The sequence below is a fragment of the Bacillus cereus group sp. N31 genome (assembly GCF_016483245.1).
GTDB classification, from domain to species: domain Bacteria; phylum Bacillota; class Bacilli; order Bacillales; family Bacillaceae_G; genus Bacillus_A; species Bacillus_A toyonensis.
In genome coordinates this window covers 57,340-115,010 of the sequence record NZ_JAEHCH010000015.1, presented here as the reverse complement: position 1 = coordinate 115,010, position 57,671 = coordinate 57,340, and the positions used below count along the sequence as shown (strand labels likewise).

The following is a 57,671-nucleotide window of genomic DNA, read 5'->3' as shown; positions in this document are numbered from 1 at the left end:
TTACTGTGCTCAAGTTCGATTACGATAGGGGAAGCATTGGAGCATTTAAATAAAACAGGGTATCGTTGTGTACCAGTTTTAGATGAAAAAAAAGAGAAATTTTTAGGGAATATATATAAAGTAGATATTTTAGAATATAAAGGATCACTTGACGAAAGTGTAATACAATTATTGAACGATAAAGAAGGATTTGTGAGAGAAGATTCATCTTTCTTTAAAGTATTTTTTACAATAAAAAAATTACCTTATTTATCAGTAGTTGACGAAAAAGGAATTTTCCTTGGAATTTTAACGCATAAAAAAGTTTTTGAGTTATTAGAAGATGCATGGGGCGTTCATTCTAGTAAATATTCTGTCATGATTGGAACGCAAGACTATAATGGAGCGATCCAAAAGTTATCGACAGTTTTGAAGAAATACACTGGTATTCAAAGTTTAATGACTTTTGATAATGATGCTCTATTAGTTCGTAGAATTATGTTTACATTAGGAGAAGAGTTTGAAGATGGTGAATTAGAAACACTTCAAAAAGATTTAGAAGATCATGGATTTAGAGTTGTGTATGTAGAAGAGATGAATAATCCACGTGAAGTAGAAACGATAGAGTAACATGCAAAAGCCATCTAACATATGTTAGATGGCTTTTGGAATTATTTTAAAATAATAATCTAGAATGAGTCTAGTGCTCGAATAACATTTGTGTGAGAGAATATAAAATGTAGATAATTTTGATTTTCAAAAAAATCAATTTGAAAATATGTTTTTATTTTTCAACTAAATATGTTACTATATGTGTGATAAAAACAAAGAGGTCTGACGACTATACTCCACGTAATAACACTCTAATGATTTAAATATTCAAAAAAATCAAAAATCAAAAATCAAAAATCAAAAACAAAAAATAATGACGAGATTAATAATTAGAGTAATAATAAGGGGAATGGAGAAATTATGGAGAAAGACACTGCTTTGTAAGGGGCATATTTTATCATCTTGAGCAGAGAGGAGGATGCATAGCATATTGTGAAAATAAAGATAAACAATGAAAAAGTGCTATGCAAATGAAGAGTATGAAGGGACGATTGAGGCCAGGTGATACGGTAGCAATTGGTTTAATGCTATTTGCATTATTTTTAGGAGCAGGAAATTTAATTTTCCCGCCAGTTTTAGGTCAACAAGCAGGAGAGAATGTTTGGATTGCTACGATAGGATTCCTTGTAACGGGAGTCGGATTACCCCTATTAGCTGTAACAGCTGTCGCGTTTGTAGAGGGGGACTTGAAAGCGCTATCTTCTAGAGTTCACCCTATATTTGCATTTATTTTCCCATTGGTTAGTTATTTAGCAATTGGACCATTTTTCGCAATCCCGCGTACGGGAGCCGTTTCGTTTGAAATGGGTATGAAGCCGTTTTTATCAGATGCAATGGTTTCAGAGTGGTACATGCTATTTCTTTTCACTATATTTTTCTTCGGAATAACGTGGTATTTATCATTAAATCCATCTAAATTAGTCGATTGGTTTGGAAAATTTCTTACACCATTATTAGTATTAATTGTTGCTGTTATTGTCGGGAAAGCAATTATTGATCCAATTGGAGAACCGGCTGCACCTTTAGCTGCTTATAAAGAGAATGCTTTCTTTGGTGGATTTATTCAAGGATATTTAACGATGGATGCGATTAGTGCACTTGTGTTTGGGATTGTTGTAGTACAAGTTATTCGCTCAAAAGGGATAAAAGAGAGCGGACAAATCGCAAAAATAACAGTTGTATCAGGGATTATTGCTGTATTAGGCTTAACGTTAATATATTTATCACTTGCATATCTCGGATCTACAAGTACATCACTTGGTGTGTCGGAGAACGGTGGTCTTATTTTGACGAATGTTGTAAATGAGTTATATGGAACAAGTGGCAAAATTTTATTAGGACTTGTAATTATACTCGCTTGTTTAACAACTTCTGTTGGATTAACATCTGCGTGTGCTGGCTTCTTCACAAACTTATTCCCAAGACTTTCGCATAAAACGATTGTAACTATGGTATGTGTATTTAGTTTAATTGTATCTAACCTAGGGTTAACACAATTAATCACAGTAACATTACCAGTGTTAATGATCATTTATCCAGTTGCAATTGTATTAATCGTTCTTTCATATTTCCATAAATGGATAGGGAAGCGTAATACAATTTACATTGGGGCGATTTTAGGTGCGTTGTTAATTAGTTTCTTTAACGGTTTAGAAAGTGCGAATATTAAAATTGATGCGATTTCTAATGTACTTCAAATGTTACCATTATATAAAGAAGGAATAGGATGGTTAATCCCATCATGTATTGGCGGAATTCTTGGTTTCTTCTTCTATAAATCAAATGAATCAAGTGAATTACAAAAGAAAGGTGCTTAGGCGCCTTTCTTTTTTTAAAGGGGATTTTTGTATTTTGTCTAAGTAATAAATGGGAGGAATGATAAAATGGCTAATTTTGAAGATTTTTTAACTTTTGATGTAAGAATTGGAACAGTAACACAGGCAGAGGAATTTAAAGAAGCGAGAGTACCAGCGATTAAACTAGAAATTGATTTTGGGGAGCTTGGGGTCAAGCAGTCAAGTGCTCAAATTACGAAGAGATATAATCCAGAAGACTTAATTGGTCAGCAAATTGTTGCTGTTGTAAATTTTCCGCCAAAGCGTGTAGCTGGATTTAAATCGGAAGTGCTTGTGTTAGGGGGAGTTCCTGAAGCTGGTGATGTTGTGTTGCTTCAGCCTAATATGGAACTGCCAAATGGAACGAAAATTAGTTAGTGTGAAGGTAGGGGACAATATGGATATCGGACGAGAATATTTACAATGTGTCATTTCTAATTTCAAAACAACAAAGCAGCAAGGAGAACGGGCACTTTCTCAATTATCATACGAACAAATACAATGGTCTTCTCATGAAGAAACAAATAGCATAGTGATTATAATGAAACATTTGCACGGTAATATGCGTTCCAGATGGACGGATTTTTTAACATCTGATGGTGAAAAAGTTAATCGTGACCGAGATGGTGAATTTGAAGGAGGCTATTCTTCAAAGGAAGAAGCCCTTGCAGCGTGGCAAGAAGGATGGGAATACGTTTTTAATACGATGAATACTATAATGCCGGAAGATCTATTGAAGACGGTATACATTCGTGGTGAAGCACATACGGTCCTGCAAGCAATTGAAAGGCAAATTTCTCATTATGCTTTGCATATTGGACAGATTATTTACATCGGTAAAATGTTAAAAGAAAATGAGTGGGAATGTTTAAGTATTCCGAGAGGACAGTCCACTCGTTATGTAGAGAAAAAACGTTCAACATAATAATATGAAAGAAATCGATATAAAATAGGAAGCAAAAAAATAAGCCAAATGATAGACGGCTCCGTAAGCATAAGAATGCTACCAACAATAAGGCCGTATATAATTAGAAAGAAACAAAAAAGTGTATTCATAGGGATAAAACGTGGGATGAAAAGTTGTTGCTGCTTAAAACAACTGTTGTGAAATAAATAAAAATGGAAGTTCCGTGTAGTGGTAATAAGGTCTTTCTTTCGTGTAATTCTTTTTCTACATGTATGACAAATGAACGGTGGCTGCATTTCGTTACGCTCCATTTTTTATTTTCATAATAATGTGAGACAAAAGTAGGTACAAAGTGTATGTTCCTATATACGCTCCTGCAATAAGGAAAAATGGATTCAGTAAAATTCCATGAATGCTCGTCATGAAAACTAAATTTTGTATTAAAACATCGTATATATTAATGGAAATAATTGTACCGAGTACATACAGTGCTAAGTACGCAGAAATATGTAACACAATAGAGACTTTTGGATGTTTAGCGGACAAATAAAAAATGAATGATAGAGCGATTGGTAATATTCCTATTAATAGCTTCAATTCATTTCACCTCATTAACAATATAGCCGGAATTTAAACGGTCTATTCTCTAGAGCTTGTACATAACTTGAAATAGAGAGGGTGATAGTATGAATCGAGGCTTTTTTTATGTGAAGTTTACAAGTGTACGCAGGTTAGTTTTATTTATTATTACTACGGTACTAGCGACTTTTTTTCTTATTAGTATGATGGTAACCTCTATGAAAGAGACAAAGTCAACGTATTTATATAATTGGTTAAATGAGTTATCGATGAATGGCTACATGTATGTTCTTGGAAAAGAAAATCATTATTTTACACAAGAGTATCGAAATTTGAATCAAGATTTTTCAATCTCTTCGTTTCTCTTTTCTATGGCTACGAATATTCGTTTTAACGATGTACGTAGTTTTGTCGGAAAAGAGCTTCCTGGCTTTGGTAAGTACGATACAGAAATCGTTATCGCAGGTGAGGGAACAAATTATTCTAACTTACCGATAGAGTCGAGTGTTCCTCTTGAAGAAGTAGTGAAAGAACGGACTGGAGAAGGTGGACAAGCGCCAAAGCCTGATACGAATAAAGAGAAAAAACAACCAGCTCAAACAACTGGAAAAAGACAAGTTGCATTTATATACCATTCGCATAGCTGGGAATCTTATTTGCCGTTACTGAACTTAACGAATGATCCAAACCCGAATAAAGCGACAAGTTCTGTAACGAATATTTCCATAGTCGGCGACCGATTTCGTGAACAATTAGAAAGCGAAGGAATCGGATCTACTAACGATAAGACTGACGTTGGTCAAAGGTTAATTAGTAAAGGGTTAAATAGTAATAGTTCTTACAAAATGTCACGGGAAATTGTACAAGAAGCGATGGCTGGTAATAAAGAATTACAATACTTCTTCGATTTACACCGTGATAGTGCACGGAAAAATGTAACAACAAAAACAATTGGAGATAAATCATATGCTAAGCTTGCTTTTGTAATTGGGAAAGGTAACAAAAACTATGAAAAAAACTTACAATTAGCAACTGCGTTACACGAGACGATTAGTAAGAAATATCCGGGAATGAGCCGTGGTGTAATTCAAAAAGGATTCCAAACAGGGAATGGAGTTTACAATCAAGACCTATCAGGACAAGCGATATTAATTGAAGTTGGCGGGGTAGATAATACAGAGGAAGAACTAAATCGATCAATTGATGCACTTGCTAAGGCATTTGGTGAATATTTTTGGCAAGCGGAAAAAGTGAATGGATAAAGTGAAATTTGAATGAGTGGTGGGCATTGCCAATGGTTATCAGCCTACATCAATTAGGGGAAAACGTAAGTGTAAAGCTTACGTTTTTTGTTTGTCATGAAACGAGGATGATAAGATGTCACATTATAGACATAATTTATAATTGCTATAGTAATATCGAAATTTGTCTATTTATAATAGGGGAATTAGAAAGGGATTTTCGCAATAATGGAGAAAATCTTTTTACAAGGAAAATTTTTCACAATGAAATAGGTAGGGTGATTTAAGTGATTAGGGAGATCAAAGTAGAAGATGCAGCCTCATTTTTGCAATTAAGTAAGCAATTAGATGAAGAAACGAAATTTATGTTATACGAGCCAGGAGAAAGAAAAACTACAGTTGAGCAACAAGAGCAAATGATTCATCGATTTATACAGAATGAAAAAGCAACAATATTTGTAGCGATTGAAGAAGAGAAAATAGTAGGATTTATTTTAGTGAATGGAAATAACATACAAAGAAAGAGACATGTTGCAGCCATTGTAATTGGTATATTGCAAGAGTGTAGTGGGCGTGGTATTGGAACGAGCTTGTTTAAAGAGGTTGAGAAGTGGGCAAGATTACATGATGTATGGCGTTTAGAATTAACGGTAATGGCCCACAATACAAGAGCTCAGGCACTATATAGAAAAGTAGGCTTTGAGAAAGAGGGTGTCAAAAAAGCTGCTCTTATTATCGATGGACAAAACATTGATGAGTATGAAATGGCCAAATTATTAAAATAAGAGGTCGTTATATGAAAAAAAGATGGACACTACTTGGTATCGTAGCGGCGATACTCATTGTTGGAGTAGCAGGAATCAATTATAAAATGTATAAGGATAAGCAGGCACAGGAAGTGAATGTAAATAACATATTTCCGAAAGCGAAAGAAACGATTGCGAATATGGATGGGGATATTGCGGTAATTAGTAATCCAAATTCGACGCTTGTACTTGTGAATAAAAGTAGGCGTTTACCAGATGGGTATAGACCGCCAGATTTAGTTATTCCGAAAGTACGTTACTCTAGTGAAGGTGATCAAGAAAAGAAAAAAATGAGGAAAGAGGCAGCTAGTGCGCTTGAGGACATGTTTCAACAAGCTGATAAAGAGCGTATTTTCCTTTTTGCAGTCTCTGGATTTAGATCTTTTGATCGACAAAAGGCATTAAATACGATGTATAAAAAACAAGATGGAGAAGCGAAAACTGCGATGTCTAGCGCGATTCCTGGTACGAGTGAACATCAAACTGGACTAGCTATGGATATTACATCGCAATCTGCTAAATTTCAGTTAGAGACAGTTTTTGGGGAGACGAAAGAGGGGCAGTGGCTTTCTGAAAATGCCCATAAATTTGGTTTTGTGATTCGATATACAAAAGAAAAAGAATCAATTACGGGCTATCGGTTTGAACCATGGCACGTAAGGTATGTGGGAAATCCACAAGCTACATATTTATATGAAAATCAACTGACGCTTGAAGAAGTAACAGAGTGAACAATTGAGGGGAGAGAAATATAATGACGATGTTATATAAGAAAAAAGTACATGCATATATTACAAGAGAAAAAGAAGGGATGAAGCAATTACTTGTTTTTAAACATCGTGATATACCTGAAGCTGGTATCCAAGTGCCAGGGGGAACAGTTGATGAAGGAGAAACGTTAGAAGCAGCAGTTTTACGTGAAGTACAAGAAGAATCTGGATTACGTCATTTATGTATAGAGCGTTTCCTAGCAGATTACATCATACACGTGAAGGAAAAACAGGAATATCAAAAACGCCACTTTTTCCACGTAACGTTACTAACGAATGTAAAAGATACTTGGGAACATATAGTAAGTGCCGGTGAGGAAGATGAAGGTTTAGTATTTTGCTACGAATGGATTGATATTGCAAAATGCCCTGAATTAGCAGGAAAACAGGGAGAGTTTTTACATTTGTTAGATGTGGTATATGCACAGTAATAAAAAGAGTTTGAAGCGAAGGATGAATCGTTTCAGGCTCTTTTTATTTTTCGGGAAATTAAAGGTGTATTAAAAAGTAAGTTGAAACTTTTTAAAGGGATATTAATTTGGAATAGGATGAGGTGAAAAAATGAAAAAGTAAGAAGTATTCGTAAAAACTAAAAGGGATATAAAGGAGAATATAAATGGAAATTCAGTTTAATCCAGTATTAAAAAAAGAATTAACAATTCATGATATACAGACCGCAATGGAAGAAGGGACGTTATCTTCCAAAGAATTAGTTATATATTATCTTTATAGAATTGCACAATATGATCAAGGTGGACCGAAAATTAATTCTATTTTAGAAATAAACCCGGATGCTATTTTTATTGCAGAAGCGTTAGATTATGAAAGGAAGATAAAAGGTGTAAGGGGACCATTGCATGGTATACCTGTTTTGCTAAAGGACAATATTGAAACGAATGATTCCATGCATACAAGTGCAGGTACGATTGCCCTAGAACAAAATATAAGTAGCGAAGATGCATTTCTCGTTACAAAACTGCGAGAGGCAGGAGCGGTGATAATAGGTAAAACGAATATGACAGAGTTAGCAAATGCAATGTCTTTTGAAATGTGGGCTGGATATAGTGCAAGAGGTGGTCAAACAATCAATCCATATGGAACGGGCACGGATGATATGTTTGTTGGTGGCTCTAGTACAGGGGCCGCAATAGCAGTTGCCGCTAATTTTACAGTATTATCTGTTGGGACAGAAACGGATGCCTCTATTTTGAGTCCAGCTGTTCAAAGCTCTGTAGTAGGCATTAAACCGACTGTCGGTCTAATTAGTCGTAGAGGAATTATTCCGTTCACTTATTCACAAGATACAGCGGGACCATTTGCTAGAACAGTAACAGATGCCGCTATTTTACTAGGGAGTTTAACTGGAGTGGATGAGAAAGATGTAGCTACTCATAAAAGTGAAGGTATGGCATATGAAGATTATACATCTTATCTTGATGTTAATGGTTTAAAGGGAGCGAAGATTGGTGTTTATAGTAATGCTCCAAAAGATTATTACGAAAATGGTGAGTATGATGAAAATTTGTTTGAGGACACGATCCAAGTATTACGTAGTGAGGGAGCGACAGTAGTAGAAAATATTGATATTCCTTCCTTTCATAGAGAATGGAGCTGGGGAGTTCCGCTTTATGAGCTGAAGCATAGTTTAGATAACTATCTTTCAAAATTACCTTCTACTATTCCCGTACATTCTATTTCAGAATTAATGGCGTTTAATAAAAACATAGCAGAAAGAGCTTTAAAATATGGACAAACTAAGTTGGAGGGAAGAAAAGATTATCCTAATACATTAAGAAATCCAGAATATTTACATGCAAGATTAGAAGATATATACTTTTCGCAAAAACAAGGTATTGATTTTGCATTGGAAAAATATAATCTTGATGCGATACTATTTCCGTCTTATATAGGCTCTACTATATGTGCGAAAGCAGGTTATCCGTCTATAGCAATACCAGCAGGGTATATGGAAAACGGGAGACCTTTTGGAATTACGATTGCAAGTACTGCTTTTCGTGAAGGAATATTAATTAAACTAGCGTACGCTTTTGAACAAGCGACAAAGCATAGAGAAATTCCCAACTTGTCATGAATAGAATGTACAAAAGGACAGGAATTTCCTGTCCTTTTTGATTTATTGATTAAAGTGAAATATCTTTCTGCTCTGTCTTATGATATTTTAATAGGCTAAAAGATAAAAAGGCAGAACATAAAATAAGAAAAGAAGCAATCATATAAATCGTACGAACACCGAACATATCAGTAATAATGCCAACGCTAAGCATAGAAAGACCAGAAGCTGTTGAAAGAAGGGCGCCGTGTGCTGTATACATTTTCGATAATAGAGAAGGGGCGACACTAGATTGTAAAACCGTCGTTTGAGAAATATCTCTAATTTGATAACATGGTCCCATTAGAACACATAGGAAAAGCGCAATAAATCCACTGCTTGTTATACCATATAAAAATGTAAGAATACTAAATATAAGTGATCCTATCGCCATGGAGCGTATTAAATTTTTTTGAATATATGTACTTATTTTCCACGCTAATAGACCACCAATTAACGTGCCTACATAATAACTTGTGTTAATATAACCCCACCATTCTTCTCCTTTATGCAGAACAGTCGTTACATATGCCATCGTAATAGCGCCAATCCATATCGTCCCTGCGAAAGTTTCAATTAAGTCCATTAATGTAACTGTGCGCAAAGAAGGATGATGAAATAATAGTTTCCAGCCTTCAAATAAAGCTGTGTTTTTTGAAGAAGAAGGCTCTGTTACTCGTTCGGTATGGATGGAATGTAATGAAATATGCAATGCAATACATCCGAAAATCATTAAAATAATATTAATCATGAATGTAGAAGTAGCGCCAATGAGCAGAACGATAATACTTGTAAATGAATAAGCTGCCGCTTGTACAATTTGTGATGAAAAGGAAAAGATACTATTTACTTTTACTAATCTTTCTTTTGGTGTTAGGCGTGGAACAATACTGTACAGTAATGGAGCACTCCACCCACTACATAAAGAAATGAAAAAAATGAAAGTTAATAGAGTTACAATGTTTTTGGAAAGGACCGGAAATAATAGCGTTAATAAAATGAATAGGGCAGTTTTTGTCCATTGTAATATAAAAAGTACTGAATAAGATGAAAAACGATTCATTATAAGTGGTGCAGATATGTTTGCGATCAAATTTGTGATAACTTGTAATAATGGAAAAAGGGCAGTAATAGTAGCTGATTTAGTTGATATATAGATATGAGTTGTAATTATCATTATGTAAACGATGTCAGCAAGAGTAATACAGATTTTTGATCCTAAATAGTATGATATTGAATGATTCCACATTAAGGATATCACCTTCCAAAAAAATACAAATTCGAGTTAGAATTATTATAAACTGAAAAAAATAATTTTAAAAGAATTAAATTTTTTGTCATTTTTTGAAAGGAATTTTCATGTATAATGAAGAATATATTGATATAGTATTTTATTAATACTTATTGTAACAGCGAATATGTACGATAGCTTGCAGTAAACGCCCAAGTATGAGAAAGGGCGGATAAACCATTCTTTTCTTCATATACATATAGAAAATGAGAAAGAAAGTGAGGGTTGCATATGGCTGGTTGGGTGATTTGGTTTATTATAGCGGGTATTTTATTTATCGCGGAAATGTTGTCGATAACGTTTTATATGCTTTGGCTCGGAATTGGAGCTGTTGTCGGAGGTCTTATTGCTTTATTTGCTCCGGATGCACTATTGTTACAAGTTACTGTTGGTGCGATTGTAAGTTTAACATTGACATTCTTTACGAAAAGAATTTCAAAAAACTTTCGAGAAGCAAAAGGTTTTACGGATACAGTAGATATGCTTGTCGGTAAAAAAGGAATTGTTGTGCAAGCGATTACAAATGAAACGAACGGTATTGTGAAGGTGGATGGAGATACTTGGACAGCTATTGCAGATGTTCCGATTGACACTGGAGAAAAAGTCGTTGTTATAAAGAGGCATAGTACTATATTACAAGTAAAAAAGGAGAGTGAATAAATATGATAGCATTAACGTTAACGATTATATTCGCGCTAATTGTAGTTACATTTATCGCATTAACAATTAAAATTATTCCTCAGCAAAAAGTTGGGGTTGTTGAAAGATTTGGTAAGTTTCAGCGTATTATGCACCCAGGATTAAATATATTAATCCCAATTGTAGATCGCGTTCGTGTATATCACGACTTACGTATTCAACAAACGAATGTACCACCACAAAAGGTAATTACGAAAGATAACGTACAAGTAGAAATTGATACAATTATTTTCTATCAAATTGTCGAACCTGAACTTGCGACATATGGTATCTCAAACTATGAATATGGTGTTCGTAACATTACTTCTGCAACGATGCGTCAAATTATCGGTAAAATGGAACTTGATGAAACGTTATCTGGTCGTGAAAAAATTTCAACAGAAATTCGCTTAGCGCTTGATGAAGCAACAGAAAAATGGGGCGTTCGTATTGAGCGTGTTGAAGTAGTAGACATTAACCCGCCAAAAGATGTGCAAGCATCGATGGAAAAACAAATGAAAGCAGAACGTAATAAACGTGCGATTATTTTAGAAGCTGAAGCAGCAAAACAAGATAAAGTTCTTCGTGCGGAAGGGGAAAAACAAAGTAAAATCTTGATGGCTGAAGGGGATAAAGAAGCACGTATTCGAGAAGCTGAAGGTTTAAAAGAAGCGAAAGAATTAGAAGCGCAAGGGGAAGCAAGAGCAATTGAAGAAATCGCAAAAGCAGAACAAAACCGAATTGAATTACTTCGTGCAGCAGATTTAGATGAACGCGTACTTGCTTATAAATCATTTGAATCATTGATTGAGGTTGCAAAAGGACCAGCAAATAAAGTCTTTATTCCATCTAATGCAATTGAAACACTTGGTACTCTTGGGGCAATCGGAGAAATCTTTAAAGAAAAACAAGCGAAGAAATTGCCTTCAAATGATACAGGTAAAGAACAATAAGAGTGAGGAAGAGGAATGGGATGCCATTTCTCTTTTTTGTGCGTATATTACGAAAGGCTTGTACATATCCATGTATAAAGAAGGTGATACAGTGAAAAAGTATGCAACTCGTATACATGGGAAAAAACTAATCTCGTTACTTTTTTTATATGCGCTAATAGTAATAATTATCGCGTCAATTTTGACGTCGCTTTTACATACAATGAAATCAAGTTATGCGAATCAATGGTTTGGAAAAGTGTCTATGCAAGGTTTTGTTCAAATGATAGAAAGTGAGAATCACTATTATGGATTTGATTATTTTAAGCAGAATAAACGGGAGTCTGTTGGGAATTTAATGTTCTCTATTGCGACAGATTTGAAAATTAAAGATTTAAGAACATTTGTCGGTAAAGAAGTACCTGGTATGTCAAAGTATTACTCTAACATTATCGTAGCTGGGGAAGGGACAAACTTTACGAATATCCCGAATGAATCTAGTGTACCGATTGAAGAAGTAACGAAAGAGCGAGAGGTAGCAAAAGATAAAGTTACAGAAGCAGAAAAGAATAATCCGGTGCAGAAAAAGAACGGAACGAAAAAAGGTGAAAATGCAGTATACATTTACCATACACATAGTTGGGAATCCTTCTTTCCTTTATTACCAGGAGCTACCGATCCATCGAGTCCAGATGTAAATGTGTCCTTATTAGGAAAACGTATGAAGGAGCAACTTGAAGAGCAAGGAATTCCAGTAGTTCATGATAAAACGAATATGGGTGATTTACTGGCAAGTAAAAAATGGAAATGGTATCAATCGTATACAGCATCTCATGGATATGTAAAGGAAGCATTAGCACAAAATAATAAAATTGCGTTTCCAATTGATATACACCGTGATGATCAGCGCAAGAAAGTAACTACAAAAGTAATTAACGGGAAATCGTATGCAAGATTATATTTTATAATTGGGATGGAAAATGAAGGACGTACTGAAAACGAAAAAATTGCAAGAGCAATCAATAGTTATTTAGATGAAAACTATTACGGATTAAGTAGAGGGATTTTTCCGAAGTATAAAAAAGATGGAAACGGCGTTTATAACCAAGATTTATCTAAAAACGCGATGTTAATTGAAGTTGGTGGTGTGGATAATACGTTAGATGAATTATATAACACAATTGATGTATTAACGGAAGCACTTAGTAAGTATTATTGGAATGATGCGGAGAAGGTAAATGGGTGAGGGACGGGAGACCGTTCCTTTTTTATTATGAAAAGTTAAAAATATGATATAATGTAATTTTGTGAATATTAAATCGGGGAGTGGGGGAACGAATGCAAATACTATTAATACGACACGGAGAATCCGAAGCGGACATCCTGAATGTACATGAAGGAAGAGCTGATTTTGAATTAACAGAAAAGGGAAGACAGCAAGTACAAAGACTTGTACAGAAAGTGAAGGCTGACTTTCCACCAGATTTCATTTGGGCAAGTACATTAAAACGTGCCCGTGAAACTGGTGAAACATTAGCGGAAGCAATTGGTTGTCCAATTCAATTAGAAGAGGAATTAATGGAGTTTAATAATGGGGTGCAAGCCGGCTTATCTTTTGAAGAAGCGAAAAAATATCCTGAGCCAAAGTTTCTTCATGACCGTTTTGAAAATGGAGAATCATTTATTGAATTTAGAATGAGAATAGAAGGAATCTTTTCTAAAATCGTGACAGAGAATACATATGATCGGATAGCAATTGTTGCACACGGTGGTGTAATAAATAGTCTATTACGAGCATTTTTCCAAATGCCAATTTCAATGGATTATTACTTTAAAATAGGAGATACGGGAATAAGTTTAATTGAAATTGATGGTGAACAAAAAACGGTACATTTCATTAATGATACGAATCATTTGGACGGGATGTAAAAATTTATGTACAAAGTCGTATTTTTCGATGTTGACGGTACGCTTTTAAGTGAGATTGATAGAAGTATGCACGAAAGTACAAAAGAAGCGATAAGAAGGTTAATAGATAAAGGGATTCACGTAGTTGTTACAACAGGGAGACCATATAGTTTATGCTCACAATTTAAAGAACTAGGCATAGACACATTTATTTCTGCAAATGGTGGACATATAAAGTGTAAGGAAGAAGTTATTCATAAATCGATACTTTCAAGTGAAATTGTTCATGATATTTCAAATTTCGCTGAATTACATGGTCATAGTCTTTCTTACTTTACAGAAGAATTTTCTATGAATGGTATAGCCTCAAAAGATGAACGTGTAATACGAGCATTAAACGAAACTTTAAATTTAGAGCGGTATCCTGATAAAGTTAGAAACTTATCAGAAGAGATGTATTGTATATGTCTGTATGCTGATGAAATGGAAGCTCAAAAATTTTTTGAAAGATATCCAATGCTTACGTTTGAACGTTTTCATGGTTATGTTATGAATGTGCTGGAAGATAATAAAGTATCGAAGCTAACTGCAATCCAAAAGGTATTGGAACATTTAAATATTTGTAAGTCAGAAGCAATGGCATTCGGAGATGGTGGAAATGATATTGAAATGTTACAGTATGTAGGTTTAGGAATTGCGATGGGGAATGGTGGAGAAGAGTTAAAAACAAAAGCTGATTTCGTTACAAAGAAATCAAGTGAAGGTGGCATTTCGTTTGCTTTAAAAGAGTTTAGGATCATTTGAAAAAATAATTAGTCAGTGAAAAAAATCCTGTTTTCATAATAGAATTTTTTTCTAACAATACTCTTGCAATAAAAGGAAGGAAATGAGTATAATATAAAAGTAGTTAGGTAAGCTAATTAAATAGAGGGAAGGAGGGTGAAAATGAATGGATTCAAAAAAAGGTGCTCTTCCTTTAGGGATTAATCCATATGCAGAGTTAATAAAAAAGACAGCATCAGAGGAAACAGATCCAATCGCAGCAAAACTTGGTTTGTTAATGTTATGGACGTCTGATAATGTTCTTGATGCTGTTGACGTAGATTTAGCTCCGCTTGGTATTTCGGAAAGCAAATTAGATTTTTTATTGTTATTTATTTTGCGTGAAATGGAATCGAATGGAGAAGAAGTGAACATGAGTCCGTCGGATATAGCGAGTCGATTAGGGATTACACGTGCTTCTGTCACCGGCTTATTAGATTGGATGGAGAAACGAGAGTTAATCGTAAGGTTCCATCATTCTGAAGATCGAAGAAGATTAAAGGTGAAAATTACTCCGAAAGGAAAAGAACTAGTTACACATTCTTTACCGACTTTTTGGTCATCTTGCGCTTCGTTAGTTAATGACTTTAATCAAGAAGAGCGTCAAGTGTTAGAGAAGCTATTAAATAAAATGCAAGTAATTATGCAGATGAAATTAGGGGAAGGTAGGTAAATAAGTTGATTGTGAGAGTCAACTTTTTTAGTTAAACATATAATTAGCCTACCTTATTATATGTTTAACTAATTTAAAAGGGCGATAATGTATTTTTTAACGTAAACGAATTAAGTGAGTGTTGAAGGGATTTTATTTTGAGTCATTTACTTTATAAGTTTTCAATCGATGAGGAAAATCAATGTAAGGGGGAGATTTTATGATGGAAATATCAAAAGAAGTAAATAGTGGGAGGAATTATACAGTAATGACAGCGGTGTTATGTTGGGCAGGTATGGTAGTTATGTCCAGCCTATATGTGACGATTCCTTTAATCGCTCTATTTTCAGACATTTTTAAGGTTTCATTAGCGCAATCTGCGGCTACAGGCAGTATATTTTCGGTAGGTTTTGCTATAGGTTGTTTGTTATTTGGGGCAATCTCTGATAAATATGGGCGAAAAAAAGTGATTTTTATTGGATTGCTTGCACTGTCGATTGTTTCTTTTTTCTTAGGGTTTGTGGATAGCTTATTTTGGCTTATTATTCTTCGAGGGTTACAGGGAATAGCAGCAGCTACATTTTCTCCAGTGGCGTTAGCTTACGTTGTAGAAATGTTTCCAGTAGAGAAAAAAGTTACAACGATAGGGTTTGTTAGTACCGGTTTTTTAGTAGCTGGAATTGCAGGGCAGGTAATAAGTACTGCTGTTAGTCAGCATTTTGGATGGCATATGGTGTTCTTTCTTCTTAGCTTTGTCTATATCATTACTGCTGTATGGGTTCATTATTCTCTTCCGAAAGGGGAAACGTCTCAAGCTTATACGGATATTTTTGGGCCAATGAAACAGATGGGGAAAGTTTTTACACATAAAAGCTTAGTATGGAGCTATATGGTTGCGTTTGTTTTATTAATGGCTTTTGTTAATATGTATACTGTTTTAGGGAATTATTTGAGCTCTTCTACTTACAATTTAACAGCAGAACAAATTCTATATTTTCGCCTAGCAGGGTTATTTGGTATGTTACTATCACCACTTGCAGGTCGTTTAACACAGAGGTTCGAAGTAAAGAAAGTTCTTCAAGGAGGATTGTTAGTTGCTATTTTTAGTCTAAGTTCAATGGGATTTATTTCGACACTGCCGTTACTTGTAATGATGAGCGTCTGCTTCGTAATAGGTATTGCTATATCGGTTCCATCTTTAGTTTCTCTTGTCGGCCAATTAGGAGGGAGAGCAAGGGGAATAGCGGTTTCTATTTATACTTTCGTTTTATTTTTAGGAACTAGTATAGGACCTATTATTTCTATTTATCTTATGAAAATAGGGAACTATGCTCAGACGTTTATTTTATTAGGAGTCATACTCTTTATTGGCTTTGTTTCCACTCTTTTCATTCAAATAAAGGAATGCAAGGATCTTTAACATGCTCAACTAGTAAAATGTGAATTTGACTGCGATGATGATAAAAGTGAGCGACGATTTCAAGTAACCATTCGAATCGAGAATAAGCAATATCCCAATAAGCAGTCATAATTTCCGCTAATTCTTCATTGGAATAGGATAAAAAAGTTTTAGAAAGTAAATCGTACCCTTGTATCATCATTTGTTGCATTTGAGCAATTGTTTCGGGTGTTTGTTCTATATAAAAGGTATGTAACTCTTTTTCCGAAATACCATTTAAGATGAGTAAATCAGCATGGCAAATAAGGGAAAGATGTGTACACATTTCAAATAATGACCGCTTTGATTCAATCGGTGTTATTTTCAAATCACTTTCATTATATTGATTCAGTATTTGGATAGAAGTATCAACAGCAACTTTTAGTTGATGCAACGCAGATTGTACAAACATTGTAATTCTCCTCATCTCCATATATAATAAATTCTTAAGGGTATTATATCATACTTAAAATTCCGAAAATTCTAGTAGTTTGACTAGCATAGTGAAACGTATTATATTGTAAAAGGTCATATGAAACGTGAAATAGAATGGAATGCAATTATTGAGTTAGGAGTTAGACCAATGAGTTTGAAATATGGAAGAGATACAATTGTTGAAGTTGACTTAAATGCTGTAAAACATAATGTAAAAGAATTTAAAAAACATGTAAACGATGAAAATATTGCAATGATGGCTGCTGTAAAAGCGAATGGGTATGGCCATGGGGCAGTTGAAGTTGCGAAAGCTGCGATTGAAGCAGGGGTGAACCAGCTTGCAGTTGCATTTGTCGATGAAGCGATCGAATTAAGAGAAGCTGGAATCACTGTACCAATCTTAATATTGGGTTATACATCAGTTGCAGCTGCGGAATCCGCAATTCAATATGACGTTATGATGACAGTCTATAGAATAGAAGATTTACAAGGCATAAATGAAATTGCACAACGTCTTCAAAATAAAGCACGTATTCAAGTGAAAATCGATACAGGAATGAGCCGTATCGGTTTGCAAGAAGAAGAAGTTAAACCATTTTTAGAAGAATTAAACCGTATGGAGTATGTAGAGGTAGTAGGGATGTTTACACATTACTCTACGGCAGATGAAATTGATAAATCGTATACGAATATGCAAACAAGTTTATTTGAGAAAGCTGTAAATACAGCAAATGAATTAGGGATGCAAATACCATACATTCATAGTTCAAATAGTGCAGGGTCAATGGAACTAAGCAATACATTTCAAAATATGGTTCGCGTTGGTATTGGAGTTTACGGCATGTATCCTTCGAAAGAAGTGGATCATACAGTCGTTTCCTTACAGCCTGCATTGTCATTAAAATCAAAAGTAGCTCATGTTAAACATGCGACGAAAAATCGTGGTGTTAGTTATGGAAATACGTATGTAACAACGGGTGAAGAGTGGATTGCGACTGTGCCGATTGGTTATGCTGATGGCTATAATCGCCAGTTATCTAATAAAGGGTATGCATTAATTAATGGAGTTCGAGTGCCGGTTATTGGTCGTGTTTGTATGGATCAGCTTATGCTGGACGTTACAAAAGCGATGCCAGTACAAGTAGGGGACGACGTGGTATTTTACGGCAAACAAGGTGAAGAAGAAATTGCTGTAGAAGAAGTAGCGGATATGTTAGGCACAATTAATTATGAAGTTACATGTATGTTAGACAGAAGAATTCCTCGTGTTTATAAAGAACATAATGAAACGACTGCGGTTGTAAATATATTAAGAAAAAACTGAATCGATATGATTCAGTTTTTTCTTTACTTTTCGTAAATGAAAATTGGGCTATTGATGTTTTTTGAACAAGTCATAATAATTATGCTTCATTATAATTTCAAAGCCACAATGTGTATATAACTGTAAAGCATTGTTATTTTTCGTTTCGACGTCTAATTCAATCGTTGAAACTCCTTCTGTAATGAGTGTATGTACCATATAACTTAGAATATCTTTACCATATCCTTTACCTTGATAAGAAGGATGGACTGCGAAGCCTGAGAGTGTAGTAGATCGCTCTTGGTGAGTAACTGTAATCGTTCCAATTGATTTTTCATTCATAAGAGCAACGTAAACTTGATGAGAAGGTGACTTCATCATTTTTTGTAACCATGTGGATGTATTTGCTACAGAATCCCCGAAAGCTTTACTAGAGATTTCTATGAGATCAGGAAGTAATTCTGAAGATGCGATGGAAAGTTTAATAGTATTCTTCATTGTTTCTCGTTTTTTATTTGATTTACACGTCATATTATACTCGCTGTATAGATAAGGTAATTTCATTTGATTTGCAAATGCTTTCCCAGATGAGGAATCTCCGTTAATGATGAGAAGAGCTTCGTCTATGTCTCTTTTTTGTATTTCGTTCATGGCAGTTTGTAAAAGGGTAGTGCCTATATGTTGTTTTCTATAGTTTGGGTGCACGAATCCTATTAACTCCAGTTTAGTCGGTCTTTCAAAGTCGTACATACTTAATGCACCAATTAATTGGGTATCATCAAAAAATAGAAAATCATTGATTTCTTTTTTATTACGAGCAGTTAAAAAGTTAACATGTAAATCTGATGAGTAATCAATTTGATCGTATTGTCCGCAAATATGAGCTAAATCTTTCATTTGCTGAATTTCGTTTGCTGTTAAAGAATTCTTTTTTTTAATGTTCATTTCATAATCCCTCGCAATCGTTTTTAAAAATAGGATGGGTAACTTAGCCATTTCTTTAATTCCACACTACCTTGAACAGATAACAGTCGGTACAAATAACGATAAGGCTGTCTACATTCCTCAAGATGAGGAATAGACATAATTGTTTCGTAACCACTTTTAAAGGCATGAGCCTCTTTTTCTGAAAGTACATATTCTAATCCGATAAAATCAAACTCTCGCGGGGCAACTGCATAAGCTTCTGTATCTACTAAACCAGTAATAGTTATACCATCTGATAAAAACTGAGTAGGATCCATATCAATTAAGACGAGTGTAGATTCCTTTGGTATTGGTAAGGTAGAAAGTTGTGACTCAAAAGTATGAAATGCGTTATATATGCTCTCGTTATCGAAATAAAACCTATTCACAAGTTCTTTACTCACTTTTAAAATGTGTGGCTGGAATTCCGCTAGTGGAACTTGGAGTGTACGTGACGGATTTCCTACGAAATGGGCTGTATACTTATGTATTTGTGCTAGTCCTTTTCCTAGGCTGAATAAAATAGAATCTGGTTGCCCAATAAAAGATTGAACTGTATTACCTACTAATTTTTCAGCCACAATGAATTCTCGGCCATCTAAAATATGTTTTTCTAAAATTGTTGGGATAGGAAGATTTGTATGTTTTTGCAGCAATGCATGTACCGTTTCTAAATGATGTACGTTCCTTGGATCAATTCCAAAAAGATTTTTGCATCCCCACCAAAAATCATTATTTGGCTCTTCATTCATTTTAGAAGAACGAACGATAACTTCTGCATCTGCTGTTTGAATGAGAAAAACGTCACTTGCATGATCTTCATAGCCTGGATGTAAAGCTCGGATGGATAGAATAGGTGAAGTGAATAGTTGTTGTAACATGAAATCCCCTCATTTTTTCTGTAAATTCTATAAATTTATTATATAACAGAATATGTACCCCGTGGATCATGATAGGGGAAAATATAGAGCATACATAAATTTATAGTGAGAAATCAGCATGGAAATTATATTTTTCTAGTTTTGTATGAATTATCAAAATAATGTTTTCGAATGATAAACGTGAAAAATGCTCGAATGTAAAGTTCGTATGATACGGGATATGAAAAGTAAAAGGGGAATGAAGTGTCTATTTATAAGGTTCTGTACTCGTAATAGTGCAGGCTTTAGACAATATTTCTCAATAATAAAATGAAGAGAAAGATAGGAAGAAGGAGAATAGATTCCTATATAATAGATTTAAATTAATTAACATGATTAAGTATTAAATAATGTGTGTTGAATCGAAAGGAGAGAATGGTATGGCGAACGTACTCGTAATAAATTTCCCTGGAGAAGGTCATATTAATCCGACGATAGCAGTTGTTAATGAGTTAATTCGACGTGGGGAAACAGTTGTATCATATTGTATTGAAGATTACAAAAACAAGGTTGAAGCAACAGGCGCTGAATTTCGATCATTTGAGAATTTTCTTTCGCAAATTAATATTATGGAACGAGTTAATGAGGGTGGTAGTCCTTTGACGATGCTGTCCCATATGATTGAAGCATCAGAACGTATTGTTACTAAAATTGTAGAAGAAACAAAAGGAGAAAAGTACGATTACTTAATATACGATAATCATTTTCCGGTTGGACGTATTATAGCGAATATTCTACGGTTGCGAAGCGTTTCTTCTTGTACAACCTTTGCTTTTAATCAGTACATTACTTTTAATGATGAGCAAGAATCGAGCCCAATAGATGAGACCAATCCATTATACCAATCTTGTGTAGTGGGAATGGAAAGATGGAAAGAGCAGTATGGAATGAAATGTAATAGTTTGTATGATATTATGAATCACCCTGGCGATATTACGATTGTATACACTTCAAAAGAATATCAGCCACATTCGGATGTATTTGATGAATCGTATAAATTTGTCGGTCCATCAATTGCTACTCGAAAAGAAGTGAACAGTTTTCCTATTAAAGATTTAAAAGATGAAAAAGTGATTTTTATTTCTATGGGAACAGTTTTTAATGAACAACCTGCCCTGTATGAAAAATGTTTTGAAGCGTTTAAAGATGTAGAAGCGAAAGTCATATTAGTTGTTGGTAAGAAAATAAATATAAGTCAATTTGAAAATATTCCGAATAACTTTAAGTTGTATAATTATGTGCCGCAATTAGAAGTATTACAGCATGCTGATGTATTCGTGACACATGGTGGTATGAACAGCTCGAGTGAAGCGTTATATTACGGTGTCCCGTTAGTTGTAATTCCGGTAACAGGAGATCAGCCTTTAGTTGCGAAACGAGTGACTGAAGTAGGGGCTGGAATAAGGCTTAATCGTAAAGAATTAACTTCTGAATTGTTACGTGAGACTGTAAAGGAAGTAATGGATGATGTAACGTTTAAGGAAAATAGTCGTAAAGTTGGAAAGTCACTTCGAAATAGTGGTGGGTATGAGAGAGCAGTTGATGAAATATTTAAAATGAAAATGAATTCATATTTAAAGCTTAAATAAAGTGAAACTTTAATCAGTGTGGACTTTGTTCATCTACAACTGATTGTTAGCTCACACGAATCGGGCGTTTTTGGGTAGCCGACTCTTTGTTTCAGCTGAAATTTGAAACGGGAGTCTACTGCTCGCAAATAGCAGAATAAACGCTTAAAACACACTTATTGTAATATGTAAGTGTGTTTCTTCTATTAGGCTTTAAATCAATTACATAAAAATCACTGTAAAGGTGAAACTTCTGTGTATATAGACTGATATCTTTGTATTAGTAGTAAGATTACGTTAAAATAATACTAAGAAAATATATAAGTTTTGGGGGTAATGAATGAAAAGAGTATTTGAATACGTATTATTAACAATTGGCTCCATTATTGTAGCGGGTTCACTAGAGCTTATTTTAGCGCCTAATGGACTAGTAGATGGCGGGGTAACGGCTATTGCTATTATGGCAAATAAAGTTGCAGGATTACCGCTGTATGGCGTGTTTTTAGGACTTAATATTCCTATTTTACTATTTACTGCAAAAGTAATGGGGAAGAAGTTTTTTATACGTACATCGTATGCGAATGTCGTTACAACACTCGGATTGATTTATTTAAAACCATTTCCAGCGATTACAACTTCTGAACTATTAATTGTACTTTATGGTGGCGTACTGTTTGGAATTGGTGTAGGGATTGTAGTGAAAATGGGCGGAGCAATAGATGGCTCAGAAATGTTAGCAGTTTGGATGAACAAACACTTTAAGGTACCAATTAGCACATTTTTACTTGCTGTAAATGCAGTTATTTTCATTTTTGTGGCCATTTTATTTTCAATCGAACAAGCGATGTTCTCATTAGCAATTTTCTATATTGTTACGAAGATGATTGATTTCATATTAGATGGCATTAATCAAGGAAAGAGCGTCATGATTATTTCTGGTAAGAATAAAGAAATAGGCGATCTACTTATGAAAGAATTGCAATTATCCGTTACGTATCTACATGGAGAAGGCGGTTTTTTAGGAGAGCATAAGAGAATCATTTATTGTATTACAAACCGTTTCATTTATCCGAAAATGAAAGATCTCGTTCTCTCTGTAGATCCAACTGCTATAATTGAAGCTTCTTATTCAACAGAAACAACTGGTGTTAAGCGTCCGGGAAGGACCGCTCGATCAGGTGATTAACTAAAAGAAGATTGACCAAAAAGCTATTTTGGACAATCTTCTTTTTTGTTTTGTTGAATTGTTATTGTATTACGAGTTAAACTCAGCGTTAGCAAATTCTCTTTTAACTAGGAAACCAAGCTTCATTCAATAAGTTTACTACCGTTTCAATTTTATTTTCGGGAATACTACCGAAACCGAGTAATACGTAAGATTCTTTGCGTAAATCATTTACAAAATCATAGGGAGAAAGTGGATATAACTTAATACTTTGTTTCTTAGCTGATTCAATAAGTTCTTGTTCATTCATATTGTTATGGATACGTAGAACAATATGAAGACCTGATTGTTCACCAAGAATTTGAACATTAGTACCCATTTCTTTCACAATGAATTTTACTAATGTATGATGTTTTCTTTTATACAACGTACGACTGCGGTTAATATGACGTTCCCAATTTCCACTTTGTATAAAATTAGCGAAAGCAAGTTGTTGTGTGGTAGAGACTGTTTGTTTAAAAATACCTTGCAACGCTTCATACGTTTTTAAAAGATGCGGTGGTAAAACAACATATCCCATTCGTAAAGAAGGTAAAAAAGATTTTGAGAAAGTCCCCATATAAATAACACGTTCATTTGAGTCAAGACTTTGTAAAGACGGAATTGGTTTACCTGCGTAACGGAACTCCCCATCATAGTCATCTTCAATAATATATCCATCGCGATCATTGGCCCATTTTAACAATTTCAATCTTCTAGATAAAGGCATAATCATTCCAAGCGGAAATTGATGTGATGGCGTAACGTATGCGACATTGGAATTTGTATTGTATAAGTTAGAAATACGAATCCCTTTTTCGTCTAATGGAATGGGATGAATTTGTTGATTGCAGCTTTTAACAATTGCATGTATACGGTGAAATCCAGGGTTTTCAATGCCGTACTCTTTTGTAGGACCAAGCAGTTGAATTAGTAGCCAAAGAAGTGGCTGTGTTCCGGCACCAATCACAATTTGATCAGGTGAAGAATATACACCGCGCGCATGATATAAATATGTTGAAATATGTTCTCGAAGAACGAACTCACCTTGTGGGTCTTCTTTAGCAAATAACGCATTTTCGTACTTTAGTATTGCTTCTTGTAACGCTCTTTTCCAGTTTGTAATCGGAAAAGCAGTTTGATCAATAAGACCTTGGCTACAATCATATTCAAACGGATCTTCTATTAAATTGCTCTTTTCCTTTGCCATATTTAATTTTTTATTCGGGATAACGTCAATATCGACATTTGCAACAAAAATACCACGCTTCGGTTTACTTTCTACATAACCTTCAGCTAATAATTGTTGATAAGCTGATTCAACAGTAATGCGGCTAATATTAAGTTGTGACGCTAAGTTTCTATGTGAGGGAAGACGTGTACCAACAGAAATAGTTCCCTGTATAATTTCATATTTTATAAATTCGTAAATTTGTAAGTAAATAGGTGTATTGCTTTCTAATTGCAATGGGATAGTAAAATCCATAGTAAGAACTCTCCTTTAAAACTGGCCTTATAAAAAATAATTAAACTGTCACTTAAGTGAAGGGCAGATACTCCCTATAATAATGATATAACATTTAGAAAATTATACAAATTGTTAGGGGAGAGTTCAAATGAATGTTAAAGAAGTAGTAACAGAAGCACAATTACATGAAGTATTACCTATTTTACAGCAATTACGAACACAGCTTTCCGAAGAGGAAGCAGGCTTTTTATTTCGAAAAATGAAAGAAGAAAATTATAAACTATTTTCGTTACGTAATGAAGATGATGAAGTTGTTGGCCTTGCCGGTGTAGCAATTTGTACGAACTTTTATAATAAGAAGCACGTTTTCGTATATGACCTTGTAACAGCAGAAGCACATCGTTCAAAAGGATATGGGAATGTATTACTTTCTTATATAGAGAACTGGGGAAAGGAAAATGGATGTGAGTCTATCGACTTAACATCAGCGTTTCCTAGAATTGATGCTCATCGTTTTTATGAAAGGGAAGGGTATGATAAGGTAAGTTATTCTTTTCATAAAAAATTATAAAGAAAGATAGGTTCTATATGACATAATATAGAACCTATTTCATTTAGAAAGGTTTATAATTTATTTTGTATAAATAAAGAAAATGATTGGAGCGTTTATACTTGGAGAAAATAAAGAAACTATCTATCCCTAATAATGCTAGAGTTATCATAATGTCTGATATTCATGGAGAATTGAACCTTTTAAAAGAATTACTACATAAAGTTAACTTTAAGAATGAAGATTATTTAATTATTAATGGAGACCTTTGTGAGAAAGGAAGCGATAGCATCGGCGTAGTAGACTATGTAATGGATCTTGTAGAGAGTAATTTAAATGTTCACGTTGTTGAAGGGAATTGTGAAGTTTTAGTTGATGCTCTTCTAAATGAAAATCCAGGTCTCATTAATTATTTATGTACGAGAAAGCATTCGATTTTTAATGAATGGTTAGAACAATTACATTTTTCTATTCAGGAAGATACTTCAATTCAGGAAGTGAAGGAAGTACTATTAAGTCACTTTTCAAAAGAAATAAATTGGCTAAATGAGCTGCCAACAGCGATTGAAACAGAAGATTATATTTTTGTACATGCTGGACTGGAAGATAGAGTAGATTGGAAAGAAACAGCGCGCAAAAATGCGATAGCAATGCCAGAGTTTTTTAATAAATCGCATAGAGCTAATAAGTATGTAGTTGTTGGGCATTGGCCTGTTGTGAACTATTCTGAAGAAGCCCCGTCTAACAATCCAGTTATTGATAAGGAGAAAAAAATTATTGCAATTGACGGCGGGAATGCGATTAAAGAAGCAGGGCAATTAAATGCATTTATCATTCAGAGGAAACTAACAGGTGATACGTTTTCTTATACATATGTAGACTATTTTCCAATTTATGAAGCAACAGCAGAATTTAATGCTGATGCAACAATGCAGGGAGGGGTTACATATCCGTATTATTACATAGAGCCGGTGGAGAAGAGGCGAGATTACACAATATGCAAGCAAAAGGAAACGAATAAATTACTCAATGTGAAAAATGAATATATTAGGCAACGTGAGTCAGGTGAATACACAGTGAAAACCGATATTTCTTGTGCGCAAATAGGTGTTAGAAAAGGGGATATTGTTTCTCTCATTGATGGTAGCTGCGCAGGGTATGATTTAATTAAAAAAAATGGAGTAGAAGGCTGGATAGAGAAAGGGATTCTACTTGAGATAAATAAGAAGGAAAGTAAAATATTGAGCTGAAATAGGAGGGATGTAACCTCCTATTTTTTATTAACTGCGTTACGGTCACGTATGTCATCTTTAGCTATTATGGAGGATTTATCTTCTGGCATTCCGTTTCATATCTTCTTGAAATCGTTGATACATCCCTTGAACTTGTTCAAAAATAAATTCCTCCTGAATATGGTGAGATTAAAGGTTAGAAGACTATTTTCTTTATAAATAATAGGTGCCAAATAACAAAATGAAACAATATATTATAGAGTTTTGTTTTGATTTTTCTGAAAAAATATTATAATTATATATGAAATAAAGAGGAATGTAGGAGGAAATTATGCAAAACGTTATAAAAAAGGGGAACAAAGTTACAATTCGTACAATTGAAGAATCAAATATAAAAACATTATGGAGCCTCGTATTTAAAGCAGAAAATCCAGAATGGAAGAAGTGGGACGCGCCATATTTCCCTTTCTCAATGCAAGAATACGCACCTTATAAAGAAAAGATGTTAACTCGTTTACAAGAAGAACCTCTATCAAATTTAATTATAGAAAATAACGGTCAAGTTATAGGTACAGTCGGATTTTATTGGGAACATAAACCGACGCGTTGGTTGGAGATGGGAATTGTTATTTATGATCCAACATACTGGAATGGTGGCTACGGTACAGAAGCATTAACATTATATCGAGATTTATTATTTGAAAAGATGGAGATTGGTAGAGTAGGGCTCACGACGTGGTCTGGTAATGAACGAATGATGAAAGTAGCTGAGAAAATAGGAATGACTTTAGAAGGTAGAATGCGCAAATGCCGATATTATAACGGAACATACTATGATTCTATTCGAATGGGAATGATTCGTGAAGAATGGGAAGCAATATATGTAACGAAGGGGTGAGGACGCATGTACGCTATTATTGCAACATTTGATAGTGTGTTTACTAATAAGATTATAGAATTGCAAAATGAACTAACGAATATAATAGAGTCAAATCAATTAGCTGGAGTAGAACCGCATATCACACTTGCGGGCTATAAGGAGTTAGATGTTAATTTATATACTAAGAAATTAGAGGAGTTTGTAGCTATTCAAGAGAAAATGGCTGCAGTGAATTTTTCTTCTGTTGGAACTTTTCCTACAAACGGAACGATTTTTCTAGCGCCGACTCTTACCGATGAATTGTTAACACTTCATCATTCTTATCATGATCATTTCCAAGCTTTTCATGATAATCCAAATTCATATTATGTACCGGGCAAATGGGTTCCGCATTGTACGATAGCGAATCATTTGAACTCGACTCAGTTTTTAAGCGCAATGGAGTATATATATGGGAATTTTGATGTTAAAACAGCTTCGATTGAAAAGTTAAAATTAATTAAGGTAAATTATGAAAATGGTTCTGCCGTTTCTTCTAGTATAGTAGCAGAATATAATTTAAAGAGAATGGAGACATCGAGATGACATATGTAATTAGAGAGATGAAGCAAGAAGATATTCATGCTGTACAAACAGTAGCGAAAGTAGCTTGGCATGATACATATGAAGGCATTATTCCGAGAAAGATTCAAGACAGTTTTTTAGACGAGGCATATTCTGATGAAAAAATGAAATATCGTCTTAAAAATACACATTTATTCGTTGCGGAGGAAGAGGGAGAAGTAATAGGATTTGCTAATTTTTCACCAGTTAGATTGCAAAACGAAGCAGAATTAGGTGCAATTTATTTGTTACCAGATCAGCAAGGGGAAGGAATAGGAAGTGCTTTATTACAAAGAGGGATTAAGGCGTTAAAAGGGATCCGGAAACTGTACATACATGTAGAAGCAGCAAATGAAAAAGGTAAACGTTTTTATGAAGCGAAAGGTTTTGCTGAATTAGAGCAATTTGAAGAAGACTTTGAAGGACATTTGATGCAGACAGTAAGGATGGTTTTATACATATAAGGAGGACTAGAAGTGAAGATTTTTGATTTTAGTGAAAAAGCGGGAAAGCGCATATCAGTATTTCAATCTAATTTCATAATGTCGAAAATAGTAAACCACCAAGGGAATGTACATATCGGTGCTATGCATTTACAAGAGAATGGAATAATTGGATATCATGAAGCAGTTGTATCACAACTGCTTCTTATTATGGACGGAGAAGGATATGTGTGTGGGGCAGATAAAGAAAAAGTAAAGATAAGAGCTGGACAAGCTGTGTTTTGGGAGAAAGGAGAGTTTCATGAGACGAGTACAGAACATGGATTACTGGCAATTATTATGGAAGCGGAGAATCTTGAACAATCGATAGTAATGCCTATTAAGGATAGGGGTTGTGAAAAATGATAATAAAGGCGAATCAAGAAGATACAAGTAAAATATTACAATATGCAGCCCAATCGCTTTTTGAAGGGACGAGAGGGAATTGCCAATTAAGTACAGAGGAAGCGATTGAAATTACAAAACCAATAGTAGAAAAGGGGGCATGTTATTTAGTCATTAAAGAAGAAAATAAAATATTAGGGTGGATATTAATAGGAGAAAATACTGACTATTTTTCTCGTGAAAAACTTGGATTTATATATGAGCTATACGTTTTTCCAGAGTATCGAGGGAGAGGATTATCGCGAGAACTGATGGAAGCTGGTATTAAGGAATTAAAGGAGAAGTATTCAGAAATTCGGTTGAATGTATTTGCTGGGAATTTTGCGAAAGAGATGTACGAAGAACTTGGGTTTGTTGAAAGACAGGTAATTATGACTTTGAAGTGAGAAAAATTGCGAGGCTGTATTTCTTTTAATTAAAGAATTCTAATAGAATTTTAATCAAACTTTTTAATGGAAAATATACGCATTCATGTTAGGTAATCTTTTTTTCTATTGTTAAGAATAACATTTGTAGAATTTGTTTAATTGATTTTTATTTTCAAGTAATAGTAGTTTCTTAAAAAATAATAAATTTATATTATACAATATATCGTTATTATAGTAAAAGAGAAATTTTGGAAAAATATCATTTTTTTGTTTAGAAATTTTTAAATTATTGATATAATCAATTTGTAGAATTGATTATTGGTTAATTTTACTATTTTTAAATTTTAAGGGGGATTTAATAATGGCAGGACAAATTCGTATGTCACCAGAGGAGCTTAAATCAAAAGCGACTCGATATGGACAAGGTGCAAATCAAATTGAGGACATTTTACGTCAGCTACAAAACTTACAAAATGAATTAAGAGGAGAATGGGAAGGTCGTGCTTTTGAAGGTTTTGACCAACAGTTCAATCAATTAAAACCAAAAGTACAAAACTTCGCACAGCTATTACAAGAAATTAATATGCAGCTTAATAAAACTGCAGAGGCTGTTGCTAGACATGACGAAGATCTTTCTCGTAATTTCGGTCTACAATAAGACAGATAAAAAGAAATATATAATTTAGCCATGCAACCATACGTTGTATGGCTAAATTACTTTAAAACTAGAGTAAGATACGAAGTCTTTCAATTAATAGACTCGCGGTCGCAGGAGTGATAAGTAGTGAAAAAGTTCAGATGGAGCATCTTGTTGTTTATTATTTTAGCTCTTGTACTATCAACAGGGGTCTCCTATTTAGCATTAAATCAAAATGTTAAGAAAGCTAATGAGAATACTACACCAAAAATGACAGTTGCGTTGGTAAATGAAGATCAGGGCACTGTATTTGAGGGCAATAAAATAGCGTTTGGAGATCAATTTGTTAAAAATGTAAATAAAAATACGAAACAAGAATGGTACGTAGTTAGTCGTGGAGTAGCAGAAAATGGTTTGAAAAATAATAATTACAACATGATGATTGTTATACCAAACGATTTTTCTAGGAAAGCAGTTGCGATTGATTCAGAACTACCAGAGAAATTAACGTTAAACTACAAAGTAAATGCAACTGGGAATAACGATTTGAAAGCTGAGGCTGAGAATACGGCGTCTACAATTTTAGAAGATTTCAATAAGCAAATCATCGACGTTTATTTTGCAAGTATTATCGGTAAGTTGCAAGGTGCACAAGATAATATAGGGAAAATAATTGAAAAAGGAAACGTTCAAACAACTATGTACAAAAAAGATGTACATAGTCCTTTAGCAAATTACACAAATCAATTTAAAACAGTGCAAGATTATACTGGGGTTTCTGTTAATAGTTTTAAAGGATTTCAGGATGTATTAAAAGGTTTCGGTCAAGTGTTAGATGAAGGGAATAAATCTAACAATACTTACTTAGAAGGGTTTAATAACTTCCAAAAAATGCAATCTGATAATAATCTGTTAGCGAATAATTTTACGAGTCAATTTAATCAATACATGAGTGAAATGAATACAGGCGATGTTTTAAAGCAGTTAGGTGCATTGGAATCTGCTAATAAAGTGATTACAAATCAATTTACGCTTTCAGAGAAAGAACCAAATATTTTAGCTGATGCTTCAGCAATTCAAAAACATTTAACAGATGTAAAAAAACAAGTGTCAGAATATGATACAGAACTTGCAGGAAAGTTAGAAAGTGATATTCAAGAGACGGTAATTAAAAAGTTAAAGCAATCTATGTCGAACGATGGAAAGCAAGAGATCTTTATAAATACATTAATGAAACAACCAGACGTTCGAATAAAGAACCAAATCGAAAATTTAATTGCGAAATTACCTAGTTTAAACATGGAAGAAATCGTTCAAAGTGATTTGCCAGATACAACGAAATTACAATTGCAAAATGTAATCCAATTTACAAATAAATATAATAAAGAAAATAACTTTAATTATGATCCTGTAAATAAAATCTCTTTAGGAAACGCTATTAAAGAAGTAAAGGATAAACTTTATACAGAGGGAATTACATTTAGTGATACGGCGAAAGTAATTAAAATGGAATCTTCACAAACTTTGAAGATAAATATTCCAGAAAAATTTAAACTAGATGGAAGTACAGAAGCTTTACATATTGATGATGTGGATCGTACAAGTGACTTTCTTCAAAGCGAAGCAGGAGAAATTACAATAGCTCCTCGTAATGAAGGGGATATAAAGATTAGCTTGCATGTGAAGTTAAAAGATCCAAACATCAATATAGATGTTTTCTCTCCTGTAATGTGGCAGTGGGAATTGAGTGGGACTCATAAAAAAGAAACTAGTCCTGAAAAAGAAGATAAAGGAACACAAACTGAAAACAGCAAGGTGGAAAATGTGGTTCATAAATCACAGTATGGCATAATGCCGTTAGTACACAATGCTAAAAAGCCTATTATCAAAAAAATGGAAAACACAACAGGGAATAATGGAGGAAACCCAGGAGGCGGAACGGGAACAGATAACGGAACTGGAGGAAATCCAGGAGGCGAACCGGGAACAGATAACGGTAAAGTTATTGAAAGTACAACGAATCAAGTTGTACATCAAAAATCAGAAGAATTAACAAAAAATATATCTAGTGTATTAATAAAAGAAGCAGTAGATACAGTTGAAAGTTATCAAAGTTTAATTAGTTTATACGAAATGTATTATGGGATTGATTTAAGAACGCAAGATGTAGGTCCTAAGCTAGAAGAGGGAAGTTTAGATGCAATTGCAACTGAACAATCTTTGTACTATGTATTAAATAAACAAAGCTTAATTGATTTAATTTCAAACCTTGTTTCATCAGGTATTACGGCAGAAGTTAAGCAAGATATGACAGGTTTAAAGCAAAAAATAGACTCTTATCAACAATTCATTACGAGTGCGGATCAAAATTCAATGTTACTAGCAGAGAAATTAAATGTAACGACGCAACAAGCAACTAGTATGAATGAAAATTTAGGGGAATATTTAAAAGGTTTAGCGAAATGGCGTGAGAGTAGCTTAAAGCTAGTTGAAGAACAGCAAGTGCTAACAACAAATAATACTGGTGAGCAAACAGCTGTTTTATCGTTAGATTCTGGTATTAAATCATTAATGTCACAAAGCCAGTCATTGGTCGAGAGTTCGAAGCATAGTTTAGCAACTTCAGACGATGTTTATAAAACATTTGATCAAATTAATGGACAAGCAAAAGAAATTCAAGACAGCGGAACGACAATTGTTTCAAAAGCTGATTCATTATTAAATGACTTTACAAAGAAAATGGAAGATGATAAATCATTCTCCAAAAACTTTACTAAAATTTTGGCTAATAGCCGAATTGGTGATCGCCAAAATGAAATGTTATATCAATTTTTATCTAGCCCAGTTCAAAAACAAAATGATGGAGTCATTGTAGCTGGTAATGCTTTTACACCATATTTAATCGTATTAACTTGTTTTATTGTTGCGTTATTTACAGCATACGCAATTGCGAATCAAGAAAAGAAACGAACGCAATCAGATCATTTTGAAGAGAAATTCTCATTAATTGATATGAATGTACCAACTACAGTAGTAGCATTCGGTATATCAATTGTGGAAGGAATTAGTATAGGTATCATTTCTGGACGTCTTTTACAGTTTGGTCAGGATCAAAGTTTACTATGGATTGCGTTTATCACAATCATTATGATGGCGTTTGTATTGGTTTCAACATACTTATTGCGACAAATAAAAATGGTAGGGATGTTTATCCTATTAGTATTTTTAAGTATGTACCTATTTTTAACTGAAGCAGTTGGAAGTAAAGTAGATCAAATGTCGTCAGTTGGAAAGGTACGTCAATTTTCACCGCTTCAGTATATAGAAAGTTTTCTAAATGATTTTATTAGCGGTAAAGATACGGGGAAAGTTATTTTTATCGTATTGTTTGTAATTGCCATTATAGGGTTAGTTAGTAATCTATTTGTATGGCATAAGAAATGGGAGGAAAAAGAAGTAAATGATCAAACAATGGAGCATAGTGGCTAAGTTATCATTTCTCTCTATCCTTTTACTGTTTGTCGCGCTACCGATAAGGAGCGCGGCGGACAGTTATCTTGGTGATGATGGGAAGATTAAGTTTAAAGTGGATCGAATTGAAGAAAGCGACCAAGAAAAAAATAAAGAAGAACATAAGGAAACAGAATTAGATAAAGCATCAATTGAGTTATTTAGCAAAGACATAGAAGAAGAAATTCAGAAAAAGAAAAAGAAAGAACAAAAAGATATGGAAGCTTTACGAGATTCTCTTTTTATAAAACAAAAAGAAAATAATAGTGTGAAAGATATGAAAAATAGTTTGTTTAGCAGTGAATACGTTGTGAGAAAAAGTGCAGATGAAGTAGCGAGTAATGAAACAATGAACGAAAAGCCAATTGGTACAACAATCATATTATTATTTGGTGGTGGCATTGTACTTATTTGCATCGGTATTTATACGGTTCTTCGCAAAAGTTGGAGGTAAAGTAATGGCGATACAAACGCATATTAATGTAACGGTAGATTTTAGTAAATGGAATGGAAATACATATGATTTACGTATTCCGAATCATCAATCTATTAAATATTTATTGAAAAATTTATTAGATACGCTAAATGTGGATAATCATGAAGGTTCACATTTTGTAATTAAAGTAAAGAATAAGTCAATTGTTTTAACAGATAATGATCGTTTAATCGATCACCAAATAACAAATGGAGATATTTTACAAGTTTTATAAAAAATATTTTTTACTTATATTTATTTGAAAATAAGTTATTACGGGTTATAAAGAAAAGGAGAAGAGGATAAAAATGACGGAAAAAACAATTCAAATTGATGCAATGAACTATCAATTTCAAATAGAAAAGGAAAATTGGAAATTGGAGATGACAAAATCTCAAACACGTATAAAAGACTTCCGTCAATTCAATATAATTACGGGCGAATCATCTGAGTTTGTACCATTAACAATAGAAGAAACGGATGATATGTTTACTTTTATATTTCAAGTGGATAAAAAGTTATATAAGTGGGACGATCTTAGCCGTTTGGGAAGAAATGAGAAATTAAGACTGCTTCGAAATGTTGCGCAGTTTCGTAAATATTTAAATAAAAGAATCACGTTCTTTTTACATCCGGACAATATAGTTTTTAATGCTAATTTAATGCCAAGTATTATACATAGAGGAATTCGCGATATTGTTCCACCAACCCCGTTGTTAGAAGAGCAATTTTTAACACAATATAAGTGTCTAATTATCGCTTTATTCTCCCAAAAGCACAATTTTGATGATTTGTATGCTGGGTTACTAAAAGATGCAAAAGAAACAACATTTGAACAGACAGTTTCTCAAATGGAAAGCATAGATGCATTACTGCAATTTCTTGATGACAGCTTTGAGAAGGAACAAACAAAAACAGAAAACAATATGCAGTTAGTACATAAAAAGAGCTACAAATCATTTAAATATTTAGCTTTTTCCTTCATAGCGGCGACAGTTGTTTTAGCTGCTCCTTTAATATATTTCACTTTTATAAAATTTCCTTATCAAAATAAATTATTAGAAGCAAATGCGAATTTCATAGCAACTGACTATGACAAAGTAATTACGCAATTAAATGAAGAAGAATTTGAATCATTACCAATTGCATCTAAATATGAGTTAGCATTTGCATACATTACAGCTGAAAAAATGCCTGAAAATCAAAAGAAGGCGGTTATGAAAAACATTAGTTTAAAAAGTGATGAAAAGTATTTGCTTTATTGGATGTATAACGGAAAAGGTGATTTTGATAAATCATTAGATTTAGCTAAAACCCTTGATGATCCGCAGCTTATTATGTACGGCCTTCTTCAACAAATGGATGCGTTGAAAAATAATCCGGACTTGTCAGGAGAAGAGCGTGATCAAAAGAAAAAAACATATGAACAACAATTAGATGAATATAAAAAGAAATATGGCAATACATCTAGCGATAAAAATTTGTCGGACACAGAGAAAAAAGAGTAAGAAAGCACTTGATGAGACAGTTAAAAGGAGCAGTGAACACGCATGGAGCAACTATTAGTATTGACTTATGGAGACAAAATATATAAGTGCACATTACATCCAACTGAGCAATCAATAGTGTCGATTGGAAAAGAGTGGACAAATGATATTACGAATCCAAGTTTAGAACAAGAAGTAGAGTTAAAGTGGAATAATGAAGTAAACGTTTGGATGATACAGGATCAATTAATAGAATTCAATAAGGAATTTGAGATTGGAAAAACGAAAGATGTGAGCTTGAAAATCTTTATATCTATTATTGGCACAACTAAAGTGTTTGATATCGGAACAAAGCATTCTCTTACATTCAGTCAAAACAGTTATGATGATATTTCTATTACCGGTAGTAGTGTAGATATAATGCTATCTCGTGAAACGCTGTACGATTCATTTAAAGTGAACGTATACGACGGGGAAGTATTTCATAATTATACAAGGCTAAAAGATAGCGCTATGTTAGAAGCAGGAGACCAATTATATTTTGATGGCGTTTTAGTGGAGATAGGCAGTGAAGATATTCAAGTATTGTCTTCAGAAGATAAAGTGAAATCTACGTTACCTATTTTAGTAGAATCAGAAACGAATTATCAAAGTGGTTATCCAGACTATCATCGTTCACCACGTATTATTTACCGTGAACCAGAAGAGAAAATGACAATTGCAAAACCTTCAAGCATGCCGTCAAAACCGACTGAGCATTTGGCGAGAATTATTGCACCTGCCCTTGTCATGATTGTCGTAACAGTATTACTTGCTATCTTTATGAAATATGGAATGTTTATTATCGCATCCATTGCAATGACATTAGTAACGATCATTGTTTCTGTCACATCTTATATAAAAAATTTAAAGCAATATAAAATCGACATCGTTGAACGTGATAAAAGCTATAGAGAGTATATAAAACAAAAAACGAAAGATTTACATGCAGAAAGTGAAAAACAGCGTCATGCATTACATTATCATAATCCAAATGTTGAGGTTATACGTAATATGGCTGTTCAAGTAAATCCACGTATTTATGAAAAAACAATGCAACATCATGATTTCTTAACATTTAGCGTTGGTACAGGGCAAGCTAATACGAGTTTTGAAATTCAGTTTAATGAAGAAGAATTTAGTCAAACGAAAGATGAATTAATTGATATAGCACGTGAACTAAGACAACGTTATCTTTCATTGGAAGATGTACCAGTTGTAACAGATTTAATGAATGGACCAGTGGGTTATATTGGCCAACGCTCTTTAGTGTTAGAGCAATTACAATTATTAGTTGCACAAACGGCGCTATTCCATAGTTATTATGACTTGCAGTTTATTACTATTTTTCCTGAAGAAGAAAAAGAAAAATGGGATTGGATGCGCTGGTTACCTCATGGAAGTGTTCGCGATATAAATGTACGTGGATTTGTATATCATGATCGTAGTCGTGATCAAGTGTTAAATAGTTTATATCAAATATTGAAAGAACGAAAATTAAAACTAGACGAAAAGAGTTCAACTAATGAAAAAATGTATTTTGCACCGCACTATGTCGTTCTCATTACAGATGAAAAACTAATACTAGACCATGTTGTTATGGAATTCTTTAATGATGATCCGAGTCAATTAGGTGTATCACTTGTTTTCGTACAAGATGTTATGCAAAGTTTACCGGAACACGTGAAAACGGTAATAGATATAAGAGATGCAAAGCAAGGAAACATCATATTAGAACAAGGAGAGCTTGTTAACCGTCAATTTAAACTAAATCACGTACCGAAAGGTTTCAATTTAGAAGATGTTTCACGAGCGCTAGCACCGTTAAATCATTTGCAAAACTTAAAAAATAGTATTCCAGAAAGCGTAACATTTTTAGAAATGTACGGTGTTGAAAAAATAAAAGAACTGAATATCACAAAGCGCTGGGAGAAAAATGCAGCACATAAATCTTTAGCTGTGCCACTTGGATTACGTGGTAAAGAAGATATCGTAAACTTAAACTTACATGAAAAAGCTCACGGGCCACACGGCTTAATAGCAGGTACAACCGGTTCAGGTAAGTCGGAAATTATACAATCGTATATTTTATCTCTAGCAGTCAATTTCCATCCTTACGAAGTTGCCTTTTTACTAATTGACTATAAAGGTGGCGGTATGGCGAATTTATTTAAAAACTTACCGCATTTATTAGGAACAATTACAAACTTAGATGGAGCACAAAGTATGAGAGCGCTCGCATCAATTAAAGCCGAATTACAAAAAAGACAACGATTATTTGGAGAAAATGATGTCAACCATATTAATCAGTATCAAAAACTGTATAAAGAAGGCTTAGTAAGTGAACCAATGCCACATCTATTTTTAATTAGTGATGAATTCGCGGAATTGAAGTCAGAACAACCAGAATTTATGAAAGAGTTAGTTTCAACAGCTCGTATTGGGCGTTCACTCGGAATTCATTTAATTTTAGCTACTCAAAAACCGAGTGGTGTTGTAGATGATCAAATTTGGAGTAACTCGAAATTCAAACTAGCACTAAAAGTTCAAAATACGTCGGATAGTAATGAAATTTTAAAAACACCAGATGCTGCTGAAATTACATTACCTGGACGTGCTTACTTACAAGTTGGGAATAATGAAATTTATGAACTATTCCAATCGGCTTGGAGCGGGGCGGACTATGTAGAAAATAAAGAGGATAAAGAACATTTAGACGCAACAATCTATGCAATAAATGATCTAGGACAATATGAAATATTAAGTGAAGATTTAAGTGGACTTGGTAGCAGTAAAGAAGTAATAAGCGTACCATCTGAACTGGATGCTGTTATTGACTACATTCACGATTACGCAGAAGTAAATGAAATTGAAGCGTTAGCTAGACCGTGGTTACCACCACTTCCAGAAAGCGTATATTTACAAGACTTACACGCTATTCAGTTCAAAGAAGCATGGACGAAAGAAAAGAAACCATTAAAAGCAACAGTTGGTTTATTAGACCAGCCTGAATTGCAATCACAAACACCATTAACATTAGATATTAGTAAAGATGGACACGTAGCAGTCTTCTCAAGTCCAGGTTACGGAAAATCAACATTCTTACAATCAGTCATTATGGATGTAGCTCGTCAGCATAGTCCGGAGCATTTGCATGTGTATTTATTAGACTTCGGAACGAACGGTTTAATGCCATTAAAATCATTACCGCATGTGGCAGACATCATTACATTAGATCAAGTTGAAAAATGCGAGAAATTTCTTCGTCGCATAGAAGACCTATTAAAAGATAGAAAGCAATTGCTAAGTAAATATGGCGTTGCGAGTCTTGAAATGTATGAGAGAGCTAGTAAAGAAGTATTACCAACAATATTAATTACGTTAGATAACTATGATGCTGTTAGAGAAGCTGGATTTGTCGAAGACTTTGAACGCATTGTTGCACAAATTGTACGTGAAGGGGCAGCGGTAGGAATTCATTTAATGCTTACGGCTACACGTCAAAATGCATTGAGAGTACAAGTAAATACAAATATTAAACTACAAATTGCTCTATATATGATAGATGAGGCAGAATCTAGAGCTATTGTAGGAAGAACAGACTTAAAAATTGAAGAATTAGCAGGACGTGGTTTAGTTAAAATTGACGAACCAACAATCTTCCAAACAGCTTTACCGACAAATGGAGAAGATGTTCTTACTCGAATTGAAAATATACAAGCTGAAGGAAAAGAGATGGATTCCTTCTGGGATGGAGAAAGACCGAAAGCAATCCCTATGGTACCTGAAGTTCTGGAATACAAAGAATTCATTGCATGGCCAGAAACAAGAAAAATTATTGAAGCAGGCAAGCTAACATTTGGTGTAGAAACAGAAAGCGTTACGCCTCTCGAATTAGATTTAACAGAAGCGGCTAATATTGTTGTAGGGGGGATCAAGAAAGATGAAGTTGAAAATGTAGTTCATCAATTCCTTCAACAGTTAGCTGATAGTGGACACTTTGACCTAGGTTTAATTGATACAAGAACACGTAATTTCTCAAACTATAGGGAGAGCGCTGCTTTATATGTAGCTGAAAAAACAGGAATTGAGAAAACGATTAAACAAGTTACAAATGCTTATAAATCGAGAGAAGCGGCGTTTAAAGAGGAACAGGAAGCATCAAGTGAAACAGTGAACCCAGCTGAATTTATTAAGAAATTTAAGTCGATTGTAATCGTAATCGCAGATGTAAATGATATTTTAAGTAATTTAGAAGATAGCGATATATATAGTTTAGCGGAATTAATAACAAATGGTGCATTTATGGGCATCCACTTCGTAATTGGCTGTGATGTTGATTCAATTGACAGTCGATACGACTTAGTTTCAAAAACAATAAAAACGCAATCTCATGTTATTTTACTTAGAAAATCATCAGGCCAAATGGTCTTCGATGTATCTAATAAAGATTTAAGTAGTACAAAGTTAAACCCATTTGAAGGGTATTTTGTTGAAAATCGTTTTGCTACTAGAATTAAAGTGCCAACTATTTAAGGGGGGATTTGCATGGGGATAGAAGAATTAAATAGTCAAAAATCTGGTTTATTAAGTAGTATAAGTCATCAACAAGGGCAATTGGCTGAATTACAAATGAAACTACGAAGGCTAATAACTGCTAAAGGGAAATTTGTAAATAATCTTGAAGCAATTAAACAAAATCAAGAGCAGTTTAAGTCTTTAGAAATAAACGAGAGTAGTTGGAAAGGGCAAAGAGCAACTACTTTTAAAGAAACGTATGAACAACAAGTTATTTCGAATTTAGGAAAGTTTATTGGAGAACTAGGGAGAGTGCAAGAAGACATCGATCAAGCCATACGGCGGCTTGAAAGAGAAATCGCTACATGTGAGTCTAGTATTCTTTCTTTAAGTAGAAGTGTTTCAATGGTTAACGCTAGTATTCAAGTAGAAGTACAGAAGGCGGGGAAATGATAAATGGGGGAAATTAAATTAAATAAAGGGGTATTTGACGCGAAAGTAAGTGAATTGAAAAGTGGTGCTAGTGATTTAGGTAAGACTAAATTTAATGGTATGCAGTTACATCGTACGAATTTAAGTAAACTGAAAAAATATTGTGAAGCGATTGAAAAGTTATCGAAAAAAGTGCAGCAATATGAACAAATACTACAAAAAGATATTAGTAGAATTCAGCAAACAGGACAAGAAATAGTTCAGCAAGATGAAAAGCTTGGAAAAAATTTGAAAGACAGTTCAGCGCACCGTGCTATGTAAAGGGAGAGGGGGGAGAAAATATGAGCAAAATCATAGAGTTACAAGAAGTAAAAGAACTGCAAGAGCGCTTTAATTCAAATGCTGAAGAATTAAATCAACATTTGGAAACATTGCAGCAAAAAATAGAGGACTTTACACAAATTAACTCTTTTCAAGGAAAAGCTGCTGCGGATATTAAGGAATATTTATCGACAGTTCATGGAACTATTATTACTGGATTTACAGCTACAGCCGAAGTATTAAAAAGTCAATTTCAAAAAGCAGTAGAGGAGTTTAACAGTGAGGTTGACAGCGATGCAGATGCAAAAATTCATGGAAGTTATTTGGATGGTGTAAAGAAAAAAGTTAATGGATATAGTGAGGGATTTAGCCACTCTAATGAAGAGGCGAAAAAAACGGTAGGTCAGATTAGTGACATCGTCGCAATTCAATATCCATCATCATCAAGTATTACTGAAGGCGCTGTAAAAAGCCAAAAAGAAATCAGTGATACATTAGAAAAATTAGAGACTTATAATAGTAAGCAAAGTGACCTGCAAGAGTTTGATGAATTAATGCGTAAAATAGATGAGGGAATGAAACAAATAAAAGTGAATAATGGAAATTTGTCTATCGCTTCAATAGGGAAGCTTATATCTAGCGTGGCAATTGGAAATATCATTAAGGTAACGGCAGATACAATGACCAAATTCGACATTAGTATTAAGGGAACTAAGGCTCTTTTAGCTTCCTACATACGCATGCATTATGTTAAAAAGAATTATGCTTTAGACGTCCTTTTTGATCCTAAAGGTCGCAAAGGGAAAGGAGCATATGAACTATCGACATTAAAGAAAGAAGATTTGGTTAAAGTAGCAAGAATCCTTACAATGGATAATAATGATGATGTTTTAGTTCGATTTATCAAGAATAAATTAGAATTTGAATTTGAAAATTTAAAAACAACAAATGCACAAATAAAAAAAGCAAGAAAAACCATTTTAAAATTACCAGAGTTTCAAAGCTATCAAGATTTCCACGTTGATTGGGAGAAGAAAGGATTGCCTACTGCAATTGGGGAGAGAGGATTGAGTTCATTTAAGACTGCTTATGTAGAAGGTCTAAAGGATTTACATCCTGGAAAATGGAAAGAAATGTTTAAAGGCATGGGGAAACCGGCTGCAGTATTGAAAGGAGCAGGGATTTTTGGGGCGGTTGTGTCAGTCGGAGGGAATGTTGTAGATGCTACTAAAGATGATGGTTGGCAGTTACATGATGTAGCTGATATAGCAACAGATTCAGCTGTAGATATTGGAGCAAATGCTGGAGCTATGGCAACTGGTGCTGTAGCGGGATCGTTTTTCCTTCCGCCGCTTGGAACTGTGGTTGGAGCTGGTGTTGCGGTAGGGCTTACATGGGCAATTAATAAAAAATGGTCTTTTTTAGGAGGAGAAGACAATGCAATTGATCTTGCAAAAAAAGGAGTTAAAAAGGTAACACACAAACTTGGATCTATATTTTGGTAATAAGACTACAAGAAAGGTGCATATAGGTAATGTGGAATATAAAAGAAGAAGATTTAGATAAATTTCGGATGACATGTAAACGTCGATTAAGTCCTGAAGGTGCTTTAGGGTTTATGATAGGAACAATAGTGTTTGTTTCAATAATGATGTTTTTTCTTATTGGTACTTTAGTAACGTTTGGTTGGGACTATTATACTACTTTCTTTGAGAAAACAATCGTTAGAATGGAACTTGTACTATATAGCTTGCAAATAATTTTTTTAATTCTATATTCATTTCCAAAAGCTAGATTTAAATTTCAAAAGTTACAAACATTTGTTGTATTATTATATGCATTTCAATTAGGTACGATATTATTCACGGCTCTAATTCTACCTGGAATGTCTGATTATACAATTGATCGAATTACATTAGGATATGTAGGTTTCTTATTTTTAGGAGCAGTGATTGTTCATATTGTGACAACGATTGATACGTTTAAACAGGCAAGTGAAGGTGCGTTTAGTATGAATGAAAGATCCAATTCCTTTTTTAGTAAAACAAAAGGAACTATGATGAAAGTGGCTTCAATATACGCATTAATCCTTCTTAGTTTGATTTATTTTCATAATGATTATACGTTTGATACTTTTATTGGATATGTAATAGGTACTGTTTTAATGTATACAGTAGCCATCGGTGCAGCTGAATTTCAGCTATTAGCGTATTGCAGGTTTAAATTTCCGTCATTTAACATATCATGGGAGCAACATAAAAGAGAAACTCCAAGATATCAAAAGAAAAATAAAAAAAATAAATCGAAACGTAAGGCGTAAAGGAAATGAGTTTAGTAGGTTTAAATGTTTACCATTTACTATAAGGTGGAAGAAACATGAAAGAGAGCAAAATTGACATTTGAGGAAGCAAAGAAATATATAGCAAAGAGAAAGAATAGTAAAAGGGGTAAGTATTATGAAAATTCAATATAAAGCATTATCACTCTTAAATTTAATTAGCATTACCCAAATTGTAAAAAAAGAAGATTGGTTATTACCTGCTATCGCACTGAGAAATCAAGTTGTTCATAATGGAATATATGCTGTAGGTCCCGTTCTTTTTAAATATCAGCCATTGGAAAATGAACCAGAGTATGGCGAATATACGTATTCTGTTCCAGTAAATGAACGTGTTAAATTAGGAGAGAATTCTGCATATGAGTATGTTGATGGATTAATTATTGAAGAGGCATTAAGTGTTCGATTTACTGATGAAGATGGTGATATTGAAGAGGCTTATAATTTAATACATGAGTTTGCAGAACAGCATCATATTAAATTAGAAAACGGTTTTTATCACGTATGTTTAGACGTATACGGTGACATGTGGCTAGATATTTATGCTCCTATTATAGAAGTAGGTGAAACAATAAAATGATAATTGAAGGACAAAGTATTGCATATACAAATGTTGTTTCGAAAGAATACTATTTTCATTACGAAGATATGGAAGAAGCAATTGAACATTTTATGTCAGAAATTGCAACAGCGAATTTAACAGTAAAAGGTCCGATGTTTTATGCTTTGAAAAATATACCATCTGATGAAAATATGTATGTTGAATTATTCATGCCAGTAAATGAAGATAAAATTCTAACATCAGAAACACTTCAATTTAGGAGCTATTATTATGTTGATGAGATGCTCATGAAACGATATACAGGAGATTATGAAAAATTAACAGAGCAGGTATATGGTGAAATGCTTCAGTATATGGAGGATAATAATCTGAATCTAGCCTCGCCAATTTATCATGTGTTTAGCGGTGATGAGTCTTTACAGTATGTTGAAGTGAAGATTGCTGTATTTAATGAAGAATAATATTTTAAGCTTGTGATTTTTAAAGTATGGTAACATCATGAAATATCATAAAAGAAATAGTTTTGAATAGAATTTGGGGAAATGACATAAATAAAACCTTCTCTTCTCGTTAGAATGAGGAGGTTTTTCGTTCTCAAATCTACATATAATTAACTTAATATTTCGACATGTGATTTTCAGTTGAATCATTCTGTATTGGTAGTATTTACGTTCTGTAGTTCACTTTGTTGCTATTTTGAAGGGGTAAATTTATTCAAATGTTAATTTGTAAAAAGAGGAGGTTGTTAATTTGAATAAGGATCGAAATGTTTTGGAAACAGAGAAAAGTTTTTTTGAAAGGACAATAGTATCTCTATATAAAGCGTTAGAATTTATAATGAAATATACAATGATTCTAATAATAATAATGTCCATATTTGTAATAATCGCTGCTGTTTATTTTAAAATATATGAGGGTATAGGGGCGGGTGTATTCCTCTTAATCTCGTCATTATTTGCATATGTGGTGTTTTTTAAGAAAAGTAAAAATGCCTAAATTAATAGTGAAAATAAAATTTCAAAGATTAACTATAATAAGTTATTTCAAGAGGGAAAGTTTTGAATATGGCATGAATGTATAACAGCAAAAAAACCTTCTCTTTTCATCAAAATGAGAAGGTTTTTATATTTAATCTACATGATTTAAGTGAATCTAGTTAAAGGTGGGATAATTGGATGTGGAATATAAAAGAAGAAGATTTAGATAAGTTTCGAATGACATGTCAAGGCCGTTTAAGTCCTGAAGGTGCGACGGGATTTATGCTTGGAACAATATTTTATATTTCGATATTTATGTTTATTATTTTTGTAGGGAATTTGAGTTACTACAACAATTTTTTCGATAGAACTATTGTTAAAACTGAAATTGTGTTATTTAGTATTCAAATTATATTTTTAATTATATATCTATTTCCGAAAGCATGTTTTAAATTTCAAAAGTTCCAAACGCTAATCGTATTACTATATGCGTTTCAACTTGGAACGATATTATTTGTAGTTTCGATTGTTTCTGAAATGGTTGATAATTCAACTGGTAGGATGTATACCGGGCTATTATTTGTAGGAGCAGTTATTATCCATATTGTAGCAACGCTAGATACATTTAAACAAGCAAGTGAAGGTGCGTTTAGTGCTGATGAAAGATCCACCTCGTTTTTTAGTAAGACAAAAGGAGCTATGATAAAGGGAGCTATAATATATGTATTAATACTACTTATTTTGATGTATTTTCAAAATGATTATTCGATTGATTTTTTTGTTATGTATGGAGTAGGAACTGTTTTAATGTATGCGGTTGCAATCGGAGCGGCAGAATTCCAACTATTGGCGTACTGTAGATTCAAATTCAAGTCATTTAATTTGTCGTGGGAAGAGAATCAGAGAATGCGTGGGAGATTTCGAAAACAAAATAAGAAATTCAAAACGAAAAATAAATAATATATTAATAGAATTTTAGTGTTCGGAAAATAATTGAAACGTATAGAAGGTGAAAAAACTAAATGTGGAATATAAAAGAAGAGGATTTAGATGAATTTAGGATGACATGTAAAGATCGTTTAAGCCCTGAAGGTGCTATGGTTTTCTTTATTGGAGGGATAGTTTATACTTCAGTATTTATGTTTTTTATTTTTATAGGGGGCTTGGAGTATTATAATACTTTCTTTGACAAAACAATTGTTAAAATTGAAATTGTGTTATATAGCTTACAAATAATGTTTTTAATTCTATATTCATTTCCAAAAATGTGTTTTAAATTACAAAAACTACAAACTTTTGTAATATTATTATATGCATTTCAATTAGGTACTATAACATTCACAGCGTTGATTCTTCCTGGGATTTCTGAGGATTCAATTGACAGAATTACATTAATATATGTAGGTATGTTATTCCTAGGAGCAGTCATTGTTCACATTGTGACAACTATCGATTCGTTTAAACAAGCGAGTGAAGGTGCGTTTAGTAAGGATGAAAGATCCACCTCATTTTTTAGTAAAACAAAAGGGAATGTGATGAAGTGGGCTACACCATATGCACTAATCCTGCTTATTTTGATATGTTATCATAATGATCATGGAATCGATGTTTTAGTTCTTTATGCGGTAGGTATTGTTTTACTGTATACAGTAGCAATCGGAGCAGCAGAATTTCAGCTATTAGCGTATTGCAGGTTTAAATTTCCGTCATTTAACATATCATGGGGGCAACATAAAAGAGAGACTCCAAGATATCGAAAGAGAAATAAAAAAGGTAAATCGAAACGTAAGGCATAAAGAAAGTGTGTATTGTAAGTTTTAATGGTGAAAAAAGTAGTGGTTTAAAGGAGAGTATTTTAAATACTAAAAGAAATTTTAATTATGTAATGTGATTAAAAGATTATCTAGTTGAAAATGTAGAGAGTAGTGTGATGATGAAATGAAAAAAAAGTGTTTAAAATGGTTACTATCATAATAGTAATCAGCCTACTACAAGCATGTAGTTTTTTTGAAAAAAAGATAGAGTATGAGCCATTTGTCAAAGCTTTGGATGAAGGTGACATGAAAAAGGTTATGTCCGCTAGTGATGATGGATATGCGTATGTGAAACAAAGAGGTATATATAGTACATATGAGCAAAAGGAAGATGGAGAGCACAGTAAAACAATTTATCAAACTTCGAAAGGTATATATAATACGAAAGATAAAAGTTTATATGGAAATACAACACAAGAAATTACCTCGAAAGTAGATAATAAAAATTATAGAGAAGAAGTTAATTATAGTACAAATATTAGTTATGAGAATGGACAGGTACAAAGTACGGATTCAAGTCTGGATGTTTCATACGTGAACTTAATTGTAGATCGTTTAAAAGGGATAGGGAAACTAAAGATGAAGCCAGGAGGTGATATAAAAAAGTTTGGTCAGCCTAGTACTGTTGGATATAAACTAACTGAATCAGAGTTTCAAAGTATTATTAATGATAAGTTAAAAATACAATATGATGAATATGGTGGTGGATCGATCACACTGCATATTGAGTTTACAAAGGGTTCAGAGCAGATATTGGAAGTAAGTATTGTAATGAATTATAAAAAGAGAAATGAAGAAGGAAAGTTAGTAGAACACATATCACAAATACATACATCTTTTGATAGTCACCAAGGTAATAACCAAGATGCGAAACAGGAATATATTGATTTTAAAGCACAGTATAATAAGAAGTAGTAATATTAAGAAAGGAATTTGCACGTAAAGATAATAGCGACATAAGTGTGGTGACTGTCTCATAAATATTTTTATTTGTAGTGGAAAGAATTTTAGAATAAACGCCCCAATTGCTGGAGTAGATTCAACAATTGGGCGTTTATCTGTCTAAATTTAGCTTGAATACATGACATGTTTTAGATAGGGGCATGGCTTTACAAGTAGTTTCTCCATCTTCATAATAACGGTGTGAAATTTTTTGTAATTTGCTTTTATTGCTAAGTGACAACTATTTCTGTATATAGAGTAGCCCTTATTATCGATACATCGTCCACATCCCGATGTCTTTAAACCCTAGTCGTTTATAAATTCGTCCAGCAACTGGATTGTTATAAAATAAACAAAGTGTTCGGCCTTCTTTCGTAAAGTCTTGAATCATTTTTTGCAATATAAGCGAAGCATATCCATTTCCGCGGTAGTTCGGATGCGTACATACGCCAACAACCATGGCAGATAATGAATTTTCAGCGGAAGTTGAGGCGGATGCGATGATTGCACCGTCTTTTTCAATATAATATGTACGTCCTGTATTTGTTTCGATAGCTTGCCTTAACATTTTTTCAGATGCATTTGCAGTCCGGAATTCAGCGATGTCACTTCGTAATTTCATAATTCGTTCTATATCATCGAGTGAGGCAAGTTTAATTGTTTCATGAATTGGTGTGTTAGGTAAGTTGTTGTCATCTTGGCATTCGCAAAAATACATTTCATTTTTGGCGCCTAGTTGTACAGTTGGAGCAGTTTCAAATCTTTCTACAATAGTTGACTTGCCAGAGAGTTTAAGCGGCTTATATGCGGAAAGAAGTGCCTCATAGTCAGTAACCACAAACTCTTCTTTACTATACGGTATAAATGTATCGTGAAAGCGAAGTAAAATCGATTTTAATGTTCCGTTCTCTTCAAATACTCCCCATAATTCTTGAAAATCTGTATCATAACCGAAAGCTTCAATATCTCCAATAATAAATAAGTTAATGGATGCTTCTTCTTTTAGGTAAGCGAATACTTGTTCATGATCTTTCTTTGTTAATTTTCGCATCATAACGAATCGACCTCTTTTTTATTTTTCTAAATATTACAACTTAAGTTTTTTGAAATCAATATAAAATTTTATGTTTAGTTCACAAACTTTCGGAAAAACTAGGAAAGATATGACAAAGGAGGTTATGAACGGTGGATCATCCAATTCAAGGATTAATGAAAGCGGCAATGGAAAATTTAAAAGAAATGGTCGATGTGAATACGATTGTTGGGGAGCCTGTTCAAACGGCTGACGGTGGTGTAGTGTTAACGGTTTCTAAAGTAGCGTTCGGTTTTGGAGCAGGAGGTTCTGATTTCCAAACGAATGATGGACAAAGAGCGAACGGTAACCCTGCATTTGGTGGCGGTAGCGCGGGTGGTGTTTCTATTACACCAGTAGCATTTCTTGTGGTGAATAAAGATGGAGTAAATATTTTGCATCTACAAAATGCGACACATTTAGCAGAAAAAATGATTGAATTAGCTCCACAAACAATTGATAAAATTCAATCGATGTTCCAAAAAGATGAAAAGAAAGAGGGAAATCATCATCCTCAAAACCCAGATGAAATCCTTTAAAAACGCCTGCTTACGAGCAGGCGTTTTTTCTTGTAATCACTATGTAATAAAACACATGAAATTGTAAATAGTTTTTGAAGTTTTTTCTATGTTTCTAAAATTTTTCATGTTAAAATATGCTATAGAATTGAAACATATAAAACGAAGGTGGCTAGGTGCTTTGTCTGGAGGATCTGACCAAGTAAAGAATATGATATATATTAATGGTAATCGTCGAGGTCATTGTTTTATTACATCAGGAATTACGTTTAAAGAGTTTGCAAGTAACATCCCTTCACCGCTTCATCAAGTTTTGCTTTTGAAGCATAACTTTGAATGGACGGATTTTCATTATCATACTTTATTTGAATATGTTGAGGAAGAAAATATACATAAGCTAATTCAAGCAGAGATTGATGAATTTGATGAATTTTGTTGGGTAGATTTTGATGATGCAAGCGATTTAGATGAATTAGAGCCAAAAGAAATTGCAGAACTGTTATATTTGGCTCACAAAAAAGAACCACTTGCAAGAACATTCTTTCCGTTGTTGAAAAATAGATTTGTTTATTTTTCACATGATGACGGGTGGTACAACAAAGTGTATTACCGTAGAATAGCTGATTTTGTTGGAATGTTAAGTAAAGTCATTCCTTATAAACTCGGTGCTTTCGGTAAGAAACGTTTTTCTTTCTTCCAAAAATCAAAAATTTTCCCAGCAATTTCAAAAGAAGTGATTATGGGGCTTATTCCATTAATGGAAGATGGTCTTTATATTGATTTAGCAGGGAAAATTGAGTCAAGAAGAGGTCTTGAAATTCCGGTATATGTAGTTGGTTCGTATGAAAGTACGGATGAGGTACTAGATAATATCGATGAATTGAAAGAGGAAGCAACAGAAACAGGTTGGCTCATTTTTGATAAGAAAGAACAAGAGTGGCAATGGGTTGTTGACTAAGAAAACTTGGCGCATGAAGTCAAGTTTTCTTGTCATTTGAAAGGAGAACAAATGAAGAAATATTATACAATTGTGGGTATTGTAAGTATTATTCTCGTGGCGATATTGCTTATTACGTGTCCGAAAGAATCAGATTTTAATTCGTATGTAGAGGATAAGTATGCGTTGAAATGTGATGAGAGTAGTTTTGAATGCACACAAAATGTAGATGGTAAAAAAGAAAAGCTACAATTTGAAAGTACAGATGCACGAAATGGTGTATTCTTTATGACTGTAAAGCAAACGTTTAAAACAGAAGCTGGTGTTACGAAAGAATATAGCGGAGTAGGGATGTTTGGTACATTTCTTTTTGTTTCAGAAAAGACTTTCTAGTAATAGAAGGTCTTTTTTTTATGCTTATGTTCATATAGATGAAGTAAGACAAGCATAGGAGGGATAGTGATGAAGAATACATGCATCGTTTGCGGTGGTGAGGAGTTTTTTTCCTCAACGTTGTACGCTCGTACGAAACAAGATTGGGCATATGCGCCAAACATGTATCGATTTGAAAAAGTATTTATTGAACATAGGGATGAAGAGAATTATCCGGTCTTTCAAGAAATTACAGCAAAGCACTGTTGTGGATGCGGTCATATTATGTTGTATCATGAATGAACACACCAAGTATAACTTGGTGTGTTTTTTTAAAACGCTGACAAAGCAAGCGGATAAAGTAAAGTAAATAAAACAGAAAAACTACCAAAACCAATTGCTGTATATCCAAGTGTTCTTGCTCCGAAATTAACAGCTAATAAACCAACTAAAATCGCAAGAGAACCAAGTGTAACTGGATAAAAAGCAATTGAGAATAACGAAAGAAATAATGCGACATAGCCTATCATTGCTCCGGTATTTGTACCTTCTATTTCATTTGCAATTTCTTTGCGCTCATGTCTAATTGGAATGCCGGCTGGAGATATTTCAGCTGCATACTCTTCATTTTTTTCACCACTTTTAAAATGATGATTTCTCTTTCTTCGCATGTACATCCCTCTCTTTCAATTGGGTGTATCTATAGTATCTTTCAAAATGAGAAGAGCATGAGTATGAGTTAAACCCAAGTAAAGCAAAAAATGGAGAAAATAGATTTCGTTGTTATCTTACTTATCCCGCTATTTGCGGGCAGTAAAACTTCTATTTCAAAATCGGCTAGAGTAAAGAAGTTATGTAGGAGCCGGGTTGCCTGTAAAAGCTCGATTGGTGTGGGCTAATAATCAGTGGGAACGAATAAAACCGCCACTAATTAAAGTTTCACTCTATCTCCTTATGAAGATAAACAGGGATTTTGGAAAATGATGTAGAATGAATTGAATGATAATACGTGAAGGTAGGGGAATGTATGACGAAATTCAATTGGCATGAATCAGCAGAGAAGAAGTGGGATAGTAGTGCGGAATATTGGAATCAAAATAGTCAGGAAATGTGGGATAGCGGGAGCAGGAGTACAATTATTCCATTTTTTGAACAGTACGTAGAGAAAGAAGCTCAAGTGTTAGATGTTGGCTGTGGTGATGGATACGGTACATATAAATTAAGTCGCGTTGGCTATAAAGCAGTTGGAGTAGATTTATCGGAAATTATGATTCAAAAAGGTAAAGAACGTGGGGAAGATTCAAATTTATCTTTTGTGAAAGGAGATCTTTCCGCATTACCATTTGAAAATGAACAATTTAAAGCGATTATGGCCATTAACTCTTTAGAATGGACTGAGAATCCATTACAAGCATTAAATGAAATAAAACGTGTTTTAAAGAAAGATGGATACGCATGTATTGCAATTTTAGGACCGACAGCAAAGCCTCGAGAGAACAGTTATCCTCGTTTATACGGCAAAGACGTTGTTTGTAATACGATGATGCCTTGGGAATTTGAACAGTTAGCGAAAGAACAAGGTTTTGAAGTTGTAGATGGCATTGGTGTATATAAGCGCGGAGTAAATGAAAAGATGCTAGGTCAACTACCTACAGAGTTACAACAATCCTTAACATTCTTATGGGTATTTATGTTAAAAAACGTATAAAGAAATGAAAGAATTTTTAGGAGGTAAATAAGTGCAGAAAATACAAAAAACTGATACAATATCATCAGAACCAATTAAAGGGGGACTAGGGTATATGACAACTACTACAACAGTTAAATCCGATATTGAAATCGCACAAGAAGCGAGTATGAAGAAGATTCAAGAAATTGCAGCTGATTTAAATATTTTAGAAGATGAATTAGAGCCATATGGGCATTATAAAGGTAAGTTATCTCTTGATATTTTTAAGCGCTTACAGGATGAGAAAGACGGTAAAGTTGTTTTAGTAACAGCGATTAACCCAACTCCAGCTGGAGAAGGTAAATCAACAGTAACAGTTGGTTTAGGTCAAGCTTTTAATAAAATTGGTAAGAAAACAGTAATTGCACTTCGCGAACCATCTCTTGGACCAACGATGGGACTAAAAGGCGGAGCAGCAGGTGGTGGTTTTTCACAGGTTGTACCAATGGAAGACATTAACCTTCACTTTACTGGAGATATTCACGCAATTACAACTGCGAATAACGCGTTAGCGGCGTTTATTGATAATCATATCCAACAAGGAAACACACTTGGAATTGATACGCGTAAAATCGTTTGGAAACGCTGTGTTGACTTAAATGATCGTGCCCTTCGTAACGTCGTAATTGGTCTTGGTGGACCAGTTCAAGGTGTACCACGTGAAGACGGTTTTGATATTACAGTAGCATCTGAAATTATGGCCGTATTCTGTCTTGCAACGGATATTCAAGATTTAAAAGCACGTTTATCTCGCATCGTAGTTGCTTATAACTTTGCAAACCAACCTGTAACGGTTAAAGATTTAGGTGTAGAAGGTGCGTTAACATTACTACTAAAAGACGCATTAAAACCAAACTTAGTACAAACGTTAGAAAATACACCAGCTATCATTCATGGCGGACCATTTGCGAATATCGCTCACGGTTGTAACAGTGTTATCGCTACAACAATGGCAGCAAAATTAGGTGATTATGTTATTACAGAAGCTGGATTCGGCGCAGATTTAGGCGCAGAGAAGTTTTTAGATATTAAAGCTCGTGCAGCTGGCATTAAACCAGAAGCAGTTGTTATTGTTGCGACTATTCGTGCGCTTAAAATGCATGGCGGCATAGCAAAAGATCGATTAAAAGAAGAAAATGTAGATGCATTAGCAAAAGGTATGGAGAACTTACAGAAGCATGTTGAAACAATTCAAAGCTTCGGTGTACCTTTCGTAATTGCAATTAATAAATTCATTACAGATACAGATGCAGAAGTTACATACTTACAAGAATGGTGCAATGAGCGTGGCTATGCAGTATCCTTAACAGAAGTTTGGGAGAAGGGTGGCCAAGGTGGAGTTGACCTTGCTGAAAAAGTACTAAAAGAGATCGAAAAAGGTGAACATAACTACGCGCCACTTTATGAATTAGAATTACCATTAGAAGAAAAAATTCGTACAATTGCTCAAAAAGTATATGGCGCAAAAGATATTGATTTTGCTCCGAAAGCACGTAAGCAATTAGCTCAATACGAAGGAGAAGGTTGGAGTAACCTACCAATTTGTATGGCGAAAACACAATACTCTCTTTCTGACGATGCAACAAAGTTAGGTCGTCCATCTGACTTTATCGTAACAATTCGTGAATTAAAACCATCTATCGGTGCAGGGTTTATCGTTGCATTGACAGGAACAATGTTAACTATGCCAGGTCTTCCAAAACAACCAGCAGCACTGCAAATGGATGTAAATGAAGATGGAAAAGCAGTAGGTTTATTCTAAAAGGTTGTAATTCATCTCGTTTATCTGTAAACTATATATACATCAAGTGGCGCCTTTCCATCGAAAGGCGCCTGTTTTTTGGAGGAAATTATGTTTGATCCAACTGCTTTTGACAATTTAAAAGTAATCGTAGAAGGTGCTGTTTATGATTTTGACTTACATGGTGATATTCTTGTAACAGATCGAAAAGATATGATGGACCTTGCTTCATTAAGTCGTATATATCATATCTCGTTTCAGTTAACAGAACCGTTCGAACCATTAGTAGAAGCTACATTTTCATTATCTGTGGATGCAAAGAACTTGTCTGGTGAAATACTAGAAGTGCCTCAGTTTACACCAGGATGTGAAATGAAGTTAGCATTTTCATTCCCGATAGAACAGCCAGAAGGAGTATGTGAAGAAATTGAAACTTTCATGCGTTCTATATGGGGAAAAGAAAGAATGATTATGCAAAAAGTTTCATACGAATATAATAAGCAAGCGATTTCATATCATAATAAGGTAGAGGTTCTATTTCAAAAAGCGATTACAGAAGACCATGTTGATGATTTAATAGCTGTTATTTCACACATGATAGAAACGGTGCGAACAATACAGCATTTTCTTCAAAAATAGAGATAAAGGAGAAAAACAAATGATAAAAGATATGCAACCATTTTTACAACAAGCTTGGGAGAAGGCTGGTTTTAAAGAATTAACTGAAATTCAAAAACAAGCGATTCCAACTATTTTAGAAGGACAAGACGTTATAGCTGAATCTCCAACTGGAACAGGAAAAACATTAGCGTACTTATTACCACTTTTACATAAAATTAATCCTGAAGTAAAACAGCCACAAGTTGTTATTTTAGCTCCAACGCGTGAACTTGTCATGCAAATTCATGAAGAGGTTCAAAAATTTACAGCAGGAACTGATATTTCAGGTGCATCTTTAATTGGTGGTGCAGATATTAAGCGCCAAGTGGAAAAATTGAAGAAACACCCGAAAGTAATTGTTGGTTCACCAGGACGTATTTTAGAATTAATTCGTATGAAAAAGCTAAAGATGCATGAAGTGAAAACGATTGTATTTGATGAGTTCGATCAAATAGTGAAACAAAAGATGATGGGTGCTGCACAGGATGTAATTAAATCAACGATGCGCGATCGTCAATTAGTATTCTTCTCAGCGACAATGACAAAAGCAGCAGAAGATGCAGCACGTGATTTAGCAGTTGAACCACAATTAGTACGTGTAACACGTGCAGAGTCAAAAAGCTTAGTTGAGCATACGTATATCATTTGTGAGCGACGCGAAAAAAATGATTACGTAAGAAGAATTATGCATATGGGCGATGTAAAAGCAGTTGCTTTCTTAAATGACCCATTCCGTTTAGATGAAATTACTCAGAAATTGAAATTCCGTAAAATGAAAGCAGCAGCTCTTCATGCAGAGGCAAGTAAGCAAGAACGTGAAGCGACGATGCGTGCTTTCCGCGGCGGAAAATTAGAAATTCTACTTGCTACTGATATTGCAGCACGTGGAATAGATATTGATGATTTAACACATGTAATTCATTTAGAGTTACCTGACACTGTAGACCAATACATTCACCGCTCAGGACGTACTGGACGTATGGGCAAAGAAGGAACGGTCGTGTCTCTTGTAACAGAACAAGAAGAGCGTAAATTACTTCAATTTGCGAAAAAATTAGGTATTGTGTTTACGAAGCAAGAAATGTTCAACGGATCATTTGTAGAAACGAAACCGAAAGCACCGAAGAAAAAGAAACCAGCATTTACTGGGAAGAAAAAGCCTAGATAAATAATGGGAAAGACGTAACTATTTGTAGTTACGTCTTATTTTGTTCGTTGGTAAAGTAGTGAACGAGTAAGTCGATAAATTTTGTAAAGAAGTACATATCAACTCAAAAGGAATAACAATAGCACTTGTAGAAACCTACATAGAATATAAAAACCATTAGGAGGAATACAAATGATTCATAAAGTCGGACAAATTATGTTATATGTAAATAATCAAGATGAGGCAGTAAATTTTTGGACGGAAAAGGTAGGGTTTCATGTAGTAGCAGAGGAAGATAACAAGCAAGGGATGAGATGGATTGAAATCGCTCCAACTCAAGATGCAGAAACGAGTATCATACTACATAATAAAGAAGTTATTTCGAAAATGAGCCCAGAATTGAATCTTGGTACACCATCCTTAATGTTCTTCTCAGAAAATCTTGATCAATTATATACAGATTTAACAAATAAAAATGTTACAGTTGGCGAAATGGTAACTATGCCTTCTGGTAAAGTGTTTAACTTTGCTGATAGTGAAGGGAATTATTTTGCGGTTATGGAAAAGAACAAATAATGATGTTATGGAAAAATCCCCCTCGTATAAAATGAGGGGGATTAAATATTTGAAGTGGACTTTTTATTCGACAGTTGTTCGATATAAAAAGCGCATTTCTCAATAGCGGTTTCAATATAACCGACAATTTGATTAAACGTGAACACCTGTAATTCTTCATGCAAATGTTGCTCTGGATACAACATATCTTCAAAAAGGTATGTTCGAAAAGCTAAAACATTTTCTTTAGAAACTTCTGTGATATCCACAATGTGAGCCTCTTGATTAAGAAGAGAGAATAGCTGTTGTTCTTTGTCGTAATGATGAAGCAACTTTGCATTTAACAATTTAAAATCGTTATAGTACATAGGTGCGATAGTTTCGTCATTTTCTATTCGATTTTTTAGCCAAGGTAGAAAAAAGCCTTGTAGCCAATTATCGTCGGCAATGAGGTGGGTGTAATAGCCTAAAATAAATGGGGAATCTATATGTTCTTCATATTTATGAATAAATGAATCATAATCTATTCTTCTCGTATAGTTCTTCGTTGTACCGGCATAAAAATGTGAGGTGCCTTTTTCTTTTTTTGAATGAACAGCATCAGGGGCTACAGCTCCAAGTAAGAAAGAAGTTTTATCTTGAATACATAGTTTCTCAGCAATACCGTTAGCGATAATCACATGCATAATTCTTGATCCCATGAATGTCACCTCTGTTTCAAGTATTCATTTCAGGAAGGGGACTGAACGTTTAGTATTACTTTCCCTGTACTTTTTCTACTTTCGACCCATTCATGTGCTTTCCCTGCATCTATAAAGGGAAAAGATTTTGTAGCCTTAATTTGCAAACTTCCATCACGCAAATAAAGGAAAACTTCATTTGCAGTTTCTTGGAGTAATTCAGGACGTTTTTTCCGGGTAGTGCCGAAGCTGAATCCGAGTATAGAACGGCAACTTGCGTGTAAGTCTTTCGTTTTGAAATTGCCAATTTCACCGCTCGCATTGCCGAAATGAACGAGGCGTCCGTAATAAGCAAGACATTTTAAACTTCTTTCCGAAACCGTTCCAGAAATAGAATCTAAAATTACATCAACCCCTTCGCCATTTGTCAGCTCATTGACCTTCTCTACAAAATCTTCATCTTGATGACATATAACATAATCAGCTCCAGCGTCTAAAGCAATTTCTTTTTTTGCTTCACTTCCGACAGTACCGATAACTTTTTCAGCCCCTAATAGTTTTGCAAGTTGAATAGCAGTAGTGCCAATTCCGCCAGCAGCTGCATGAATGAGTACAGATTCACCTTGTTGAAGCCTTGCAACATTTGCGAGTAAATTATAGCTTGTAAAAGATATGATAGGGCAAGCGGCTGCAGTTTGGAAATTAACTTCATCAGGTAAAACGAAAGTAAGATTTTCATTTGCAACAATATATTCTGCGTAAGATCCATTTTGAGGAAAAGCAATGACACGCTGTCCAGGATGAATATTTTTAACTTGAGAACCGACTCGTTCTACAATACCAGTGGCATCTATCCCTGGAATAAAAGGAAATGTTTTATTTCCTTTTTTGCCATAACGTGATTTAATATCGGCAAAATTAACACTAGTAGCAACAACACGAATTAACACCTGATTGTCTGAAATAGTCGGCATATCCACATCAGTATATTTCATCACTTCCGGACCACCGAAAGACGTTACAACGATAGCTTTCATCATATATCCTCCTAAATTTGATTATATAAATCATTTTAAAGCGTCATTAGAAATTGGAAAATTATATAATAGTTATGCAAGGTTATAAGTGAAGCTTATGAACTCAGTGAATCATTATATTAATTTATATAAAAAATTTTAAAAAATCGAACGAAATATGGATTACTTGCCAATATAAAGTGTAAGACAAAGGGGGGATGGTATATGAAAGGTGAAACAGTGTGTAC

General features: G+C 34.0%; 63 protein-coding genes (2 of these 63 only partly in view). 52 read left to right on the top strand and 11 right to left on the bottom strand.

The annotated features are described in order from the left end of the window. The 4 genes from cbpA to JDS81_RS18605 form a co-directional block, all read left to right on the top strand. Positions 1–609: the 3' portion of a cyclic di-AMP binding protein CbpA gene (cbpA, locus tag JDS81_RS18620; protein ID WP_001220521.1), read on the top strand. It extends 39 nt beyond the left edge of the window; only the last 609 of its 648 coding nucleotides appear in the window; its start codon lies beyond the left edge, outside the window; it ends in the stop codon at positions 607–609. Positions 610–1,070: 461 nt separating this feature from the next. Then, a complete protein-coding gene (gene brnQ4 / locus JDS81_RS18615) occupies positions 1,071–2,408 on the top strand; it encodes a branched-chain amino acid transport system II carrier protein BrnQ4 (protein ID WP_395935011.1) in 1,338 nt (445 codons plus the stop codon). A gap of 66 nt (positions 2,409–2,474) precedes the next feature. Next, entirely contained in the window at positions 2,475–2,804 is a 330-nt protein-coding gene (gene csaA, locus JDS81_RS18610) for a chaperone CsaA (protein ID WP_001263027.1), read from the top strand. After that, entirely contained in the window at positions 2,785–3,351 is a 567-nt protein-coding gene (locus tag JDS81_RS18605; protein ID WP_141402735.1) for a DUF1572 domain-containing protein, read from the top strand. The genes csaA and JDS81_RS18605 overlap by 20 nt, the downstream gene beginning before the upstream one ends. On the opposite strand, the gene JDS81_RS30465 is transcribed toward JDS81_RS18605, so the two are convergent. Together JDS81_RS30465 and JDS81_RS18600 are read right to left on the bottom strand one after the other, a co-directional pair. Next, positions 3,324–3,629 carry a permease gene (locus tag JDS81_RS30465; RefSeq protein WP_142316346.1) on the bottom strand — a complete coding sequence of 102 codons (306 nt, stop codon included), beginning with the start codon at positions 3,627–3,629 and terminating at the stop codon, positions 3,324–3,326. The two genes, JDS81_RS18605 and JDS81_RS30465, sit on opposite strands and share 28 nt — an antisense overlap. Positions 3,630–3,633: 4 nt before the next feature. Then, positions 3,634–3,930, bottom strand: a complete 297-nt coding sequence (locus tag JDS81_RS18600; RefSeq protein ID WP_097954769.1) for a hypothetical protein — start codon at positions 3,928–3,930, stop codon at positions 3,634–3,636. 89 nt (positions 3,931–4,019) lie between these two features. Here JDS81_RS18600 and spoIIP (JDS81_RS18595) point away from each other — a divergent pair, with 89 nt between their 5' ends. The 5 genes from spoIIP (JDS81_RS18595) to JDS81_RS18575 all read left to right on the top strand — a co-directional run bounded on the left by spoIIP (JDS81_RS18595) (position 4,020) and on the right by JDS81_RS18575 (position 8,821). Next, positions 4,020–5,174: a stage II sporulation protein SpoIIP gene (gene spoIIP / locus JDS81_RS18595; RefSeq protein ID WP_097837308.1), complete on the top strand. Its 1,155-nt coding sequence runs from the start codon at positions 4,020–4,022 to the stop codon at positions 5,172–5,174. Positions 5,175–5,440: 266 nt separating this feature from the next. Next, positions 5,441–5,938: a GNAT family N-acetyltransferase gene (locus JDS81_RS18590; RefSeq protein WP_000617590.1), complete on the top strand. Its 498-nt coding sequence runs from the start codon at positions 5,441–5,443 to the stop codon at positions 5,936–5,938. Positions 5,939–5,949: 11 nt separating this feature from the next. Further along, complete coding sequence (locus JDS81_RS18585) at positions 5,950–6,690, top strand: M15 family metallopeptidase (protein WP_016091007.1); 741 nt, start codon at positions 5,950–5,952, stop codon at positions 6,688–6,690. 23 nt (positions 6,691–6,713) lie between these two features. Beyond that, entirely contained in the window at positions 6,714–7,160 is a 447-nt protein-coding gene (locus JDS81_RS18580; protein WP_097854932.1) for an NUDIX hydrolase, read from the top strand. Positions 7,161–7,345: 185 nt separating this feature from the next. Then, positions 7,346–8,821, top strand: coding sequence for an amidase family protein (locus tag JDS81_RS18575; protein ID WP_097954768.1), 1,476 nt, complete (start codon positions 7,346–7,348; stop codon positions 8,819–8,821). A 49-nt stretch (positions 8,822–8,870) separates the two neighbouring features. Here JDS81_RS18575 and JDS81_RS18570 read toward each other — a convergent pair whose 3' ends face one another. Further along, a complete protein-coding gene (locus JDS81_RS18570) occupies positions 8,871–10,088 on the bottom strand; it encodes an MFS transporter (protein WP_097954767.1) in 1,218 nt (405 codons plus the stop codon). Positions 10,089–10,361: 273 nt separating this feature from the next. On the opposite strand from JDS81_RS18570, the gene JDS81_RS18565 reads away from it, so the two are divergent. From JDS81_RS18565 to JDS81_RS18535, 7 genes are all read left to right on the top strand, one after another. Further along, positions 10,362–10,790 carry an NfeD family protein gene (locus JDS81_RS18565; protein ID WP_000929499.1) on the top strand — a complete coding sequence of 143 codons (429 nt, stop codon included), beginning with the start codon at positions 10,362–10,364 and terminating at the stop codon, positions 10,788–10,790. A 2-nt stretch (positions 10,791–10,792) separates the two neighbouring features. Beyond that, entirely contained in the window at positions 10,793–11,761 is a 969-nt protein-coding gene (locus JDS81_RS18560; protein ID WP_000561128.1) for an SPFH domain-containing protein, read from the top strand. Next, positions 11,739–12,986, top strand: a complete 1,248-nt coding sequence (gene spoIIP / locus JDS81_RS18555) for a stage II sporulation protein P (protein ID WP_306472383.1) — start codon at positions 11,739–11,741, stop codon at positions 12,984–12,986. Before JDS81_RS18560 ends, spoIIP (JDS81_RS18555) begins: the two co-directional genes overlap by 23 nt. Positions 12,987–13,078: 92 nt before the next feature. Further along, positions 13,079–13,669 (top strand): histidine phosphatase family protein, encoded by a 591-nt coding sequence (locus JDS81_RS18550; protein WP_097954766.1) that lies wholly within the window; start codon positions 13,079–13,081, stop codon positions 13,667–13,669. Positions 13,670–13,675: 6 nt separating this feature from the next. Continuing rightward, on the top strand, positions 13,676–14,452 hold the full coding sequence (locus tag JDS81_RS18545) for a Cof-type HAD-IIB family hydrolase (RefSeq protein WP_097954765.1): 777 nt from the start codon (positions 13,676–13,678) through the stop codon (positions 14,450–14,452). Between the two features lie 145 nt (positions 14,453–14,597). Next, positions 14,598–15,143 carry a MarR family winged helix-turn-helix transcriptional regulator gene (locus tag JDS81_RS18540; RefSeq protein WP_097954764.1) on the top strand — a complete coding sequence of 182 codons (546 nt, stop codon included), beginning with the start codon at positions 14,598–14,600 and terminating at the stop codon, positions 15,141–15,143. A gap of 202 nt (positions 15,144–15,345) precedes the next feature. Continuing rightward, positions 15,346–16,542: an MFS transporter gene (locus JDS81_RS18535; RefSeq protein ID WP_141499551.1), complete on the top strand. Its 1,197-nt coding sequence runs from the start codon at positions 15,346–15,348 to the stop codon at positions 16,540–16,542. Here JDS81_RS18535 and JDS81_RS18530 read toward each other — a convergent pair. Further along, complete coding sequence (locus JDS81_RS18530) at positions 16,511–16,972, bottom strand: DinB family protein (protein ID WP_000498009.1); 462 nt, start codon at positions 16,970–16,972, stop codon at positions 16,511–16,513. The genes JDS81_RS18535 and JDS81_RS18530 overlap by 32 nt on opposite strands. A 171-nt stretch (positions 16,973–17,143) precedes the next feature. On the opposite strand from JDS81_RS18530, the gene alr reads away from it, so the two are divergent. Next, entirely contained in the window at positions 17,144–18,319 is a 1,176-nt protein-coding gene (gene alr, locus JDS81_RS18525) for an alanine racemase (protein WP_087970111.1), read from the top strand. 48 nt (positions 18,320–18,367) lie between these two features. Here alr and JDS81_RS18520 read toward each other — a convergent pair whose 3' ends face one another. Together JDS81_RS18520 and JDS81_RS18515 are read right to left on the bottom strand one after the other, a co-directional pair. After that, positions 18,368–19,243 (bottom strand): GNAT family N-acetyltransferase, encoded by an 876-nt coding sequence (locus tag JDS81_RS18520; RefSeq protein ID WP_097954780.1) that lies wholly within the window; start codon positions 19,241–19,243, stop codon positions 18,368–18,370. Between the two features lie 23 nt (positions 19,244–19,266). Next, the gene (locus JDS81_RS18515; RefSeq protein WP_097954763.1) at positions 19,267–20,145 is read right to left on the bottom strand and encodes a protein kinase family protein; all 879 of its coding nucleotides are present in this window, start codon (positions 20,143–20,145) and stop codon (positions 19,267–19,269) included. A gap of 419 nt (positions 20,146–20,564) precedes the next feature. Here JDS81_RS18515 and JDS81_RS18510 point away from each other — a divergent pair, with 419 nt between their 5' ends. Together JDS81_RS18510 and JDS81_RS18505 are read left to right on the top strand one after the other, a co-directional pair. After that, a complete protein-coding gene (locus JDS81_RS18510) occupies positions 20,565–21,773 on the top strand; it encodes a macrolide family glycosyltransferase (RefSeq protein ID WP_097954762.1) in 1,209 nt (402 codons plus the stop codon). A 319-nt stretch (positions 21,774–22,092) separates the two neighbouring features. Continuing rightward, positions 22,093–22,938: a YitT family protein gene (locus JDS81_RS18505; protein WP_000831972.1), complete on the top strand. Its 846-nt coding sequence runs from the start codon at positions 22,093–22,095 to the stop codon at positions 22,936–22,938. Between the two features lie 103 nt (positions 22,939–23,041). On the opposite strand, the gene pdxR is transcribed toward JDS81_RS18505, so the two are convergent. Further along, positions 23,042–24,442: a MocR-like pyridoxine biosynthesis transcription factor PdxR gene (pdxR, locus tag JDS81_RS18500; RefSeq protein ID WP_097954761.1), complete on the bottom strand. Its 1,401-nt coding sequence runs from the start codon at positions 24,440–24,442 to the stop codon at positions 23,042–23,044. A gap of 130 nt (positions 24,443–24,572) precedes the next feature. On the opposite strand from pdxR, the gene JDS81_RS18495 reads away from it, so the two are divergent. From JDS81_RS18495 to JDS81_RS18385, 23 genes are all read left to right on the top strand, one after another. Beyond that, positions 24,573–24,995, top strand: a complete 423-nt coding sequence (locus tag JDS81_RS18495) for a GNAT family N-acetyltransferase (RefSeq protein ID WP_001101103.1) — start codon at positions 24,573–24,575, stop codon at positions 24,993–24,995. Positions 24,996–25,096: 101 nt separating this feature from the next. After that, positions 25,097–26,224: a metallophosphoesterase gene (locus JDS81_RS18490; RefSeq protein WP_002105355.1), complete on the top strand. Its 1,128-nt coding sequence runs from the start codon at positions 25,097–25,099 to the stop codon at positions 26,222–26,224. A 313-nt stretch (positions 26,225–26,537) separates the two neighbouring features. Next, positions 26,538–27,104: a GNAT family N-acetyltransferase gene (locus JDS81_RS18485; protein WP_097954760.1), complete on the top strand. Its 567-nt coding sequence runs from the start codon at positions 26,538–26,540 to the stop codon at positions 27,102–27,104. A gap of 6 nt (positions 27,105–27,110) precedes the next feature. Beyond that, a complete protein-coding gene (locus JDS81_RS18480) occupies positions 27,111–27,671 on the top strand; it encodes a 2'-5' RNA ligase family protein (protein WP_097954759.1) in 561 nt (186 codons plus the stop codon). Beyond that, positions 27,668–28,153 (top strand): GNAT family N-acetyltransferase, encoded by a 486-nt coding sequence (locus tag JDS81_RS18475; RefSeq protein ID WP_199688608.1) that lies wholly within the window; start codon positions 27,668–27,670, stop codon positions 28,151–28,153. Before JDS81_RS18480 ends, JDS81_RS18475 begins: the two co-directional genes overlap by 4 nt. Positions 28,154–28,165: 12 nt before the next feature. Further along, positions 28,166–28,537 (top strand): cupin domain-containing protein, encoded by a 372-nt coding sequence (locus tag JDS81_RS18470; protein WP_097954758.1) that lies wholly within the window; start codon positions 28,166–28,168, stop codon positions 28,535–28,537. Then, complete coding sequence (locus JDS81_RS18465; RefSeq protein WP_097954757.1) at positions 28,534–28,962, top strand: GNAT family N-acetyltransferase; 429 nt, start codon at positions 28,534–28,536, stop codon at positions 28,960–28,962. Before JDS81_RS18470 ends, JDS81_RS18465 begins: the two co-directional genes overlap by 4 nt. 343 nt (positions 28,963–29,305) lie before the next feature. After that, positions 29,306–29,602 carry a WXG100 family type VII secretion target gene (locus JDS81_RS18460; protein WP_000918601.1) on the top strand — a complete coding sequence of 99 codons (297 nt, stop codon included), beginning with the start codon at positions 29,306–29,308 and terminating at the stop codon, positions 29,600–29,602. A 126-nt stretch (positions 29,603–29,728) separates the two neighbouring features. Continuing rightward, a complete protein-coding gene (esaA, locus tag JDS81_RS18455; RefSeq protein ID WP_199688607.1) occupies positions 29,729–33,070 on the top strand; it encodes a type VII secretion protein EsaA in 3,342 nt (1,113 codons plus the stop codon). Continuing rightward, on the top strand, positions 33,042–33,545 hold the full coding sequence (gene essA, locus JDS81_RS18450) for a type VII secretion protein EssA (RefSeq protein ID WP_000595649.1): 504 nt from the start codon (positions 33,042–33,044) through the stop codon (positions 33,543–33,545). Before esaA ends, essA begins: the two co-directional genes overlap by 29 nt. A 4-nt stretch (positions 33,546–33,549) precedes the next feature. Beyond that, positions 33,550–33,801 (top strand): EsaB/YukD family protein, encoded by a 252-nt coding sequence (locus JDS81_RS18445; protein WP_001007574.1) that lies wholly within the window; start codon positions 33,550–33,552, stop codon positions 33,799–33,801. A 73-nt stretch (positions 33,802–33,874) separates the two neighbouring features. Continuing rightward, on the top strand, positions 33,875–35,074 hold the full coding sequence (essB, locus tag JDS81_RS18440; RefSeq protein ID WP_097954756.1) for a type VII secretion protein EssB: 1,200 nt from the start codon (positions 33,875–33,877) through the stop codon (positions 35,072–35,074). A gap of 42 nt (positions 35,075–35,116) precedes the next feature. After that, a complete protein-coding gene (gene essC / locus JDS81_RS18435) occupies positions 35,117–39,628 on the top strand; it encodes a type VII secretion protein EssC (RefSeq protein ID WP_097954755.1) in 4,512 nt (1,503 codons plus the stop codon). Between the two features lie 12 nt (positions 39,629–39,640). Next, on the top strand, positions 39,641–40,063 hold the full coding sequence (locus tag JDS81_RS18430) for a YwqH-like family protein (protein ID WP_097837316.1): 423 nt from the start codon (positions 39,641–39,643) through the stop codon (positions 40,061–40,063). 3 nt (positions 40,064–40,066) lie between these two features. Continuing rightward, the gene (locus JDS81_RS18425) at positions 40,067–40,363 is read left to right on the top strand and encodes a TIGR04197 family type VII secretion effector (RefSeq protein ID WP_097837317.1); all 297 of its coding nucleotides are present in this window, start codon (positions 40,067–40,069) and stop codon (positions 40,361–40,363) included. A 20-nt stretch (positions 40,364–40,383) separates the two neighbouring features. Next, positions 40,384–41,868, top strand: a complete 1,485-nt coding sequence (locus JDS81_RS18420; RefSeq protein ID WP_097954754.1) for a T7SS effector LXG polymorphic toxin — start codon at positions 40,384–40,386, stop codon at positions 41,866–41,868. A gap of 29 nt (positions 41,869–41,897) precedes the next feature. Further along, positions 41,898–42,683 (top strand): hypothetical protein, encoded by a 786-nt coding sequence (locus JDS81_RS18415; RefSeq protein WP_097837319.1) that lies wholly within the window; start codon positions 41,898–41,900, stop codon positions 42,681–42,683. A gap of 136 nt (positions 42,684–42,819) precedes the next feature. Further along, complete coding sequence (locus tag JDS81_RS18410) at positions 42,820–43,281, top strand: DUF5085 family protein (RefSeq protein ID WP_000701787.1); 462 nt, start codon at positions 42,820–42,822, stop codon at positions 43,279–43,281. Beyond that, positions 43,278–43,724 carry a DUF5085 family protein gene (locus tag JDS81_RS18405; protein WP_016108262.1) on the top strand — a complete coding sequence of 149 codons (447 nt, stop codon included), beginning with the start codon at positions 43,278–43,280 and terminating at the stop codon, positions 43,722–43,724. Before JDS81_RS18410 ends, JDS81_RS18405 begins: the two co-directional genes overlap by 4 nt. A gap of 289 nt (positions 43,725–44,013) precedes the next feature. Next, a complete protein-coding gene (locus JDS81_RS18400; RefSeq protein ID WP_097954752.1) occupies positions 44,014–44,259 on the top strand; it encodes a hypothetical protein in 246 nt (81 codons plus the stop codon). 179 nt (positions 44,260–44,438) lie between these two features. Further along, positions 44,439–45,200, top strand: a complete 762-nt coding sequence (locus JDS81_RS18395) for a hypothetical protein (RefSeq protein WP_097954751.1) — start codon at positions 44,439–44,441, stop codon at positions 45,198–45,200. Between the two features lie 62 nt (positions 45,201–45,262). Beyond that, entirely contained in the window at positions 45,263–46,036 is a 774-nt protein-coding gene (locus tag JDS81_RS18390; RefSeq protein ID WP_097954750.1) for a hypothetical protein, read from the top strand. A gap of 162 nt (positions 46,037–46,198) precedes the next feature. Continuing rightward, entirely contained in the window at positions 46,199–46,969 is a 771-nt protein-coding gene (locus JDS81_RS18385; RefSeq protein ID WP_097954749.1) for a DUF3952 domain-containing protein, read from the top strand. Between the two features lie 295 nt (positions 46,970–47,264). Here the strand turns inward: JDS81_RS18385 and JDS81_RS18380 are convergent, their stop codons facing one another. Next, on the bottom strand, positions 47,265–48,050 hold the full coding sequence (locus JDS81_RS18380; protein WP_097954748.1) for a GNAT family N-acetyltransferase: 786 nt from the start codon (positions 48,048–48,050) through the stop codon (positions 47,265–47,267). Between the two features lie 131 nt (positions 48,051–48,181). Between JDS81_RS18380 and ytfJ the strand changes: the two genes are divergently transcribed. The 4 genes from ytfJ to JDS81_RS18360 all read left to right on the top strand — a co-directional run bounded on the left by ytfJ (position 48,182) and on the right by JDS81_RS18360 (position 50,198). Next, entirely contained in the window at positions 48,182–48,607 is a 426-nt protein-coding gene (gene ytfJ, locus JDS81_RS18375) for a GerW family sporulation protein (protein WP_000349987.1), read from the top strand. 160 nt (positions 48,608–48,767) lie between these two features. Next, on the top strand, positions 48,768–49,544 hold the full coding sequence (locus JDS81_RS18370) for an oxalate:formate antiporter (RefSeq protein ID WP_000014090.1): 777 nt from the start codon (positions 48,768–48,770) through the stop codon (positions 49,542–49,544). 51 nt (positions 49,545–49,595) lie between these two features. Beyond that, complete coding sequence (locus JDS81_RS18365) at positions 49,596–49,916, top strand: hypothetical protein (RefSeq protein ID WP_000761187.1); 321 nt, start codon at positions 49,596–49,598, stop codon at positions 49,914–49,916. A 69-nt stretch (positions 49,917–49,985) separates the two neighbouring features. After that, on the top strand, positions 49,986–50,198 hold the full coding sequence (locus JDS81_RS18360; RefSeq protein ID WP_000798747.1) for a hypothetical protein: 213 nt from the start codon (positions 49,986–49,988) through the stop codon (positions 50,196–50,198). Between the two features lie 29 nt (positions 50,199–50,227). Here JDS81_RS18360 and JDS81_RS18355 read toward each other — a convergent pair whose 3' ends face one another. Further along, complete coding sequence (locus JDS81_RS18355; RefSeq protein ID WP_001253195.1) at positions 50,228–50,566, bottom strand: hypothetical protein; 339 nt, start codon at positions 50,564–50,566, stop codon at positions 50,228–50,230. Between the two features lie 356 nt (positions 50,567–50,922). Here JDS81_RS18355 and JDS81_RS18350 point away from each other — a divergent pair, with 356 nt between their 5' ends. From JDS81_RS18350 to JDS81_RS18330, 5 genes are all read left to right on the top strand, one after another. Continuing rightward, positions 50,923–51,603: a class I SAM-dependent methyltransferase gene (locus JDS81_RS18350; protein ID WP_000160055.1), complete on the top strand. Its 681-nt coding sequence runs from the start codon at positions 50,923–50,925 to the stop codon at positions 51,601–51,603. A gap of 94 nt (positions 51,604–51,697) precedes the next feature. Beyond that, positions 51,698–53,386: a formate--tetrahydrofolate ligase gene (locus JDS81_RS18345; protein ID WP_206772306.1), complete on the top strand. Its 1,689-nt coding sequence runs from the start codon at positions 51,698–51,700 to the stop codon at positions 53,384–53,386. Between the two features lie 90 nt (positions 53,387–53,476). Continuing rightward, positions 53,477–54,004, top strand: coding sequence for a hypothetical protein (locus JDS81_RS18340; protein ID WP_000460213.1), 528 nt, complete (start codon positions 53,477–53,479; stop codon positions 54,002–54,004). Positions 54,005–54,023: 19 nt separating this feature from the next. Then, positions 54,024–55,193 carry a DEAD/DEAH box helicase gene (locus tag JDS81_RS18335; protein WP_000588603.1) on the top strand — a complete coding sequence of 390 codons (1,170 nt, stop codon included), beginning with the start codon at positions 54,024–54,026 and terminating at the stop codon, positions 55,191–55,193. Between the two features lie 171 nt (positions 55,194–55,364). Next, positions 55,365–55,748: a VOC family protein gene (locus tag JDS81_RS18330; protein WP_000581484.1), complete on the top strand. Its 384-nt coding sequence runs from the start codon at positions 55,365–55,367 to the stop codon at positions 55,746–55,748. A gap of 41 nt (positions 55,749–55,789) precedes the next feature. Here the strand turns inward: JDS81_RS18330 and JDS81_RS18325 are convergent, their stop codons facing one another. Then, a complete protein-coding gene (locus JDS81_RS18325) occupies positions 55,790–56,428 on the bottom strand; it encodes a zinc dependent phospholipase C family protein (protein ID WP_097954747.1) in 639 nt (212 codons plus the stop codon). A 29-nt stretch (positions 56,429–56,457) separates the two neighbouring features. Continuing rightward, positions 56,458–57,444, bottom strand: a complete 987-nt coding sequence (locus JDS81_RS18320) for a quinone oxidoreductase family protein (protein WP_097954746.1) — start codon at positions 57,442–57,444, stop codon at positions 56,458–56,460. 204 nt (positions 57,445–57,648) lie between these two features. Here JDS81_RS18320 and JDS81_RS18315 point away from each other — a divergent pair, with 204 nt between their 5' ends. After that, a protein-coding gene (locus JDS81_RS18315) for a sigma-70 family RNA polymerase sigma factor (RefSeq protein WP_097954745.1) crosses the window boundary here: on the top strand, positions 57,649–57,671 show its 5' end (the start). Its footprint extends 556 nt past the window's final position; only the first 23 of its 579 coding nucleotides appear in the window; the start codon lies at positions 57,649–57,651; its stop codon lies off the right edge, out of view.

Excerpts from the sequence above, each read along its gene's own strand:
- JDS81_RS18535 (WP_141499551.1), top strand. The coding sequence starts at position 15,346 with ATGGAAATATCAAAAGAAGTAAATAGTGGGAGGAATTATACAGTAATG.
- JDS81_RS18475 (WP_199688608.1), top strand. The coding sequence starts at position 27,668 with ATGACATATGTAATTAGAGAGATGAAGCAAGAAGATATTCATGCTGTA.
- JDS81_RS18390 (WP_097954750.1), top strand. The coding sequence starts at position 45,263 with ATGTGGAATATAAAAGAAGAGGATTTAGATGAATTTAGGATGACATGT.
- JDS81_RS18495 (WP_001101103.1), top strand. The coding sequence starts at position 24,573 with ATGAATGTTAAAGAAGTAGTAACAGAAGCACAATTACATGAAGTATTA.
- JDS81_RS18385 (WP_097954749.1), top strand. The coding sequence starts at position 46,199 with ATGGTTACTATCATAATAGTAATCAGCCTACTACAAGCATGTAGTTTT.
- JDS81_RS18585 (WP_016091007.1), top strand. The coding sequence starts at position 5,950 with ATGAAAAAAAGATGGACACTACTTGGTATCGTAGCGGCGATACTCATT.
- JDS81_RS18480 (WP_097954759.1), top strand. The coding sequence starts at position 27,111 with ATGTACGCTATTATTGCAACATTTGATAGTGTGTTTACTAATAAGATT.
- JDS81_RS18560 (WP_000561128.1), top strand. The coding sequence starts at position 10,793 with ATGATAGCATTAACGTTAACGATTATATTCGCGCTAATTGTAGTTACA.
- JDS81_RS18540 (WP_097954764.1), top strand. The coding sequence starts at position 14,598 with ATGGATTCAAAAAAAGGTGCTCTTCCTTTAGGGATTAATCCATATGCA.
- JDS81_RS18425 (WP_097837317.1), top strand. The coding sequence starts at position 40,067 with ATGGGGGAAATTAAATTAAATAAAGGGGTATTTGACGCGAAAGTAAGT.
- JDS81_RS18580 (WP_097854932.1), top strand. The coding sequence starts at position 6,714 with ATGACGATGTTATATAAGAAAAAAGTACATGCATATATTACAAGAGAA.
- JDS81_RS18320 (WP_097954746.1), bottom strand. The coding sequence starts at position 57,444 with ATGAAAGCTATCGTTGTAACGTCTTTCGGTGGTCCGGAAGTGATGAAA.
- brnQ4 (WP_395935011.1), top strand. The coding sequence starts at position 1,071 with ATGAAGGGACGATTGAGGCCAGGTGATACGGTAGCAATTGGTTTAATG.
- essC (WP_097954755.1), top strand. The coding sequence starts at position 35,117 with ATGGAGCAACTATTAGTATTGACTTATGGAGACAAAATATATAAGTGC.
- JDS81_RS18380 (WP_097954748.1), bottom strand. The coding sequence starts at position 48,050 with ATGATGCGAAAATTAACAAAGAAAGATCATGAACAAGTATTCGCTTAC.
- JDS81_RS18485 (WP_097954760.1), top strand. The coding sequence starts at position 26,538 with ATGCAAAACGTTATAAAAAAGGGGAACAAAGTTACAATTCGTACAATT.
- JDS81_RS18345 (WP_206772306.1), top strand. The coding sequence starts at position 51,698 with ATGACAACTACTACAACAGTTAAATCCGATATTGAAATCGCACAAGAA.
- JDS81_RS18460 (WP_000918601.1), top strand. The coding sequence starts at position 29,306 with ATGGCAGGACAAATTCGTATGTCACCAGAGGAGCTTAAATCAAAAGCG.
- JDS81_RS18445 (WP_001007574.1), top strand. The coding sequence starts at position 33,550 with ATGGCGATACAAACGCATATTAATGTAACGGTAGATTTTAGTAAATGG.
- JDS81_RS18340 (WP_000460213.1), top strand. The coding sequence starts at position 53,477 with ATGTTTGATCCAACTGCTTTTGACAATTTAAAAGTAATCGTAGAAGGT.
- JDS81_RS18520 (WP_097954780.1), bottom strand. The coding sequence starts at position 19,243 with ATGAACATTAAAAAAAAGAATTCTTTAACAGCAAACGAAATTCAGCAA.
- JDS81_RS18605 (WP_141402735.1), top strand. The coding sequence starts at position 2,785 with ATGGAACGAAAATTAGTTAGTGTGAAGGTAGGGGACAATATGGATATC.
- spoIIP (WP_306472383.1), top strand. The coding sequence starts at position 11,739 with ATGATACAGGTAAAGAACAATAAGAGTGAGGAAGAGGAATGGGATGCC.
- JDS81_RS18330 (WP_000581484.1), top strand. The coding sequence starts at position 55,365 with ATGATTCATAAAGTCGGACAAATTATGTTATATGTAAATAATCAAGAT.
- JDS81_RS18515 (WP_097954763.1), bottom strand. The coding sequence starts at position 20,145 with ATGTTACAACAACTATTCACTTCACCTATTCTATCCATCCGAGCTTTA.
- JDS81_RS18530 (WP_000498009.1), bottom strand. The coding sequence starts at position 16,972 with ATGTTTGTACAATCTGCGTTGCATCAACTAAAAGTTGCTGTTGATACT.
- JDS81_RS18550 (WP_097954766.1), top strand. The coding sequence starts at position 13,079 with ATGCAAATACTATTAATACGACACGGAGAATCCGAAGCGGACATCCTG.
- JDS81_RS18565 (WP_000929499.1), top strand. The coding sequence starts at position 10,362 with ATGGCTGGTTGGGTGATTTGGTTTATTATAGCGGGTATTTTATTTATC.
- pdxR (WP_097954761.1), bottom strand. The coding sequence starts at position 24,442 with ATGGATTTTACTATCCCATTGCAATTAGAAAGCAATACACCTATTTAC.
- JDS81_RS18355 (WP_001253195.1), bottom strand. The coding sequence starts at position 50,566 with ATGCGAAGAAAGAGAAATCATCATTTTAAAAGTGGTGAAAAAAATGAA.
- JDS81_RS18395 (WP_097954751.1), top strand. The coding sequence starts at position 44,439 with ATGTGGAATATAAAAGAAGAAGATTTAGATAAGTTTCGAATGACATGT.
- JDS81_RS18510 (WP_097954762.1), top strand. The coding sequence starts at position 20,565 with ATGGCGAACGTACTCGTAATAAATTTCCCTGGAGAAGGTCATATTAAT.
- JDS81_RS30465 (WP_142316346.1), bottom strand. The coding sequence starts at position 3,629 with ATGCAGCCACCGTTCATTTGTCATACATGTAGAAAAAGAATTACACGA.
- essB (WP_097954756.1), top strand. The coding sequence starts at position 33,875 with ATGACGGAAAAAACAATTCAAATTGATGCAATGAACTATCAATTTCAA.
- JDS81_RS18360 (WP_000798747.1), top strand. The coding sequence starts at position 49,986 with ATGAAGAATACATGCATCGTTTGCGGTGGTGAGGAGTTTTTTTCCTCA.
- JDS81_RS18570 (WP_097954767.1), bottom strand. The coding sequence starts at position 10,088 with ATGTGGAATCATTCAATATCATACTATTTAGGATCAAAAATCTGTATT.
- JDS81_RS18335 (WP_000588603.1), top strand. The coding sequence starts at position 54,024 with ATGATAAAAGATATGCAACCATTTTTACAACAAGCTTGGGAGAAGGCT.
- JDS81_RS18410 (WP_000701787.1), top strand. The coding sequence starts at position 42,820 with ATGAAAATTCAATATAAAGCATTATCACTCTTAAATTTAATTAGCATT.
- essA (WP_000595649.1), top strand. The coding sequence starts at position 33,042 with ATGATCAAACAATGGAGCATAGTGGCTAAGTTATCATTTCTCTCTATC.
- JDS81_RS18465 (WP_097954757.1), top strand. The coding sequence starts at position 28,534 with ATGATAATAAAGGCGAATCAAGAAGATACAAGTAAAATATTACAATAT.
- JDS81_RS18575 (WP_097954768.1), top strand. The coding sequence starts at position 7,346 with ATGGAAATTCAGTTTAATCCAGTATTAAAAAAAGAATTAACAATTCAT.
- JDS81_RS18365 (WP_000761187.1), top strand. The coding sequence starts at position 49,596 with ATGAAGAAATATTATACAATTGTGGGTATTGTAAGTATTATTCTCGTG.
- JDS81_RS18405 (WP_016108262.1), top strand. The coding sequence starts at position 43,278 with ATGATAATTGAAGGACAAAGTATTGCATATACAAATGTTGTTTCGAAA.
- JDS81_RS18430 (WP_097837316.1), top strand. The coding sequence starts at position 39,641 with ATGGGGATAGAAGAATTAAATAGTCAAAAATCTGGTTTATTAAGTAGT.
- JDS81_RS18325 (WP_097954747.1), bottom strand. The coding sequence starts at position 56,428 with ATGGGATCAAGAATTATGCATGTGATTATCGCTAACGGTATTGCTGAG.
- JDS81_RS18420 (WP_097954754.1), top strand. The coding sequence starts at position 40,384 with ATGAGCAAAATCATAGAGTTACAAGAAGTAAAAGAACTGCAAGAGCGC.
- spoIIP (WP_097837308.1), top strand. The coding sequence starts at position 4,020 with ATGAATCGAGGCTTTTTTTATGTGAAGTTTACAAGTGTACGCAGGTTA.
- JDS81_RS18505 (WP_000831972.1), top strand. The coding sequence starts at position 22,093 with ATGAAAAGAGTATTTGAATACGTATTATTAACAATTGGCTCCATTATT.
- JDS81_RS18545 (WP_097954765.1), top strand. The coding sequence starts at position 13,676 with ATGTACAAAGTCGTATTTTTCGATGTTGACGGTACGCTTTTAAGTGAG.
- JDS81_RS18350 (WP_000160055.1), top strand. The coding sequence starts at position 50,923 with ATGACGAAATTCAATTGGCATGAATCAGCAGAGAAGAAGTGGGATAGT.
- JDS81_RS18415 (WP_097837319.1), top strand. The coding sequence starts at position 41,898 with ATGTGGAATATAAAAGAAGAAGATTTAGATAAATTTCGGATGACATGT.
- alr (WP_087970111.1), top strand. The coding sequence starts at position 17,144 with ATGAGTTTGAAATATGGAAGAGATACAATTGTTGAAGTTGACTTAAAT.
- csaA (WP_001263027.1), top strand. The coding sequence starts at position 2,475 with ATGGCTAATTTTGAAGATTTTTTAACTTTTGATGTAAGAATTGGAACA.